At 72.8% G+C, this 57,671-nt stretch carries 27 protein-coding genes and 2 pseudogenes (1 of these 29 running past the window's edge); 21 read left to right on the top strand and 8 right to left on the bottom strand.

The genetic code is table 11. The features are described 5' to 3' along the window. From ACFV0T_RS25425 to tnpB, 8 genes and pseudogenes are all read left to right on the top strand, one after another. Nucleotides 1-1,254 carry the 3' end of an amino acid adenylation domain-containing protein gene (locus ACFV0T_RS25425; RefSeq protein ID WP_385783367.1) on the top strand. It extends 6,513 nt beyond the left edge of the window, so 1,254 of the gene's 7,767 nt are visible here — the last part of the coding sequence; its start codon lies off the left edge, out of view; the stop codon is at nt 1,252-1,254. 10 nt (nt 1,255-1,264) lie between these two features. Continuing rightward, entirely contained in the window at nt 1,265-9,121 is a 7,857-nt protein-coding gene (locus tag ACFV0T_RS25420) for an amino acid adenylation domain-containing protein (protein WP_385783364.1), read from the top strand. 4 nt (nt 9,122-9,125) lie between these two features. Next, nucleotides 9,126-13,046, top strand: coding sequence for an amino acid adenylation domain-containing protein (locus ACFV0T_RS25415; RefSeq protein ID WP_385783361.1), 3,921 nt, complete (start codon nt 9,126-9,128; stop codon nt 13,044-13,046). Between the two features lie 79 nt (nt 13,047-13,125). After that, the gene (locus tag ACFV0T_RS25410) at nt 13,126-13,845 is read left to right on the top strand and encodes a thioesterase II family protein (protein WP_385783359.1); all 720 of its coding nucleotides are present in this window, start codon (nt 13,126-13,128) and stop codon (nt 13,843-13,845) included. 127 nt (nt 13,846-13,972) lie between these two features. Next, entirely contained in the window at nt 13,973-14,938 is a 966-nt protein-coding gene (locus tag ACFV0T_RS25405) for an ATP-binding cassette domain-containing protein (RefSeq protein ID WP_385783356.1), read from the top strand. Then, nucleotides 14,935-15,696: an ABC transporter permease gene (locus tag ACFV0T_RS25400; RefSeq protein WP_385783353.1), complete on the top strand. Its 762-nt coding sequence runs from the start codon at nt 14,935-14,937 to the stop codon at nt 15,694-15,696. The genes ACFV0T_RS25405 and ACFV0T_RS25400 overlap by 4 nt, the downstream gene beginning before the upstream one ends. A 183-nt stretch (nt 15,697-15,879) precedes the next feature. Further along, nucleotides 15,880-16,209 (top strand): annotated as a pseudogene (locus ACFV0T_RS25395) (IS607 family transposase); the annotation flags it as partial. A 26-nt stretch (nt 16,210-16,235) separates the two neighbouring features. Then, a complete protein-coding gene (gene tnpB, locus ACFV0T_RS25390; RefSeq protein WP_385783350.1) occupies nt 16,236-17,666 on the top strand; it encodes an IS607 family element RNA-guided endonuclease TnpB in 1,431 nt (476 codons plus the stop codon). A 66-nt stretch (nt 17,667-17,732) separates the two neighbouring features. On the opposite strand, the gene ACFV0T_RS25385 is transcribed toward tnpB, so the two are convergent. The 3 genes from ACFV0T_RS25385 to ACFV0T_RS25375 all read right to left on the bottom strand — a co-directional run bounded on the left by ACFV0T_RS25385 (nt 17,733) and on the right by ACFV0T_RS25375 (nt 22,214). After that, a complete protein-coding gene (locus ACFV0T_RS25385) occupies nt 17,733-19,259 on the bottom strand; it encodes a SpoIIE family protein phosphatase (protein ID WP_385783348.1) in 1,527 nt (508 codons plus the stop codon). Between the two features lie 200 nt (nt 19,260-19,459). Beyond that, entirely contained in the window at nt 19,460-20,362 is a 903-nt protein-coding gene (locus tag ACFV0T_RS25380) for an NmrA family NAD(P)-binding protein (RefSeq protein ID WP_385783345.1), read from the bottom strand. Nucleotides 20,363-20,573: 211 nt separating this feature from the next. Beyond that, on the bottom strand, nt 20,574-22,214 hold the full coding sequence (locus ACFV0T_RS25375) for an MFS transporter (protein WP_385783342.1): 1,641 nt from the start codon (nt 22,212-22,214) through the stop codon (nt 20,574-20,576). Nucleotides 22,215-22,407: 193 nt separating this feature from the next. Here ACFV0T_RS25375 and ACFV0T_RS25370 point away from each other — a divergent pair, with 193 nt between their 5' ends. Beyond that, nucleotides 22,408-23,022, top strand: coding sequence for a TetR/AcrR family transcriptional regulator (locus tag ACFV0T_RS25370; protein ID WP_385783339.1), 615 nt, complete (start codon nt 22,408-22,410; stop codon nt 23,020-23,022). 517 nt (nt 23,023-23,539) lie between these two features. Here the strand turns inward: ACFV0T_RS25370 and ACFV0T_RS25365 are convergent. Then, nucleotides 23,540-25,069 carry an FAD-dependent monooxygenase gene (locus ACFV0T_RS25365; RefSeq protein WP_385783338.1) on the bottom strand — a complete coding sequence of 510 codons (1,530 nt, stop codon included), beginning with the start codon at nt 25,067-25,069 and terminating at the stop codon, nt 23,540-23,542. Nucleotides 25,070-25,473: 404 nt separating this feature from the next. Between ACFV0T_RS25365 and ACFV0T_RS25360 the strand changes: the two genes are divergently transcribed. The 11 genes and pseudogenes from ACFV0T_RS25360 to ACFV0T_RS25310 all read left to right on the top strand — a co-directional run bounded on the left by ACFV0T_RS25360 (nt 25,474) and on the right by ACFV0T_RS25310 (nt 53,250). Continuing rightward, nucleotides 25,474-25,785 carry an acyl carrier protein gene (locus ACFV0T_RS25360; RefSeq protein WP_385783335.1) on the top strand — a complete coding sequence of 104 codons (312 nt, stop codon included), beginning with the start codon at nt 25,474-25,476 and terminating at the stop codon, nt 25,783-25,785. Then, on the top strand, nt 25,782-27,032 hold the full coding sequence (locus ACFV0T_RS25355; RefSeq protein WP_385783332.1) for a cytochrome P450: 1,251 nt from the start codon (nt 25,782-25,784) through the stop codon (nt 27,030-27,032). The genes ACFV0T_RS25360 and ACFV0T_RS25355 overlap by 4 nt, the downstream gene beginning before the upstream one ends. Further along, nucleotides 27,029-27,763 (top strand): thioesterase II family protein, encoded by a 735-nt coding sequence (locus ACFV0T_RS25350; protein ID WP_385783329.1) that lies wholly within the window; start codon nt 27,029-27,031, stop codon nt 27,761-27,763. Before ACFV0T_RS25355 ends, ACFV0T_RS25350 begins: the two co-directional genes overlap by 4 nt. A 46-nt stretch (nt 27,764-27,809) precedes the next feature. Beyond that, a complete protein-coding gene (locus ACFV0T_RS25345) occupies nt 27,810-30,920 on the top strand; it encodes a type I polyketide synthase (protein WP_385783327.1) in 3,111 nt (1,036 codons plus the stop codon). Nucleotides 30,921-31,004: 84 nt separating this feature from the next. Further along, nucleotides 31,005-36,665, top strand: a pseudogene (locus ACFV0T_RS25340) (SDR family NAD(P)-dependent oxidoreductase); the annotation flags it as partial. A gap of 9 nt (nt 36,666-36,674) precedes the next feature. After that, the gene (locus tag ACFV0T_RS25335) at nt 36,675-43,301 is read left to right on the top strand and encodes a type I polyketide synthase (protein ID WP_385783324.1); all 6,627 of its coding nucleotides are present in this window, start codon (nt 36,675-36,677) and stop codon (nt 43,299-43,301) included. A gap of 5 nt (nt 43,302-43,306) precedes the next feature. Beyond that, entirely contained in the window at nt 43,307-46,423 is a 3,117-nt protein-coding gene (locus ACFV0T_RS25330; RefSeq protein WP_385783321.1) for a type I polyketide synthase, read from the top strand. Between the two features lie 186 nt (nt 46,424-46,609). Continuing rightward, on the top strand, nt 46,610-49,834 hold the full coding sequence (locus ACFV0T_RS25325; protein ID WP_385783318.1) for an AMP-binding protein: 3,225 nt from the start codon (nt 46,610-46,612) through the stop codon (nt 49,832-49,834). Between the two features lie 185 nt (nt 49,835-50,019). Beyond that, on the top strand, nt 50,020-51,378 hold the full coding sequence (gene ccrA / locus ACFV0T_RS25320) for a crotonyl-CoA carboxylase/reductase (protein WP_385783316.1): 1,359 nt from the start codon (nt 50,020-50,022) through the stop codon (nt 51,376-51,378). A gap of 1 nt (nt 51,379) precedes the next feature. After that, a complete protein-coding gene (locus tag ACFV0T_RS25315; protein WP_385783313.1) occupies nt 51,380-52,369 on the top strand; it encodes a 3-oxoacyl-ACP synthase III family protein in 990 nt (329 codons plus the stop codon). Next, entirely contained in the window at nt 52,366-53,250 is an 885-nt protein-coding gene (locus ACFV0T_RS25310; RefSeq protein WP_385783310.1) for a 3-hydroxybutyryl-CoA dehydrogenase, read from the top strand. The genes ACFV0T_RS25315 and ACFV0T_RS25310 overlap by 4 nt, the downstream gene beginning before the upstream one ends. A gap of 140 nt (nt 53,251-53,390) precedes the next feature. On the opposite strand, the gene ACFV0T_RS25305 is transcribed toward ACFV0T_RS25310, so the two are convergent. The 4 genes from ACFV0T_RS25305 to ACFV0T_RS25290 form a co-directional block, all read right to left on the bottom strand. Next, nucleotides 53,391-53,861, bottom strand: a complete 471-nt coding sequence (locus ACFV0T_RS25305) for an adenylyltransferase/cytidyltransferase family protein (RefSeq protein ID WP_385783307.1) — start codon at nt 53,859-53,861, stop codon at nt 53,391-53,393. Nucleotides 53,862-54,024: 163 nt separating this feature from the next. After that, nucleotides 54,025-54,801, bottom strand: a complete 777-nt coding sequence (locus ACFV0T_RS25300; protein ID WP_385783304.1) for a MerR family transcriptional regulator — start codon at nt 54,799-54,801, stop codon at nt 54,025-54,027. A gap of 4 nt (nt 54,802-54,805) precedes the next feature. After that, nucleotides 54,806-55,606, bottom strand: coding sequence for an alpha/beta fold hydrolase (locus tag ACFV0T_RS25295; RefSeq protein ID WP_385783301.1), 801 nt, complete (start codon nt 55,604-55,606; stop codon nt 54,806-54,808). Between the two features lie 137 nt (nt 55,607-55,743). Further along, a complete protein-coding gene (locus ACFV0T_RS25290; protein ID WP_385783298.1) occupies nt 55,744-56,505 on the bottom strand; it encodes a thioesterase II family protein in 762 nt (253 codons plus the stop codon). Nucleotides 56,506-57,111: 606 nt separating this feature from the next. Between ACFV0T_RS25290 and ACFV0T_RS25285 the strand changes: the two genes are divergently transcribed. Then, a partial coding sequence (locus ACFV0T_RS25285) for a 2-oxoacid:acceptor oxidoreductase family protein (RefSeq protein ID WP_385783296.1) occupies nt 57,112-57,671 on the top strand: 560 nt, incomplete at its 3' end.

Genomic DNA, 57,671 nt, shown 5'->3' with positions numbered 1-57,671 from the left:
GCCGTCGGCGCCCAGGACCGGGTGCTGCTGAGCACCACGGCGAGCTTCGACGTGTCGGTGCCGGAACTGTTCGCGCCGCTGCAGACGGGTGCCGCCGTCGTCATCGCCCGCCCCGACGGCCGGCGCGATCCGGCCTACCTCGCCGACCTGATCCAGCGCGAGCGGGTCACCGGCGCGGACTTCGTGCCCTCCCTGCTGGAGGCGTTCGTCGCCGAACCCACCGCCAAGGAGTGCACCAGCCTGCGCTGGATCGAGGTCGCGGGCGAGGCCTTCGCACCCGCGCTGGCCGACCGGGCCGCCGAGGTGCTGCCCGGCTGCGGCGTGCACAACCTCTACGGGCCCACCGAGGCGTCGGTGGAGGTCACCGCCTGGCAGCACAAGCCGGGCGCGGACCGGGTGCCGATCGGCGCCCCGGTGTGGAACACCCAGGTGTACGTGCTGGACAGCGCGCTGCGCCCGGTCGCCCCCGGCGTCGCCGGCGAGCTGTACCTCGCCGGCGACGGGCTGGCCAGGGGCTACCTCGGACAGACGGCCCTGACCGCGAACCGCTTCGTCGCCTGCCCCTTCGGCGCGCCGGGGACGCGGATGTACCGCACCGGCGACGTGGTGCGCTGGAACAGGGACGGCCAGGTCGAGTACATCGGCCGCTCCGACTTCCAGGTCAAGGTCCGCGGGTTCCGCATCGAGCTGGGGGAGATCGAGCAGGCGCTGACCGCGCACCCGCAGGTCGACAGCGCGGTGGCCGTGGTGCGCGAGGACCACACGGGCGACCAGCGGCTGGTCGCCTACGTGGTGGCGGGCAGCGGCACCGCCGAGGCGGCCGCACCGGACCCGGCGGCCCTGAGCGAGTCGCTGCGCACACGCCTGCCGCAGTACATGGTCCCCTCCGCGATCGTGCTGCTGCCGCAACTGCCCACGACCCCCAGCGGAAAGCTCGACCGGGGCGCGCTGCCCGCACCCGAGCACACCGAGGCCACGGCCGGACGAGGACCGCGCAACCACCAGGAGGAAGTCCTGTGCCGGCTGTTCGCCGAGCTGCTCGGCGTCGAGGACGTCGGCATCGACATCGACTTCTTCGACCACGGCGGGCATTCGCTGCTGGCCACCCGGCTGATCGGCCGCATCCGCAACGAGCTCGACGTCGACGTGAAGGTCACCACCGTGTTCCGCAGTCCGACCGTCGCCCAGCTCGCGGCCCGGATCGAGAAGCTGGCCACGTCGAACCGCCCCCAGCTGCGCCCGATGAACGTGTAGGAGTGCGTCGATGATCCCGTTGTCCTTCGCCCAGCGCCGGCTGTGGTTCCTCCACCGCCTGCAAGGCCCGTCCGCGACCTACAACATCCCGTTCGTGCTGCGTCTTCAGGGACCGCTGGACACGGCGGCCCTGGCCGCGGCGGTGACGGACGTCGTCACCCGGCACGAGAGCCTGCGCACCCTCGTCGTCGAGGACGCGGACGGCCACCCGCAGCAGCGGATCCTGCCCCCGCAGGAGGCATCCGTCCCCTTCCGGGTGGCCGACGTCGCCGCCCACGCCGTGGACGCCGCGATCCAGCAGGCCGCCTGCGAGGGCTTCGACCTGGACACGCAACTCCCCCTGCGCACCACCGTCCTGCGTGTCGCAGCGCAGGAGCACGTGCTGGTGTTCGTGTTCCACCACATCGCCGCGGACGGCGCGTCGATGGCACCGTTCTTGCGGGACCTGCTGTCCGCGTACGCGGCCCGGAGCCAGGGCGGCGCACCGCAGTGGAGCGCGCTCGCGGTGCAGTACAAGGACTACACGCTGTGGCAGCGCGAGGTGCTCGGCGACGAGGACGACCCGCAGAGCATCGCCGCGGCGCAACTGGAGTACTGGCAGCGCGAACTGGCCGGCGTACCGCAGCCGGTGCAGCTGCCGCTGGACCGGCCGCGGCCGACCGCGGCCGGCCACGACGGCGGCCACGTCGACTTCGCACTGGACGCCCAGCTGCTCGCCGGGATCGGGAAACTGGCCGCCGAGCACGGCGCGACGGCCCCGATGGTCGCCCAGGCCGTGCTCGCGGTACTCCTGCACCACCTCGGCGCCGGCAACGACCTGACGATCGGCAGCCCCATCGAGGGCCGCGCCGACGAGCAGCTCGACGACCTGATCGGCTTCTTCGCCAACACCTGGGTGCTGCGCGTCGACCTGTCGAAGAACCCCTCGTTCGGCGACCTGCTGGAGCAGGTACGCGAACGGGCCCTGGCCGCCTACGACAACCAGGACGTGCCCTTCGAGCGGCTGGTGGAGCTGCTCAGCCCGGACCGCACCACCGCCTACCAGCCGCTGTTCCAGGTGATGCTGGCCTGGCAGTTCCCGTGGTCGCCGATCGAGATACCGGGCCTGCACATCACCCCCGTCCCGGCGGGCACCGGCACCGCGAAGTTCGACCTGTTCTTCAACATCGTCCCGGCCCCCTCCGGCGGCGCCTACGGGCGGCTGGAGTACGCCAGGGAACTCTTCGACCACACCACGGCCCAGTCCCTGACCGAACGCTACGTCCGCGTGCTGCGCCAGGTCGTCGCCGACTCCACGACACGCCTCGGCGCGGTGGACGTGCTCACCGGCGCCGAACGCGAGCAGCTGGCACAGCCGAACGCCACGGCCACACCGCCGCCGGCCTCGACGCTGGCACAGCTGATCGCCGCCCAGACGGCGGCCACCCCCGACGCCCCGGCGGTGGTGTGCGCGCAGAGCACCCTGTCGTACCGCGAACTGGACGCCCGCGCCGGCCGGCTGGCCGCGGTGCTGCGCGAGCGCGGCGTCGGACCCGACGTCCTGGTCGCCGTGGCGCTGCCGCGCGGCGCGGACCTGGTGGTCGCCCTGCTGGGCGTGCTCAAGGCCGGCGGCGCCTACCTGCCCGTCGACCCCCACTACCCGGCCGCCCGCGTCGGACTCCTGCTCGACGCCGCCGACCCGGCCCTGGTCCTGACCGACTACGCGACGGCGGCGCGTGTGGCCGCCGCCCGGCCGCCGCTGCTGCACCTGGACGACCTCAGCCTCACCGGCCCCGCCCGCCCGGCCCCCGATCCGCGCACCGGGCCGAACCACCTCGCCTACGTGATGTTCACGTCCGGCTCGACCGGAACCCCCAAGGCCGTCGCCGTCACCCAGGCCGGCGTCGTCAACGGCGTCCAGGACCTGCGCCGCACGGCACAGGTCGGGCCCGGCTCCCGGATGCTCGCCGCGACCTCGGTGAACTTCGACGTGTCCGTGTTCGAGATATTCACCGCGCTCACCTGCGGAGCGAGCGTCGAAATCGTCCGTGACGTCCTCGAACTCGCCGAACGCGGCAGCTGGTCGGGCACCACCGTCAGCGCCGTGCCCACCGTGTTCGGCGCCCTGCTCGACCAGATCGGCACCGGCACCCCCGCCGGCCTCGAACTCGACGTGGAAACCGTCGTCTTCGCCGGCGAGGCACTCACCGCCGACCTGGTCGCCAAGGTGCGCCACGCCCTGCCCGACGTCCGCATCGTCAACGCCTACGGACAGACCGAGAGCTTCTACGCCTCCACCTACACCCTCCAGCAGCAGCAGCAGCAGCAGCAGCAGCCGGCCGCGACCGGCGCGATCCCGGTCGGCCGGCCCCTGGCGGGCATGCGCGCCTACGTCCTGGGACCGCAGCTGACCCCGCTCCCGCCCGGCGTGAGCGGCGAACTGTACGTCGGCGGCCTGCTCGCCCGCGGCTATCACCGAAACGGCGCGGCCTGCGCACAGCGCTTCGTCGCCGACCCGTTCGGCCCTCCCGGCGCCCGCATGTACCGCACCGGCGACCTGGCCCGCTGGGACGAGCACGGCCAACTGACCTACGCCGGACGCGCCGACACCCAGGTCAAGGTGAACGGCATCCGCATCGAGCCGACCGAGATCGAGACCGTCCTGGCCCGCCATCCCGCCATCGGCCAGGCGGTGGTCACGGTGTGCGAGGACCCCGCCGGCAGCAGCCGGCTCGTCGCCCATGTGGTGCCGGCGGCCACCGCGGACCCCGCCGGCCCGGACGCCGGCGTGTCGGCGTCGCAGCTGCGGCGGTTCATGGCCGAACGGCTGCCGGACTACATGGTGCCCGCCCTGTTCGTGGTCCTGGAGCGGCTGCCGCTGAGCGCGAACGGAAAACTGGACCGTGCGGCCCTGCCCGAACCCGCCTTCACCGGCGCCCGCTACCGGGCGCCGCGCAGCGACGCCGAACGGGTCCTGGCCGAGGTGTACGCCGACGTCCTGGACGCCGGACAGGTCGGCATCGACGACGACTTCTTCACCAGCGGCGGCGACAGCATCCGTTCCATCCAGGTCGTCGCGCGGGCCAGGACACGCGGCGTCGTGGTCAGCACCCGGGAGGTCTTCGAGCACCGCACGGTCGCCCGGCTCGCCGAACTCGTCGACGGCCGCCGCGAAGAGGAGCGCGTCAGCCTGGCCGAACTGCCCGGCGGCGGCGTCGGCCGGGCCCCGCTGCCGCCGACGGCGGCGCACGTCCTCGCCCTGGGCGGCGGCATCGGCCGGTTCTGCATGTCCGCGCTGCTGACCCTGCCCGCGGACATCGACCGAACCGGGCTGCTCGCGACGGTGCAGGCCGTGCTGGACCGGCACGACGTGCTGCGCTCCCGGCTCGAGCGGGAGACGCCGGGCCTGCGGATGCAACCGCCCGGCCACCTCGACGCGAGCACACTCCTACGCGAAGTCCCCTACGACGCCGCCGAGGTGCAGGCCGAACTGGACGCGGCCGCCGGCCGGCTGGACCCGGACGCGGGCGTCATGGCCCAGTTCGTACGGCTCACCAGCGCCACCGAAGCGGACCGGCTGCTGATCGTGCTGCACCACCTGGTCGTCGACGGGGTGTCGTGGCGGATCCTGGTACCGGACCTGGTGTCCGCCTGGCAGCGCGTACGCGAGGGCCTTGCCCCGCAGCCGGCCGGCGCGGGCACCTCACTGCGGCGCTGGACGCACGCCCTGGCCGACCAGGCCGCCACCCCCGGGCGGATCGCGGAACTGCCCGTGTGGCAGGAGATCCTGCGCGGCGACGAACCGGTGCTCGGCGCCCGGGAGGTGGACCCCGCCCGCGATGTCGCGGCCACCGTGGACACGGTGCGCGTCCAGGTGCCGGCCGACGTCACACAGACCCTGCTCACCACACTGCCCGCGCTCTTCCGCGGCGGCGCCGACGACGGACTGCTGGCCGCCCTGGCCCTGGCGCTGACCCGCTGGCGCCGGACGCGGGGCGTGCGCGCGACCTCGACGCTGGTGCGGCTGGAAGGACACGGCCGCGAAGAACACCTGGTACCCGGCGCGGACCTGTCGGGCACCCTCGGCTGGTTCACCGCGATGTTCCCGCTCCGGCTGGAGACGGCGGGCATCGACGTGGCGGACGCCTTCGCCGGCGGCCCGGCCGCCGGACGGGCCGTCAAGGCCGTCAAGGAACAACTGCGGGCGATACCCGACCACGGCATGGGCTACGGCCTGCTGCGCCACCTCAACCCGCAGACCGCCGCCGCCCTGGCCGCACACCCCCAGCCGCAGATCGGGTTCAACTACCTGGGCCGCGCCTCCCGCGCGGACATCCCCGAGGACCTGCGCGGCCTGGGCTTCGCCCCCGACACCACACACCGCGACCTGATCGCCGCCCCCGACCCGGACATGCCGGTGCTGTCGGCGCTGGAGATCAACGCGGTGGCCGTCGCCACCGGCCGCGGCGACGAACTGACCGCCTACTTCGGCTTCCCCACCGGTGTCCTGACCCGCGACGAGGTCAGCGAACTGGCCGCGCTGTGGGTGCAGGCGCTGACCGCCCTGGCCCGGCACGCCACGACCCCCGACGCCGGCGGCCTGACCCCGAGCGACGCACCCCTGGTCCAGGTCGGGCAGGACGAGATCGACACCTGGGAGGCCCGGTTCGGCAGGCTCGCCCAGGTGTGGCCGACGACACCGGTGCAGTCCGGGATGCTCTTCCACACCCAGCTGGCCGGCTCCTCGTTCGACGCCTACCACATGCAGCTGGCGTTCCACCTGTCCGGCGAGGTCGACCCCGAGCGGATGCACCGGGCCGCCCAGGCACTCCTGGAGCGCTACCCCGTCCTGCGCGCCGCGTTCGTCGACCGCGCCGACGGCGAGGTGGTGCAGGTGGTGCCCGAGACGGTGGCACTGCCCTGGCAGTACCTCGACCTGAGCGCGGCCGGCGAGGCGGAGCGCACCGAGACGTTCGAACGCCTCCTCGCCCAGGACCAGGCCGCCTACTTCGCCATGGACACCCCGCCGCTGCTCAGGCTGGCACTCGTCGTCCTGGAACCCGGCCGCGCCGAACTCGTCATGACCGCCCACCACGTCCTGCTCGACGGCTGGTCCACCCCGCTGCTGATGCGGGACCTGCTGCTGCTGTACGCCTCCGGCGGCGACCTGACGGCCCTGCCCGCGACCCGCGACTTCGGCGAGTTCCTGTCCTGGCGCGCCGGGCAGGACGAGGCGGAGTCCGCCCGGGTGTGGGCGGCCGAACTCGACGGCGTCGAGGAGGCCACCCTGCTCGCCCCCGGCTTCGAGGGCGTGGGCAAGGAGGGCGTCGAGCAGATCGACATCGCGCTGCCGCTCGAGGAGGCACGCGAACTGACCCGGCGGGCCACCGAATGGGGCGTCACCGTCAACACCCTGGTCCAGGGCGCCTGGGCGCTGCTGCTGGGCCGGCTCACCGGCCGCCAGGACGTCCTGTTCGGCGCCACCGTCTCCGGGCGCCCGCCCGCGGTGCCCGACGTCGACTCGATGGTCGGGATGTTCATCAACACCCTCCCCGTACGTGTCGAGTACGCGCCCGGCGACACCGTCGCCGAGGTCCTCACCCGGCTGCAGAACCGGCAGGCCGTACTGCTGGACCACCACTCCTACGGCCTCTCGCAGATCCAGCAGGCGGCCGGCCTGCCGTCCCTGTTCGACACGCTGGTGGTGTTCGAGTCCTACCCGGTCGACCGCGACGGCCTCAGCGCCGCCACCGACGCCGCGGACGGGATCGCCTTCAGCGGCCTGCGCGCCTGCACCGCCACCAACTACCCGCTGACCCTGATGGCGGCGGCCGACCCGCACCTCCAGCTCACCTTCCAGTACGCGCGCGGCGCCTTCGAACGCGACACCGTGGAGGCGTTCGCGGCCCGCCTGGTGCGCGTCCTGCGGCAGCTGGCCGCCACCCCCGCACTGACGGTCGCGCAGGTCGACGTCCTGGACCCGGCCGAACGCGACTGGCTGCTGACCGGGTTCAACGACACCGCCGTCGCGACCGCGGACGTCACCCTCCACGCGCTGATCGAGGCACAGACGGCGCGTACCCCCGACGAGAACGCCGTCATCGCCGGCGGCGCCACCCTCACCTACCGCGAGGTGGACGCCCGGGCCAACCGCCTGGCGCGCGCCCTGGCCGCCCGCGGGGTGGGCCCGGAGTCGGTGGTCGCGGTGTCCCTGCCGCGCTCGGCGGACCTGGTCATCGCCCTGCTCGCGGTGCTGAAGGCGGGCGGCGCCTATCTGCCGGTCGACCCCAAGTACCCCAGCCACCGCCTCGGGCTCATCTTCGACGAGGCACGGCCACGGCTCGTCCTGACGGACCGCGCGACGGCCGCGGTGCTGCCCGCGCACGACGCCCCGGACGTCCTGCTCGACACGCTCGACCTGCCCGCCGACGACACCCGCCTCGCCCTGCCCCTGCACCCCCAGCAGCTGGCGTACGTGATGTACACCTCCGGCTCCACGGGCCAGCCCAAGGGCGTCGCCATCACCCACGCCAACGTGGTCAACGGCGTGCTGCGGCTCGCCTCCCGCGTCGGCATGGCGCCGGGCAAGCGGCTCCTCGCGGGCACCTCCGTCAACTTCGACGTCTCGGCGTTCGAGATCTTCACGACCCTCGCCACCGGCGGCGTCCTCGACGTGGTCCGCGACGTCCTGGTCCTGGGCGAGCGCGAGAGCTGGAGCGGCAGCGTCATCTCCACCGTGCCGTCCGCCTTCACCGAACTCGTCGAGGAGATCGCCGGCCGCACCAGCGTGGAGACGGTCGTCTTCGCCGGCGAGGCGCTGCCCTCCTCACTCGTCGACAAGACCCGGGCCGCCTTCCCGGGCGTACGGATCGTCAACGCCTACGGGCAGAGCGAGTCGTTCTACGCCACCACCCACACCGTCCTGGGCGACCCGCAGCACCCGGCGGGCAGCGCACCCGTGGGCACCCCGCTGGGCAACATGCGCGCCTACGTCCTGGACCCCGGCCTCACCCCGGTCCCGCCGGGCGCGGTCGGCGAGCTGTACATCGGCGGGAGCGTGGGCCGCGGCTACCACGGCCGCACCGAACTGACCGCCGAGCGTTTCGTCGCCGACCCGTTCGGCCCGCACGGCACCCGCATGTACCGCACCGGAGACCTGGCCCGCTTCAACGGCGAGGGCCGGCTGGAGTACGTGGGCCGCTCGGACTCCCAGGTCAAGGTGCGCGGCTTCCGCGTCGAGCCCGGCGAGGTCGAGGCCGCGATCACCGCGCACCCCGCCGTCGCCCAGGCCGCCGTCATCGCCCGCGACGGACGCGGCGCCGCCACCGGCAAGCAACTCGTCGCCTACGTCGTGCCCGCGACCACCGGAGACCACACGCCGGCCGGCGACCACACCACCACCGGCGACCACCACACGACCACCGGCGAGCACCCGCCGGCCGGCGAGCGCCCCGGCCTGGAGCCGAAGGAACTGCACGGCTTCGTCGCACGACACCTGCCGGACTTCATGGTGCCCTCCGCCTTCATGGTCCTCGACCGGCTCCCGCTCACCCCCAACGGCAAACTGGACCGGGCCGTGCTGCCCGAACCGGAGTACACCGGCGCCCCCTACCGGGCACCGCGCACCACCCGCGAGGAGATCCTGGCCAAGCTGTTCGCCGAGGTGATCGGCGTGGACCGGGTCGGCATCGACGACGGCTTCTTCGAGCTGGGCGGCCACTCCCTGCTCGCCACCCGGCTGATCAGCCGCGCCCGCGCCGAGCTGAGCATCGAGATACCCATCCGCAAGATCTTCGACCTGCCGACGGTGGCCGCGCTCGCCGCCTGGTCGGAGGAATCCGCTGCTCCCCGCCGCCCCAGCCTGCGCCAGATGACCGTGAAGGAGTAACGCGATGATTCCGCTGTCATTCGCCCAACGCCGTATGTGGCTTCTGCACCAACTGGAGCGGGGAGCGGCGACCTACAACATCTCCGCGGCGTTCCGGCTGACCGGCTCCCTGGACCAGGCCGCCCTCACCGCGGCGATCCGTGACGTCGTCGACCGGCACGAGATCCTGCGCACCACGTACGCCACGGACGACGACGGTGAGCCCTACTCGCTGATCCTGCCGGCGCAGCAGGCCTCCCCGCAGCTGCGGGTGGCCGAGGTGACGCCCGAGGACCTGCCCGGCGCGATCGGCGAGGCCGTCGCGCACCGCTTCGACCTCGAGACCGAACTCCCCCTGCGGGCCAGCCTGCTGCGCTGCTCCGCGCACGAACACGTCCTGGTCATGGTCATCCACCACATCGCCTCGGACGGCAGCTCCAGCGCGCCGATGATGCGGGACCTGATCGACGCCTACACCGCCCGCCAGGACGGCCGGCCACCGCACTTCGAGCCGCTGCCCGTGCAGTACAAGGACTACGCGCGATGGCAGCGCGAAGTGCTCGGCGACCCGGCCGACCCGGGCAGCCTCGCCGCGGCGCAGGTCGGCTACTGGCGCAAGGAACTGGCCGGGGTGCCGCAGCCGCTGAGCCTGCCGCTGGACCGGCCGCGGCCCGCGGTGGCCAACTCGCACGGCGACACGGTCGACCTCGTGGTGGCACCCCGGGTGGCGGCCGGGCTGCAGAAGCTGGCCGAGGAACGCGGCTCGACCATGTCGATGGTCCTGCAGGCCGCGCTCGCGGTGCTGCTGCGCAAGCTCGGCGGCGGCGACGACGTGACGATCGGCAGCCCGATCGCCGGACGCACCGACGAGGCGCTGGCCGGACTGATCGGATTCTTCGTCAACACCCAGGTGCTGCGCGCGGACCTCTCCGGCAACCCCTCCTTCACCGACCTGCTCGCGCAGGTCCGCGACAAGGCACTGACCGCCTACGAGTACCAGGACGTGCCGTTCGACCTGCTGGTCGAGGCCATCAACCCCGAACGCTCCGCGTCCTACCAGCCGCTGTTCCAGGTGATGTTCGCCTGGCAGAGCTACCAGAAACCCGACCTCGACATCCCCGGCCTCCAGGTCACGTTCGAACAGGCCATCCCCTCGACCGCCATGGTCGACCTGTTCTTCAGCCTGACCGTCGACGACACGGGAGCACTGCGCGGCGACCTGCAGTACGCGACCCAGCTCTTCGACCGCGACTCGGCCCAGGTGATCGCGGCCCGCCTCGTGCGGGTGCTGGAGCAGCTGGCCGCCGATCCGGGCCTGCGCGTCGGGGACGTCGACGTGCTCAGCGCGGGGGAGCGGGAACGGCTGGTGCGCGAGGTGAACGCCACCGGCGACGACATCCCCGACGTCACCCTGGTCGAGCTGTTCGAACAGCAGGCGGCGCAGCGGGCGGAGCGGGCCGCGGTGGCCTTCGACGGCGTCACCCTCACCTACGGCGAGCTCAACGCCCGCGCCAACCGGCTCGCACGCCACCTCCTGGCCCGCGGCGTGGGCCCCGAGTCCCTGGTCGCCGTCTGCCTGGATCGCTCGGCCGACCTGGTCGTCGCACTGCTGGCCGTCCTCAAGGCGGGCGGCGCCTACCTGCCCATCGACCCCGACTCCCCGGCCGACCGCATCGCCTACATGCTCCAGGACGCCGCTCCGGTCCTGCTGGTCACCACCAGCACGACCGGCGCCGCGCAGGACCTGGCCCACACCCTGCCCCTGGTCCACCTCGACCAGACAGCCGGCGCCCTCGCCCAGCAGCCGGCCACCGACCTCACCGACGCCGAGCGCCGCACCGCCCTGCGCCCCGCACACCCGGCCTACGTGATCTACACCTCCGGCTCCACCGGCCGCCCCAAGGGCGTCCTGATCCCGCACCGCAACGTGGTCGGCCTGTTCACCGGCACCCAGGACGGCTTCGCCTTCGGCCCGGACGACGTATGGACGCTCTTCCACTCCTACGCCTTCGACTTCTCGGTGTGGGAGCTGTGGGGGGCGCTGCTGTACGGCGGACGCCTGGTCGTGGTCCCCTACGACGTCTCCCGCTCCCCGGCCGACTTCCTCAAACTGCTGGCCCGCGAGCAGGTCACCGTCCTCAACCAGACCCCCTCCGCCTTCTACCAGCTCATCCAGGCCGACGCCCAGGACCCCGGCCAGGAACTGGCCCTGCGCCACGTGGTGTTCGGCGGCGAGGCCCTCGACCTCAACCGCCTCGCCGACTGGTACGAGCGCCACGCCCCCGACGCACCGCTGCTGGTGAACATGTACGGCATCACCGAGACCACCGTGCACGTCACCCGCATCGACCTGGACCAGCACTCCGCCGCCCGCTACCGGGCCAGCGTGATCGGCCCGGCGATCCCGGGCCTGCGCGCCCACGTCCTGGACACCAGCCTCATGCCGGTGCCCGACGGCGTCACCGGCGAGCTGTACGTGGCCGGCTACGGCCTGGCCCGCGGCTACCACGGCCGGCCGGACCTGTCCGCGGGACGCTTCCTCGCCTGCCCCTTCGGCCCGGCGGGCGAGCGGATGTACCGCACCGGCGACCTGGTCCGCCGCAGCAGGGACGGCCGGCTGGAGTACGTCGGGCGCTCCGACTCCCAGGTGAAGATCCGCGGCTTCCGGATCGAGCTGGGGGAGATCGAGCACGCGCTGGCCGGGCATCCGGGCGTGGCCCAGGCGGTGGTCGTGGTGCGCGAGAACCAGCAGGACGACAAGCGCCTCGCCGCCTACGTGGTGCCCCGGACCGCAACCGCCGACGCCGGACCCGCCGAGCCGTCCGACCTGTCCGACCTGTCCGAATACCTGCGCGGGCGCCTTCCCGACTACATGGTGCCCTCCACGATCACCGCCCTGTCGCAGATCCCGCTGACCTCCAACGGGAAGCTCGACCGGCGCTCCCTGCCCGCCGAGGACACGCACACCGCCGCCGCCGGCCGCCTGCCGCGCAACTCCTACGAGCACAAGCTGTGCGCCCTCTTCGGCGAACTGCTCGGCCTGGACAGCGTCGGTATCGACGACGGCTTCTTCGCACTCGGCGGCCACTCGCTGCTGGCCACCCGGCTCAGCGTCCGCATCCGCAGCCAGTTCGACATCGACATGCCCATCAGGACGATCATCAAGTACCCCACGGTGGCCGAGCTGGCCGCGCTGATGCTCGCCGGCGGCGTTCCCGACGACGACGCCGACTCCTTCGCGGTCGTCCTGCCCCTCAACCGCGATCCCGGCACGGGCAAGCCGCCGGTGTGGTTCTTCCACGGCGGCGGCGGACTGGGCTGGGCGTACTACAGCTTCGTCCTGCACCTGCCGGACCGGCCCGCCTACGCCCTGCAGTCCCGCGGCTCCGACGGCGTGGACACACCGGCCCGCTCCGTGCAGGAGATGATCGACGACTACGTCACCCAGATGCTGAAGATCCAGCCGGAAGGCCCCTTCCACCTGATCGGCTGGTCCTACGGCGGCACCGTCGTCCAGGCCGTCGCGGACGCCCTGGACCGGCGCGGCCACGAGATCGCCCTCGTGGCCGTCCTGGACGCCCAGCCGGGCGGACACGGCTTCAGCGAAGTGCACGCCGGCAAGGACTCCTCGGACTACCGGGCCGAACTCGAGGACGACTTCAGCCAGTACATACGCACCGGCAACCGGCAGGGCTTCCTGGACACCATGGCGAAGGTCATGGCCAACAACACGGCCCTCATGATGGATTTCGAATCGCCGGTCTACCGCGGCGACGTGCTGTATTTCAACGCGACGCTCGAGGACACGTCGTACGCGCACCTGTGGCGGCCCTACGTCCAGGGCTCCCTCGAGGTGCACGACGTGCACGCCACGCACCACGAGATGCACATGCCCGCACCCGTCGCCGAATTCTTCGAGGTCGTCCACCGCAAGCTGGCGCCGTGAACGGACCTTCCCGTCCCACAACCGGTTCACCACACGATCGAACGGATGATGGAGGTTGGTCGGGGTGACAGAACCCGGCATGTCCGCAGGCCAAGAGGACCACACCACGCTGCTGTGCGTGCCGTTCGCGGGAGCGGGTCCCTCGTTCTTCCACCCGTGGCGCGAGCTGTCCGCCGGCCGGTGGCGCGTGACCTCGGTCGAACTGCCCGGCAGGGAACGGCGGATCCTGCAGCCGCCGTACCGCAACGTCGTCGAAGCGGCCAAGAACTCGGTCGACGACATCGTCGCCGACCTCGGCGAAGGCGCACGGACCGTCCTGTTCGGGCACAGCCTGGGCGCGGTCCTCGCCTACGAACTGGTGCACCTGCTCACCACCCGCGGCGTGCACGTCGAGCGGCTGGTCGTCAGCGGCTCGCCGGGGCCGTGGACCCAGCGCGAGCGGCGGGCGGCGGGCCTGCCCGACGAGGAATTCCTCGCCAGGGTCGAGGAGTTCGCGGGATTTCGGCACGAGGCCCTCGACCACCCGGAGATGCGTGAGCTGATCCTGCCCACGCTGCAGGCCGACTGCGAGATGCACGAGAGCTACGTCCCGAGCACCGACACCCCGGTCTCGGTGCCGATCTGCTCACTGCGGGGCGACCACGACGGCCTGGTCACCGCCCAGGAGGCCCGGCAGTGGCAGGACGCGACCACGGGCGAGTTCACCTATGCGGAGTTCCCGGGCGATCACATGTACCTGGTCGACCTCGGCCGGGAGGTGCTGGACGTGATCGAAGCGGAGTCCGCCCGCGGCCGCTGACAACGAAAGCCGCCGCCGGCGCGATGAACGGCCCTGTGGCCAGGGGGCGATGCGGTGCGACGCCGTACCGGCCGCCCCTGCCACGGGTGTGACAGGTGCGTGACAAGCCCGAAAGGACAGTGGAGGCATGAGGAGTTCAGCGATCGCAGTGTCAGGGCTGCGCAAGGCATACGGCGACAAGGTCGTGCTCGACGGCATCGACTTCGACATCGCCGCGGGATCGATCTTCTCCCTGCTCGGCCCGAACGGGGCCGGCAAGACGACGACGGTGAACGTCCTGACGACATTGATGAAGGCCGACGCCGGCACGGTGCGCGTCGCCGGGCACGACGTGGCGAGCGAGACCAAGCGGGTACGCGCGGCCATCGGCGTGACCGGCCAGTTCGCCGCGGTCGACGAACTGCTGTCGGGCCGGGAGAACCTCCAGCTGATGGCCGACCTCAAGCGCGTGCGCTCCGCCGGCCAGGTCCTCACGCGGCTGCTGGAGCGCTTCGACCTGGTGGAGTCGGCGGACAAACTGGCGGCGACCTACTCCGGCGGCATGCGCCGCAAGCTGGACCTGGCGATGACGCTGGTCGGCAACCCGCAGATCATCTTCCTGGACGAGCCGACGACGGGCCTCGACCCGCGCAGCCGGCGCACGATGTGGGGGATCGTCCGCGAGCTGGTGGCCGAGGGCACCACCATCTTCCTGACCACCCAGTACCTCGAGGAGGCCGACCAGCTCGCCGACCGGATCGCGGTGCTCAACCAGGGCCGCCTGGTCGCCCAGGGCACCCCCGAGGAGCTCAAGCGCCAGATCCCCGGCACCCACATCCGGTTCCGGTTCGCCGACGTCCACGAACTCGACGCGGCGGCACGGATCCTGGCCGGCTCCGCACGCGACGACGAGGAGCTGACCCTGCGGCTGCCGAGCGACGGTGAGACACGGTCGCTGCGGGCCGTGCTGGACCGGCTCGACACGCACGCGATCGACGCCCTGGAGTTCTCGGTGCACCGGCCGGACCTCGACGACGTCTTCCTCGCCCTGACCGACACCACCACCGGCCCCGCGCACACCGGGCACACGAGCAAGGAGGCGATCGCACAGTGAGCACTGTCTCGACGCCGTTGGCCGATTCGGCGATCATGCTGCGCCGCAACCTGAAGCACAACGTGCGCAACCCCGTCACGATGTTCAACGCGGTCCTGTTCCCCATCGTGATCATGCTGATGTTCGTCAAGGTGTTCGGCGGCGCGTTCAGCGTCGGCGACGCCTACATCGACTACGTGACGCCGGGGCTGCTCGTGATGGCGATCAGCTACGGGCTGGGGGCCACCGCGACGGCCGTGAACTCCGACATGACCAAGGGCGTCATCAACCGGTTCAAGGTCATGGACGTCTCCCGCGGCGCCATGCTGACCGGGCACGTCGTCATCACCACGGTGCGCTCCCTGGCGGGCTGCGCGGCCATCATCGCGGTGGCCTTCGCGATGGGCTTCGACCCGGCCGCGAGCGCCGCCGACTGGCTCGGCGCGATCGGTGTCATCGTCCTGCTGAGCTTCGCGGCCGGCTGGCTCACCGTCGCCATGGGACTGGCCGCCAGGACCGCCGAGTCGGCGGGCATGTCCGCCGTGCCGCTGATCATGCTGCCGTTCTTGAGCAGCGCGTTCGTGCCCGCGGACTCGATGGGCGCCGGTGTGCGGCAGTTCGCCGAGTACCAGCCCTTCACTCCGATCATCGAGACGCTGCGCGGGCTGCTGGCGGGCGACCCGTCGAGCGGCGACGCGATCGCGGCCGTCGCCTGGTGCGTGGGGATCGCCGTCATCGGATACGTGTGGGCCATCTCCACGTTCAAGAAGCGGGCCTGAGACCGGCCGGCTGAGACCGGCCGGCCCGCGCCCCCGTTGCGAGCCGCCTCGGCGAACCCCACGTCGCCGAGGCGGCTTTCGTCGATGCCGTGGGCGTTTGTGGCCACGTCCCCTCCGGAGCCGCGCACCGGCATCTCCCGCCCGGCCACGACCCCGGCCACGCCCCCGACGGCGGCCCGTCTGGCCGTCGCCGAGGTCGTCACCGAGGTCGGCTCGGGGCTGAACGGACGGCGCCGCAAGCTGCACCGCCTGCTGTCTGACCCGCAGACGGCGGTGATCGTGGTCGAGCATCGTGACCGGCTGGCCCGGTTCGGCGTCGAGCACCTCGAAGCCGTCCTGTCGGCGTGCGGGCGGCGCCTGGTCGTCCTCGACCCCACCGAGACCGCCGATGACCTGGTGCGGGACATCACCGAGGTGCTCACGTCGATGTGCGCCCGCTTGTACGGGCGGCGGGCGGCGAAGAACCGGGCCGCCCGCGCGGTGGCCGTGGCGACCGGCGAGGCCGCCGAGTGAAGAAGTTCCGTCCGCAGTCTGGCTTCGTGGTGCAGGCGTTCCGGTTTGCTTTGGACCCGAACGCCTCCCAGGAGCACGCGCTGCGTTCGCACTGCGGCGCGGCGCGTGCCGCGTACAACTGGGCTGTCGGCTGGGTGACCGCCTCGTGGTGGCAGCGCAGAGCCGAGGAGACGTACGGCATCGCCGAAGAGTCGCTGACCCAGTGGCGGCCGTGGTCGCTGCCCGCGCTCCGCAAGGCGTTCAACCAGGCCAAGACCACCGACCCCAGGTTCGTCGCCTGGTGGGAGGACAACTCGAAGGAGGCCTACAACACCGGCCTCGCAGGCGCGTCCGCCGCATTCGACAACTACGCCAAGTCGAAGAACGGCAAGCGTAAGGGCCGCAAGATGGGTGCGCCGCGGTTCAAGTCGAAGCGGAAGGCGCGTCTCGCCTGCCGGTTCACCACCGGCACCATCCGCGTCGGGGCCGACGGCCGACACGTCACGCTGCCGCGCCTGGGCACACTCCGCGTCCACGAGCCCACCAGCAAGCTGCTGGACCGCGTCAAGGCCGGGACGGCGCGGATCCTGTCGGCGACCGTCCGCCTCGAGCGCGGGCGCTGGTTCGTCTCCTTCCAGGCCGAGGTCAGACGCCGCCTCGAGCGCGTCGCCCGGCCGGGTGTGGCGGTCGGAATCGACCTCGGCGTGAAGACCCTCGCGGTCATGGCCGACAGCACCGGCGAGATCCGCGCCGTCGCCAATCCTGGGCACTACGACGCCGCGCGCAGGAAGCTGCGCCGCGCCTCCCGTGTCGTGTCCCGCCGCCAGGGTCCCGACCGCAGGACCGGCCGGCAGCCCTCCCGCCGCTGGGAGAAGGCCAACGCCGCCCGCAACAACGTCCACCACCGGGTCGCGAACCTCCGCGAAAATGCCCTGCACAAGCTCACCACCGCCGTGGCGGCCGAGTACGGCACCGTCGTCGTCGAAGACCTGAACGTCGCCGGCATGGTCCGCAGCCGGCGCCTGGCCCGCCGCATCGCCGACGCCGGTTTCGGCGAGATCCGCCGCCAGCTCGACTACAAGACCCGTCAGCGTCACGCCACCCGCCTCGTGACCGCCGACCGCTGGTACCCCTCCTCCAAGACCTGTTCCGGGTGCGGCGCGGTGAAAGCCAAACTGCCGCTGCACATCCGGACCTACGCATGCGACGCCTGCGGCCTGGTCATCGACCGGGACGACAACGCCGCACTCAACCTCGCCGCCCTCGCAGCGGCAGCCTGCACGACTGGTACCGGAGTGGCCGGAGACCAGGACACAGCCCCGGTGGTGTCGAAGCCTCGTGGAGCCGACCAGAAGACCCGCACCACCCGCCCCCGCCGCAAGGCGTGTGCGGGGCGGGCAGGTGGCACAACCCTGCCGCACCAGCGGCAAGAGGAAGCGAGAGACCGTACTCAAGCCGAGCCCCTCAGGCTCCGGTGATGCGACGGACCTTCCGGGCCGAAATGCCCGGAATGCTGAGTCCTGACTACGGACTCAGCAACGGTGTTACGGCCGCTCAGGAGCGGCGTCGGCGGGGAGTTCTTGTTCGGCCCAGATGGTCTTGCCCTGGTCGGTGTAGCGCACTCCCCAGCGCTGCGCGCAGTCGGCCACGAGGAACAAGCCGCGTCCTCCCTCGTCGGTGGCGCTGGCGCGGCGGATGTGCGGAGAGGTGCTGCTGCCGTCGGACACCTCGCAGATCAGGATCCGGTCGTAGATCAGCCGCAGCTGGATCGGCTCACGGCCGTAGCGGACGGCGTTGGTGACGAGTTCGCTCGCGATCAGTTCCGTGGTGAAGTCGAGGCTGCCCAGGCCCCACTGGTCGAGCTGTCGCAGAACGAGGGAGCGTATGCCGGCGACGGCGGCGGGGTCCGCCGGCAGTTTCCAGGTGACCACGCGGTCGGCGCTGAGCGCGCGGGTGCGGACGACCAGGAGCGCCAGATCGTCCTCGGCCGCCAGCAGAGGCGTCAAGGTGTCGACGGTGACCCGCCAGGCGTCCTTGACCGACGAGCCGCTCTGACGCAGGGCTCTGCTCAGCAGCCCGGCCACGGCGTCGTCCGTGCCGCAGGCCCGCGCCAGAGCGCCGGTGTAGAAGAGGAGGGTGCTGCCTTCGGCGAGCTCGAGGTCGAGCGACTCGAAGACGGGCTCGCCCATGCCCAGGGGTCTGTTGCAGGGCAGCTCGGGGACGTGGACGGATCCGTCCGGATCGGCGATCGCGGGCGGGGGGTGTCCGGCGCTCGCCATGACACACCGGCGGGTGATGGGGTCGTACACCGCGTAGAGGTACGTCGCGCCGACCAGGCGCTCCACAGCTGACAGCGACCACTTGCTGCCCTGGCACACGGCGAAGCGCGACACGATGTCGTCCAGCCGGGCAAGCACTTCCTCAGGTGCCAGATCCAGCTCCGCCAGGGCGCGCACGGAAGCGCCGATCAGTCCGATGCACACGGTGGCCTGCATGCCGGAGGCCGGGACATCGGAGACCACCAGAGCGACACGCGCACCGGATACCGGGATGACATCGGCCCAGGAGCCGTTCACGCTCGTGCCGCCCCGCGCGGGTACGTACGAGCGAGTGACCCAAGTCGCGCTCTGGTCAGGTACGTCGGCGGGCTCCAGGCGACTTCTCAGGACACCCGCCGCGATGCGCTCGCGGTGGCAGAGCCAGTCCTGGACGGCCGTCGGCAGCGACACCGCGGTCACCAGGACCACCGTTCCCTCGCTGCCTGGTACGACCGATGTCACGGGATAGGCGGCGAGCGTGACGGGCACAGGATGACCCTGCCGGTGCGTGAGGACGGCATTGGGCCCGGGGACAGCGGCTGACGACAGCTGCTGGGGAGCGTCCCACGGGATCACCGGCCAAAGCTCGGCGACCGGCCGGCCCACGATCTCAGCCGTCTCGAATCCCAGCAGATGCTCGGCCGCCGGACTCCACGCGGACACCAGCCCCCGGGCGTCCACCACGAACGCGGCCGGGCCGCCAGAGGAGTCCGAGGCACGGCCGGAGGAGGATGCCCCGCGCAGGGTGCCCATCTCGCCGACCTCGTGATGCGAGGAAACTCGTACACGACGACGATACGCCGGTCTCGCATCCGGCACCTTTCCACCGGCTCCGGTGCCCTCCGGCCGGTCCGCTCCGGCCGCACCCGGACAGCGAATCCATGTGAGGTCGGCGCAGTCCCGGCGGGCGGGGCAGGCCGGCGAGCGCCGCACAGCGCCCCCGTCCGCCGGGCTCACCCCAGGTAGAAGTCCTTGCGGGCGGCCACGAATGCCTCGACCGACCGGGCGGGGACGCCCGTCACGCGCTCGACGCCGTCGGCGGTGCGGCTGTAGCGGCCGTCGCGGTGCAGCCGGGCCATGGTGGCGACGTGCTGCACGAGGTGCGGCGGCATCCCCAGCTTCGGGAGCTGGGCCTCCCACTTCTGCGGGGGCACGTCCACATAGGACACCGGCCGTCCCAGCGCCCGCGAGAACTGCGCGGCCAGCTCCGTCATGTCGAGCGAGCGGGGCCCGGTCAGCTCGTAGACCTGCCCGATGTGCGCGGCCGGGTCGCGCAGCACGGTGGCGACGACCCGGGCGACGTCGTCCACGGCGACCGGCGCGGTGCGCCCGGCGCCGAACGGCAGCCTGATCGTGCCGTCCTCCTGGATCGACCGCGCCGCCATCATCGTGAACAGCGGAGTGTCCAGGAACGCCGTCGGCCGGATGTGCACCACGGGCAGGCCGGACCAGTTCAGTACCTGCTCCGCCAGCCAGTGCAGCCGCTGCTGGTGCGACTCCTCGGTGCTGGTGGCCGTCATCTGCGACACCGTCATCTGCGACAGGCCGACCAGGGCCTCCAGCTTCCCGTACTCCCTCGCGACGGAGGCCACCACGCTCGCCGCCAGCAGGTGCTCCGGCGACACACGCATCGCGAAGTACATCCGCGTCACGCCCTGCAGCGCGGCCGCCACCGTCTCGGGCCGGGTCAGGTCGCCGATGACGACCTGCGCGCCGAGCGAGCGCAGTTCGGCCGCGCGCTCGTCCTCGCGGCGGACCATGAAACGCACCGGCACATCCTGAGCGCGCAGGTGCTCGAAGACCGTACGGCCCACGCCGCCGGCGCCGGGGATGAGAACGAGGTTGTCGGCAGTCATCGGTTGATCTCCTTCGGAGCAATGGACTATCTGAGTTGAGGTGGGATCAGAGCGCCGGCGAGGCTGTCAGCGGTGCTGCCGGCGAGGTGTCGGCCGCGGCGATGGCGCCGCTGGTCCGGGTGGGCTGTGCGGGGCGGCGTCGCAGGCGTCGGCGCCGCGGGGAGTCCCCGGCAGGCGGTCGCCTGCGGTGTCGCGCGGGAATGGTTTGTGATCACCGTGGGGCCGGGACGCTCCGGCGCGGGGGCCTGGCGCCGTCGACGGCCGCGGCGGCGTCCTTGCCCGGCAGGAAGAGGAGCACGACGACCGCGCCGAGCAGGGCGACGGCCGCCGACCCCATGGCGGTGATGTGCATGGCGTGCAGGAAGGCGTCGTGCGCGGGCCGCACCAGCGCCCGGCCGGCCGGTCCCAGCTTCTCGGCGGCGGCCAGGGTCGCCTGGACGGATTCGCCCGCGGCGTGCCGGTCGGAGGCGGGCAGCATGCCCAGGTGGCCGTCGATGCCGTGGCGGTAGGTGGTGGACAGCAGCGACCCCAGCACGGCGACGCCCATGGCGCCGCCGACCTGCCGGAAGGTGTTGTTGACCGCGGACCCGGAGCCGGCCTTCTCCCGCGGCAGCGACGACATGATCATGACGGTGGCGGGCGGCATCACATGGGCCATCCCCGTGCCCATCAGGAAGAACGCCACCTCCAGCACCCAGATCGGGGTGTCCTGGCCGAGCAGCAGGAAGCCGGCGAAGGCCACGGCTGTCAGGACGAGGCCTGAGGCGCACACGGCCCGGGCGCCGAAGCGGCCCACGGCCAGCCGGGCGCGCGGGGCGAAGAACATCTGGGAGACGGCCAGCGGCAGCACGAGCAGACCGGACTGCAGGACGCTGTAGCCGCGCACGCTCTGGTTGTAGAAGACGCTGAAGAACGTGACGCCCATGAGGGCGAAGAAGACCAGGCCGATGGCGGCGACGGACGCGGAGAACCGCCGGTTGCGGAAGTAGCCGACGTCGAGGGCCGGATGCCCGCTGCGGGCCTCGTACACCACGAAGCCGGCGAGGACCGCCAGGCCGCCCAGGATCGTCGCCCAGGCCTCGGGCCGGGTGAAGTCGCCCAGCTGGCCGCCCTTGATGATGCCGTAGACCAGCGCCGCCAGGCCGACGATCGACAGCAGCACACCGACCGGGTCGAGCCGGCCGGGCCGGGGGTCCTTGGAGTCGGGGACGATCGCCACCATCGCGGCGATCGCGGCGATCACGATCGGCACGTTGACCAGGAAGACCGACCCCCACCAGAAGTGCTCCAGCAGGACGCCGCCGGCGATGGGGCCGGCGGCGATGGCGAAACCGACCACACCGGTCCATATGCCGATGGCCTTGGGCTGCTCCTCGCGCTCGAAGACGTTCATGATGATCGCGAGGGTGGCGGGCAGGATGAAGGCGCCGCCGAAGCCCATCACGGCGCGGAAGGTGATGAGCTGCCCGGAGGAGTCCGACAGCGCGGACAGCGCGGATCCCACGCCGAACACCAGCATGCCGAAGAGCAGCACCTTCTTGCGGCCGAGCCGGTCACCGAGCAGGCCCGCGGTGAAGAGCAGCCCGGCGAAGACCAGCGTGTAGGAGTTGACCGCCCACTCCAGCTGGCTCTGGGTGGAGCCGAGCCCGGTGGGAGCGGGCTGGGCGATGGTCTTCATCGCCACGTTGAGGATCGAGTTGTCCAGCATCACCACCAGGAGGCTCAACGCGAGCACGGCCAGGATGGCCCAGCGCCGGCGGTGGACCACCTCGGGGACGGGCCGGCCAGGCGGCACGGGAGGCGTGGACGCCGAGGGCGTCGAGGACTCGGAGGGGGTGGACGGCGATGCCACAGGGGCTCTCCAGTGCTGTGGGTGGTGGGGGTGGTGCGTCTGCGGGGCGGAGCCCGTCGGCCTCGGCCGGCGGGAGGCGGCGCGGGGTCCTGCCTGGTCCGCCGGTGGCCTTACCGGCCCCAAATAGATGTCGCTCAGACTCTAAACATGAGTTAGGATAGATGGCAAGCGACATCTACTGGGAGGGTGATCCATGGGACGCGTGTCCAAGGCGCAGGCGCAGGAGAACCGCAAACGCGTCGTAGCCACCGCCTCCCGGATGTTCCGCGAGAAGGGCACCGCGGTCAGCATCGCCGACCTGATGAAAGCCGCCGGGCTCACCCACGGCGGGTTCCACAAGCAGTTCGCCTCCAAGGAGGAGCTGGTCGACGAGGCCATCGCCCATGCCTTCGACGAGCAGGCGGCGGCGCACTCGTCGGCGGCACACCCGGCGGCGGCGATCGGGGAGCACGCGGGGGAGCACGAGGCTGCCCGCCGGGCGCTGATCGAGGACTACCTCTCCCTCTGGCACCGCGATCACGCCGGGGACGGCTGCCCCGTCTCCGGATTCGCCGCCGACCTGGGGCGCGAGCCCGAGCAGGCCGCCCGCGCCCGCCCCGTCTACGTCAGCGGGGTACGCAACCGCGCCGCCCGGCTGGCCACCGGCGACGACGACGGCCTGGCCCAGCTGTGCACCATGGTCGGCGCCCTCGTCCTCGCCCGCGCCACCCGGGACGACCCGATCTCCGAAGAACTGCTGCAGGCCGCGCGCACGGCTCTCACCGAGAGCGGCGCCGGGCAGGGTGAACCGCGGCTGCGCACGCGCTGAAGAACGCCGGATCACCGCCGGTCGGATGACCTCGCGGTCGCGGCCGGCTGGTGCCGGCGGCCCTGTCCGGCCGGGCCGGCCTGCCCGGCGCGGGGGGAGAGAGGTCCGCGCACGCCCGATCACCGGACAGGTCCGCGCCCGCCCGACCACCGGGCAGGTCCGCGCCCGCCCGACCACCGGGCAGGTCCGCGCCCGCCCGACCACCGGGCAGGTCCGCTGCACGCCCGACCACCGGGCAGGTCCGCGCATGCCCGACCACCGGACAGCGGACCCGGCCCGTCGCGGCTCCCGACCGGCCGGCTTGCCTTCCGGCGGCGCGGCCGGCGCCGCCCTGATCGTCTCCGCCGCCATCTCGCCTGCCCGCCGGGCCTGCCCGGCCGCGCGGGCACCCGCGTCCACCTGCTCCCGCACGACGACGGCGGCCGTCACGACCACATCGGGTCGTGACGGCCGCCGTCACGCGAGCGGCCCGAACCCGCCGGCCGCAATCCGGCGGGCGGGCCGTCGAGGCGCCGGCTCAGCCCCGCAGGGCCGGGCCGCACCAGGTGGTGAGGGCGCTGCGCAGCGCCGGGATGTCGGGTGCGCCGCCGGCCGCCGCCCAGGCGACATGGCCGTCGGGGCGGATGAGGAGCGCGGTGGGAGCGGGGATCTCGCCGACGGCCGGGACGGGCCAGTGCTCGTCCTCGCTGCGCGCCTCGACGAGGTCGACGCGCTCGGACCAGCCCGCCGCGGCCGCCGCCACCTCGGCGCTGCCGAGCAGGTCGAGCAGGACGGGCCGGCCGGCGTGCAGCAGTGCGTGGACGCGGGTGGTGCCGTCCGGTGTCTTGAGGTCGGCGTCGGGGACCCGGCGGCCGGCCAGCAGGTGGCCGCCGTCGAGCGGGTAGCGGATGTCCAGCGCGGTGAGCAGGCCGCGCAGATACCGGTTGACGTCGTCGAACACCATGAGCGAGCCGAACACCTCGCGCAGCGCGTCCGTCTGTGCGCCGGGGCGGGCCAGGGCCGACTGCGCCCGGGTGTTGTGCAGCACGCGCTCCGCGACGGGGTGGCGTTCGGCGTGGTAGCTGTCCAGCAAACTCTGGGGCGCCTGGCCGCGCACCACCGAGGCGAGCTTCCAGCCGAGGTTGACCGCGTCCTGCACGCCCATGTTCAGCCCCTGCCCGCCGGCCGGGAAGTGGATGTGCGCCGCGTCGCCCGCGAGCAGCACCCGGCCCTGCCGGTAGCGGTCGGCCTGCCGGGCGGCGTCGTTGAACCGGGAGACCCACCGCGGGCTGTGCATGCCGTAGTCCGTGCCCGCCAGCCTGACCAGCGAGTCCCGCAGCTGCTCGAACGTCGGCGGGTCGTCGCGGTCCGCGACATGGTCGTACTCGGAGGTGATCACCCGGTACCAGCCCGGCTCGAAGGCGATCGCCGAGAAGTCGCCGCCCGCGCAGCGCCGCACCCAGATGTAGTCCTCGGGCAGATCGGGCAGTTCGACGTCGCCGATCAGCGCGGTCATCGTCGCCTCGGTGCCGGGGAAGCCGATGCCCGCCAGCTTACGCACCGTGCTGCGGCCGCCGTCGCAGCCCACGAGGTAGCGGGCGCGCAGCGTCACCGGTTCCGCCTCGGCCGTCCGCAGCTCGACCGTCACACCGGCCGCGTCCTGGCGCAGCCCGCTCACCTCCGACGACCTGCGCACCCGCACGCCGAGCTCGGCGGCGCGCTCCTCCAGCAGCCGCTCGATGGCGGACTGAAGGATCATCAGCGGGTAGGGGTGGCGGGACTCGAACTCGTCGAAGTCGACGTAGAGGCCGGAGAAATGGCCCACCGGCTGCAGTTCGCCGGCCGCCAGGAAACGGTCCAGGATTCCGCGCTGGTCCAGCACCTCCAGGGTCCGCGAGTGCATCCCGCCGGCCCGTGACTCGCCCGTGCGCCCGGCGAGCCGCTCGAGCACCACCACGTCGACGCCCGCCAGCCGCAGCTCGCAGGCGAGCATCAGCCCCGTCGGCCCGGCGCCCGCGATCACCACGTCCGCGTCGCTGCCCGTGTCCGCCACGTCGTTCCCCCTCATGCCGCTGCGCCTCCCACGTCGTCACATCACCGCCACGTGCACGCTCACGCAACGCGGATCGGCCGGTCAACCGGCGCCGGCGCCAGGACGAAGGGCAGGCCGCAGGCGCGGTCGCCCTGTCCCGCCGGCGGGACGGTCCCACGGGGAGCGGATGGTCCGGGGGCGTCAGCATGCAGGCCGGCCGGCCCGCTCTCAACCCCACCGGCCGGCGCGCACCGCAGGGCACCGACACGGTGTGAGCGCACCCGTATTCACACGACACTCGATCCGGCCATTCACAGAATTTGTCTCGCCGGCGGGACAGCGCACAGGGCCGGTGGCCGTGATGGCGGTGACGGTCCCCAGGCAGGGCCGTGACGACGCGAGCAGGCACTCCCGGTCGGCGGAGGAAGGAAAGACTGGCAATGGAATCGTCGCCGCAGGTCCACCAGCGAGGTGGGCACACACAGGCAGCACAACCGCAATCGGCGCCCTCGGGCGCGCCGCAGTCGCTGGTGCGGGACATCGCGCAGCTGTGGGCGGAACACCTCAACTGCCCCGACGTCGGGGCGGACGACGACTTCTTCGCGCTCGGCGGGAATTCGCTGACCGGCATAAAGATCATCGACCGGGTGTCGCAGGAGTACGGCGTCACCTTGTCCGTGCGCGACTTCTACCTGGCGCAGACCCCGGCCCGCGTCGCCGAGCTGGTCGAGCAGGGGAGGGCACGGACGTGAGGCTGACGCCCGGTGCCGCGAGCGACGTCGACCTCGAGGGCCTCAACCTGTTCGACCTGGACCTCTACACCTGCGGCGATCCGCACCCGATCTGGGACGTGATGCGGGCCAAGGCGCCCCTGCACCACCAAGTCCTGCCCGACGGACGCGAGTTCTGGTCGGTGACCCGCTACGACGACGTCTGCCGCGTGCTCGGCGACCACCGCGAGTTCACCTCGGAGCGCGGCACGGTCGTCACCCACCTCGGCCAGGACGACGTCGCCGCGGGCAAGCTGCTGACGTCCACCGACCCGCCCCGGCACACCCAGGTCCGCCGGGCGATCGGCGCCAGACTCACCGCGCGGGCGGTGGCGCTGTGGGAGGACCGCACCCGGCAGGCGATCGTGCGCTTCCTCGAACCGGCCCTCGACGGCGCCCCCTTCGACCTGGCCGAGCAGGCGCTGCTGCTCCCGGCGATCATCACGGGCCCGCTGCTGGGCATCCCGGAACGGGACTGGGACGAACTCGTCCAGCTGACCGCGATGGTGACGGCCCCCTCCGACCCGCACTTCCAGCACGGCAGCGAAGCCGCGACGCTGGCCATCTCCCACCACGAACTGGTCACCTACGTCACCGAGTGGGTGAAACGGCGCCGGGCGGCCGGGGACGAGGACGGAAGCCTGCTCGACCACCTCATGAGCGTGCGCGCGGGAGACGCGCCGCTGAGCGACGAGGAGATCGCCCTCGACGGCTACAGCATCCTCCTGGGCGCCAACGTGACGACACCGCACACCGTCTCGGGCACGGTGCAGGCCCTCATCGAGCGGCCCGAGCAGTTCGAGAAGGCGCAGGCCGACCCGACCCTGATCCCGAACCTGGTCGAGGAAGGGCTGCGCTGGACCTCCGCCGCGTGCAACTTCATGCGCTACGCGGTCGACGACGTCCACATCGGCGGGGGCACCATCCCGGCCCGCGGGGCGGTCGTCGCGTGGATCGGATCGGCCAACCGCGACGCGTCCCAGTTCCCCGACCCGCACACCTTCGACATCACCCGCGCCAACGCCAAGCGCCAGGTCGCGTTCGGGTTCGGGCCGCACTTCTGCATCGGGGGACCGCTGGCCCGGATGACGCTGCGCGTCTTCTTCGAGGAACTGCTCCAGCGCTTCGGATCGATCGACCTCGCCGGCGAACCGCAGCACCTGCGCTCGTACTTCATCGCCGGGATGACCCACCTGCCCATCGTCGCCCAGAAACGGCACACGCCATGACCCCCGGCCCCGCCACCACCGTGTCGCCGTGGTTCGTCCGGCCGCCCTCCGACCACCCCGCCCGCCTGTTCTGCTTCCCCTTCTCCGGGTCCGGGGCCTCGGCCTTCAGCGCCTGGCCGGCCGTCCTGGGCGACGCCGAGGTCTGCCCGGTGCAGTTCCCCGGCCGCGAGAACCGGCTGGCCCATCCCCACTACGGCACCTACGAGAACCTCGCCGCCGCCCTGGCCGAACCCCTGGCGCCGCTGCTGGACCGGCCGTTCGCGTTCTTCGGGCACTGCGCGGGCGCGCTGCCCGCCTACGAGAGCGTGCTGCGGCTCGCCGCACTGGGCCTGCCCGGCCCCGCATGCCTCTTCGTGTCCGGCCAGCCGGCACCGCACGACGCCTCACGCGACCGGATGCTCACCATGACCAGGCCCGAACTGCGCGCCGAGGTCGAGTCGTTCGTGCGCGGCCGGGGGATCGAACCCCGCCCGGACATGGTCGATCTGGGCCTGACCGTGCTGCTGCGCGATCACGCCGCCGCGGGCGCCTACCGGCGGACGGAGCCGGCCGCGGTGCGCTGCCCCATCGTCGTCCTGCACTGGCGCGACGACCCCGACGTGAGCCTCGACGAGCTGCAGGGGTGGCGCCGGTACGCGGACTCGGTCGAGTTCCGGGTGCTCGAGGGCGGCCACTACGACTTCATGGACGCGCCGGACGACCTGCGCAAGGTGCTGACCTGCTGGCGGTGACAGCGGCGCAGCCCGCACGAGCCGTACGCCGAGGGAAGGAATTCTTATGAGTGGCGCAGCCACCGGTATCGCCGTCATCGGGATGTCGTGCCGTTTCCCCGGTGTGGACGGCCTGGGCGAGTTCTGGCGCCTGCTGCACGACGGGCGGTCGACCGTGGCCACGTTCCCCGCGCAGCGGGCGGCCGACGCGCACTACATGTCCCACCCGGACGCCGCGACCCTGGACGCGGGCTCGTTCTTCGACTGCGTCGACGGGTTCGACGCGGAGTTCTTCGCCACCGGCGCGGCGGAGGCGGCCGCCATGGACCCCGTGCAGCGGCTGGGCCTGGAGCTCGCCTGGGAGGCCGTCGAGGACGCGCGTGTCCCGGCGTCCGCGCTCGCGGGCCGCGAGATCGATGTCGTGGTCGGCGCCGCGCCCTCCGGGTACGAGCTGCTGCGCAAGCTGTCCGGCAGCGACCAGGACGACCACTACACGGCGCTCGGCTCGTCCGGCGCGCTGATCGCGAACCGGATCTCGAGCCTGTTCGACGTGCGCGGCATGAGCTTTTGCGCGGACTCGGGCCAGTCCTCCTCGCTCGTGGCGCTGGCGCTGGCGTGCGACCGCATCCGCGGCGGCGCGGTCGACATGGCGCTCGCCGGCGGCGTGCACCTGATCGTCGATCCGGAAGCCGGGGCGGGCCTGGCGAATCTGGGCGCCCTCTCGCCCGACGGCCGCTGCTTCACCTTCGACGAACGGGCCAGCGGGTTCGCCCGCGGCGAGGGCGGCGCGTTCGTCCTGCTGAAGCGGCTCGACCTCGCCGTCGCCGACGGCGATCACATCTACGCGGTGGTCCGCGGCTGGGGCGTCGGCAGCGGCGGAGCGTCCACCCGGATGCCGGATCCCAGCCCCGGCGGGCAGGCGGCGGCCGTGCTGGCCGCGCTGCGGAGCGCGGCTGTCGCGTTCGACGGCGTCGACTACGTCGAGGCCCACGGCACCGGCACCCGCCTGGGCGACCCGGCCGAGACGGCCGGTCTGCGCGAGGTGTTCCGGGAGACCGGCCGCAGCCGCCCCCTGGTGATCGGCTCGGTGAAGACGAACATCGGGCACCTGGAGCCGGCCGCGGGAATCGCCGGCTTCGTCAAGGCGGCGCTGTGCGTGGAGCACGCCCGGCTGGTGCCGAGCCTGAACTTCCGCTCGCCCAACCCCGCCATCCCCGACTTCCAGCGGGACTTCGAGGTCCTGCACGCGGTTCGGCCCTGGCCCGGCGCACCCGGCCGGCCCCGGCGGGCGGGGGTGTCGGCGTTCGGCATGGGCGGCACCCACGCGCACGTGATCCTCGAACAGGCCCCCGAGCAGCGCCCCGCGCCCCGCGCCGCGGACGAGGACGTGACCCGCGCGGGCGAGCCGGCGGTGCTGCCGTGGGTGCTGTCGGCGCGCACGGAGCCGGCCCTGCGCGAACAGGCGGCCCGGCTGCGGGATCTCGTGGCCGCGGACGCGTCACTGCCGGCGGCCGACGTCGGGCACTCGCTGGTGTCCACGCGGTCGCTGTTCGCGCACCGGGCGGTGGTGCTCAGCGGTGACCGCGAGGAGGCGCTGGCCGGCCTCGGCCTGCTCGCCGCGGGCGGCGACGCGGCCCGCGCGGTGCGCGGCGTGGCCACGGCGGCGGCCGGTCCCGTCGTGTTCGTCTTCCCCGGCCAGGGATCGCAGTGGCCGGGCATGGGCCGGCAGCTGTACGCGCAGTCGGAGGTCTTCGCCCGCTCGATCGACGCGTGCGCGCGGGCGCTGGCGCCGTGGGTGGACTGGTCCTTGGCGGACGTGGTGTGCGGCGCGGAGTCGGCCGCCTCGCTGGAGCGGGTGGACGTCGTCCAGCCGGCGCTGTTCGCGATGATGGTGTCGCTGGCGCAGGTGTGGCGCTCGCTGGGAGTGGTCCCCGAGGCCGTGGTGGGGCACTCGCAGGGCGAGATCGCCGCGGCCTGCGTGTCGGGCGCCCTCTCGCTGCAGGACGCGGCCCGCGTGGTCGCCCTGCGCAGCCGGGCGCTGACCGGCCTGGCAGGCCTGGGCGGGATGAGCGCGGTGGCCGCGCCCCCCGGATGGGTCCGCGACAGGCTGGAGCGGTGGGCCGGGCGGCTGTCGACCGCCGCGGTCAACGGCCCGGCGTCGGTGGTGATCTCCGGGGACGACGAGGCGCTGGAGCAGTTCGCCGCGATGGCGGCCGCCGACGGCGTGCGGGTACGGCGGGTCAACGTGGACTACGCGTCCCACTCCCACCACGTCGAACGCATCCGGGAACGGCTGCTCGCGGACACCGCGGCCCTCTCGCCGCGGGAATCGGCGGTGACGTTCCACTCCACGGTCACCGGCGCACCGCTCGACACCCGCGTCCTGGACGGCTCGTACTGGTACGACAACCTGCGCTCGATGGTGCGTTTCGGCGACGTCGTCGAGGACCTGATGCGTACGCGCGGCGGCGTGTTCGTGGAAGTCAGCCCGCACCCCGTGCTCCAGGTGGCGATGGAGGAGGCCGCCGACGCGACGGCCACCCCGCCGCTGGTGGCCGGCACCCTGCACAAGCACGACGGGAGCGCGGCCAGGGTCCTTGCCTCGCTGGCCGAACTGCACGTGCGGGGCGTGCCGGTGACCTGGGAGGCGGCCTTCGCCGGCCACCGGCCGCGCCGGATCGGCCTGCCGACCTACGCGTTCCAGCGGCAGCGGTACTGGCTGAGCGCACCCGACGACACCGCTACCGGCACCGGCACGGCTGCGGGCCCTGCCGGGCGGGCGGGCGCACCGGGCGCGAGCGCCACGGCGGCGGACCTGGCCTCGCCGTCGGCGGTCCTGACGCTCGTGTGCGCCCAGACGGCGGCGCTGCTCAGCGTCAAGGACGCGGCCGTGACGGCCGCCGCCCTCACGGCACGGTCGGCCGAGACCTTCAAGGACCTGGGCTTCGACTCGTCGATGGCGGTGGGCCTGCGCAACCGGCTCACCGCGGCGGCCGGCGTGCGGCTGTCGGCGACCGTCGCGTTCACCTACCCCACGCCGCAGGCGCTCGCCCGCCACCTCTTGTCCCTGCTGCGGCCGCAGACGCCGCCCGCGGCCGCGGAGACGGCGCGGGAATCCAGTGCGGAAAGCCGCAGTGATGACGATCTGTACGCATTGATCGACCGCGGATACGTGTAGCAACACCGTTCGTCCAAGCAATCGTTGGGGGAGGCCCTGGTGGAGGATGTCGACAAGCTCCGCTCCTACTTGCGACGCGCCGTCGGCGATGCGCAGGAGCTGCGTGAGCGGGTGCGCGAGCTGGAGGAGTCCGCTCGCGAACCCATCGCGGTCGTGGGAGTGGGGTGTCGCTTCCCGGGTGGGGTGAGCTCCCCCGAAGGGCTGTGGGGAGTCGTGTCCGAGGGCGTGGACGCGATGGGCGACTTCCCGCAGGACCGCGGGTGGGACGTGGAGGCGCTGTACGACCCGGATCCCGAGGCGCACGGCCGGACGTACACACGCTCGGGCGGGTTCCTGAGCGACCTCGCGGAGTTCGACGCGCCGTTCTTCGGCATCAGCCCGCGTGAGGCGCTGGCGATGGATCCGCAGCAGCGGCTGATGCTGGAGACGTCGTGGGAGGCGCTGGAGCGGGCGGGCATCGACCCGGCCGGGCTGCGGGGTTCGGCGACCGGGGTGTTCACCGGGCTCTACGCCGTCGACTACGGCCCGCGGATGGGCGGCGGGGCAGCCGGCGACGTGGAGGGCTTCGCGATCGCGGGCACGTACACCAGCGTGGCCTCGGGCCGGGTGGCGTACGTGCTGGGACTTGAGGGCCCGGCCGTCTCGACCGACACCGCGTGCTCGTCGTCGCTGGTCGCCGTCCACCAGGCCGTACGGTCCCTGCGCTCGGGGGAGTGCACGCTGGCGCTGGCCGGCGGGGTCTCGACGCTGCCGACTCCGGGGATGTTCGTGGAACTCGCCCGCCAGCGGGGCCTGTCGGCGGACGGCCGCTGCAAGGCGTTCGCCGACGCGGCCGACGGCACCGGCTTCTCCGAGGGCGCGGGCGTGCTGGTCCTGGAGCGGCTCTCGGACGCGCGGCGCAACAGGCGCCGGATCTGGGCGGTGATCCGCGGCTCGGCGATCAACCAGGACGGCGCCTCCAACGGGCTGACCGCGCCGAACGAACTGGCACAGCAGCGGGTCATCCGGGCGGCCCTGGCCGATGCCGGGCTGTCGGCCGGCGAGGTCGACGCGGTCGAGGCGCACGGCACCGGCACGACGCTCGGCGATCCCATGGAGGCGCAGGCGCTGCTGGCCACCTACGGACAAGGCCGCGACCCCGGCAGCCCGCTGTGGCTGGGATCGCTGAAGTCGAACATCGGCCACACGCAGGCGGCAGCGGGCGCCGGCGGCATGATCAAGATGATCATGGCGATGCGGCACGGCGTGCTGCCCCGGACGCTGCACGTGGACCGCCCGTCGACGCACGTGGACTGGTCGGCGGGGTCGGTGGAGCTGCTGACCGAGGCCAGGCAGTGGACCAGCGCACCGGGACGGCCCCGTCGGGCCGGCGTGTCGTCCTTCGGCATCAGCGGCACGAACGCGCACCTCATCCTCGAGCAGGCCCCCGAGACCACCGAGCCCGCCCCCGGGACCCCGCAGCCGGCCCCCGAGACCACCGAGCCCGCCCCCGGGACCCCGCAGCCGGCCCCCGAGAGCACCGAGCCGGCCCCCGAGACCCTTGAGCAGGCCCCCGAGGGGGCGAAGACCCCGGCTCGTGCGGCCGCGGCATCCGCCACCGGGGCGGTGGTGCCGTGGGTGCTGTCGGCGCGCTCCGCGCAGGCGCTGCGCGAACAGGCGCAGCGGCTGCTGGACAGGGTGGCCGCGGACGCGGACCTGCCGGTCGCGGACGTGGGGCACGCGCTGCTGACGACCCGCTCGCTGTTCGAGCACCGCCAGGTGGTGCTCGGCGCCGGCCGGGACGAACTGCTCGCCGGGCTGGCCGCCGTCGCCGACGGCGGGGACGGCGGCCAGCCCGGTGTGGTGTCCGGCGTCGCGAAGCCGGCGGGCAGGACGGTGTTCGTGTTCCCGGGCCAGGGCTCGCAGTGGGCCGCGATGGGGCGCGAACTGTGGGAGTCCTCCCCGGTGTTCGCCGAGCAGCTGCGCGCCTGCGCGCGGGCGCTGGAACCGTGGGTGTCCTGGTCGTTGATCGACACCGTGTGCGCAGGGCCGCGCGCGGCGGACCTCGACGAGGTGGACGTCGTCCAGCCCGTGCTGTTCGCGGTGATGGTGTCGCTGGCGCAGGTGTGGCGCTCGCTCGGGGTGACACCGGACGTGGTGATCGGCCACTCCCAGGGCGAGATCGCCGCGGCCTGCGTCGCCGGCGTCCTGACCCTGGAGGACGCGGCCAAGATCGTCGCCCTGCGCTCCCGGCTGCTCGCCACCATCGCCGGACAGGGCAGCATGGCCGGCATCCTGTGGCCCGCGCACCGGGTGCGGGAGCTGCTGGGACGGTGGGAGTCGCGGGTCGGGATCGCCGCGGTCAACGGACCGAACTCCACGACCGTCTCGGGTGAGACCGAGGCGGTCAGGGAACTGGTCGCGGCCTGCACGGCCGAGGGCGCCCGCGCGAAGCTGATCGCGTCGAGCGTGCCCGGACACTCACCGCTGATGGACCGCTTCGCGCACCGCCTCACGGACGAACTGGGCCCGATCACCCCCGCACCCTCACCGGTGGCGATCTGCTCGACGGTGACCGGCGAGCTGATCGACCCCGCGCGGCTGGACGCGGCCTACTGGTTCCGCAACCTGCGCGAACCGGTCCAGTTCGAAGCCGCCATGCGGCACATCGTCGAACAGGAGCCGGGCGCCGCGGTCATCGAGATCAGCCCGCACCCGCTGCTCGTGATGAACATCCAGGAGATGCTCGACACCACCCCCGCCGCCACCGGGTTCGCGGTGGGGACGCTGCGCCGCGGCGAGGGCGGCCTCGCGCGGCTGTACCGGTCGGCGGCCGAGGCGTTCGTGGCGGGCGTCGCGGTGTCGTGGCAGGCGGCGCTGCCGGGCGGGGACGGCCGCTGGGTGGAGCTGCCCACGTACGCCTTCCAGCGGCAGCGCTACTGGCTGAACACCCCCGAGGAGTCCACCACCGCGAGCACGTCGGACCACCCGCTGCTCGATGCCGTCATCGATGTGCCCGACGACGGCGGGCACGCCTCGGTGGTGGGCAGCGGGCGCCTGTCGCTGGAGCGGTATCCGTGGCTCGCCGACCATGTGGTCCACGGCGCCGTCCTGGTGCCGCCCACGGCGGTGGCGGAGCTGGCGGTGTGGGCGGCGCGCAGGGCGGGGTGCGACGTCGTCGACGAACTCACCCTGCAGACACCGCTGGTGCTGTCCCGGACGGGCGAGCGGGAGATCCGCGTCGTCCTCGACGGCAAGCGGGTGATCAGCGTGTACTCACGCGCTGAGGGCGAACCCGGCTGGACGCGCAACGCCGTCGGCGTCGCCGGGCCGGACACCGGCGCACCCCCCGCGCCGGACGACCTCCTCGCGTGGCCTCCCGCGGGCGCCGTCAGTGTGCCCTTCGCGGACGAGTACACCAGGCTGTCCGCCCTCGGCGTCGGCCACGGGCCCCGGCTGCGCGCGCTGAAGGAGGTGTGGCGCCGCGGCGACGTCCTGTTCGCCGAGGTGCAGCTGCCGGCGGCCGACAGCGCGGAGGCGGGCCGGTTCGTGGTCCACCCGGCGCTGCTGCAGGCCGCGCTGGCCGCGATCGGCCTGGGGAACTTCGTCGACAACTCCCGGCCCGAAGGCTGGCTGCCGTCGCGCTGCACGGGCATCCGCATGACCTTTGCCGCGGCGGGCGTGCTGCGGGTGCGTCTGGCGCCCGCGGGAGACGACACCCTGTCGCTGGCCCTCGCGGACCAGCACGGAACACCGCTCGGCAATATCGCCTCGCTGAGCCTGCGGCCCGCGGACGCCGGGCAGCTGGCCGAGCTGAGCTTCGACCACCAGGACGCCCTGTTCCAGGTCGACTGGGCACCCCTTCCGGCCCCGCCCGGACAGGCCGCCGGCCACTACGCCGTGCTGGCAGCGCCCGGCACGGACACCGCAGCCCCCGGGCCGGGCGGCACGGTCTTCGCGGGCCTGGAGGAACTCGCCGCGTCCGGCGCGCAGATACCCCCTGTCGTCATCGCCGCCGTCGAGCGGGCGGCCGCGCACGGCGACGACACACCCGCCGCCGCCGAGCACCACCTGCACCGGGTGCTGCGCTGGACACAGGACTGGCTGCGCGGTCAGCGGTTCGCCGACTCGCGCCTGGTCGTCGTGACGCGGGAGGCCATCCGCGACGAACACGTCTCTTGCCCCGACCCCGCGGCGGCCGCGATCTGGGGATTCCTGCGCACCGCGCAGACGGAGAACCCGGGCCGCTTCACCCTCGTCGACACCGACGGCCGGCCCGATTCGTGGGCCCGCGTCCCGACGGCCGCCGCGAGCGCGGAACCCCAGCTCAAGATCCGGGCCGGCACCGTGACCACACCACAACTGGCCCCCGCCCGCGCCGCGTCGGCCCGTCCAGGGACCCTCGGCCGGACGCAGGACGCTCCCGCTCTCGGCTCCGGGACGGTACTGATCACAGGAGGCACCAGCGGCCTGGGAGCGATGCTGGCCCGCCACCTCGTCCAGCGGCACGGGGTGCGCCGGCTGGTGCTGACCAGCAGGCGCGGAGCGGCGGCTCCGGCGGCCGCGGCACTGCGCGCGGAACTGACCGGGGCGGGAGCCCGGGCCGAGGTCGTGGCCTGCGATGTCACCAGCCGCGAGTCCGTCGCCGAACTGATCGCCGCCATGCCGTCCGAACACCCGCTGACGGCCGTGATCCACTGCGCGGCCGTCCTCGACGACGGCGTCGTCGAGGCCCTGACCGAGGACCGCGTCGACGCGGTCCTCGCACCGAAGACACGCGGCGCCTGGCACCTGCACGAGCTGACCCGGCACCTGGACCTGTCCGCGTTCGTGCTGTTCTCCTCGATCGCGGGCGTGCTGGGGACGGCGGGACAGGCCAACTACGCGGCCGCCAACGCCTTCCTCGACGCACTCGCCCAGGCCCGCCGGGCCGAGGGACTGCCCGCCACCTCACTGTGCTGGGGCTTTTGGGCCGAACGCAGCGAGATGGCCGCCGACATCGGCGACGCGGACGTCGTACGCCTGCAACGCCAGGGCGTACTGCCGCTGTCGACGCAGGAAGGACTCGCCCTCTTCGACACGGCGCTCACACTGGACGCGCCGGTCCTGGTGCCCGCACGGCTGAACCTCCCGGCACCCGGCGCTGCGCACACCGGCGGCACAGGCGCGCCGCTCCTGCGCGCCCTGACCGGCACACCCGCCGGGCCCGGCGGCGCGGCGAGCGCGGAGCCCGCCGACCTCGCGCAGCAGGTGAGGTCGCTGCCGCCGGCCGACGCGCAGGCACTGCTGCTCGACGCCGTCCGGACGCAGACCGCGCTCGTCCTCGGCCACGCCGACACCGCCAGGATCGGTCCCGCCGCGGCCTTCAAGGAACTGGGGATCGATTCCCTCACCGCGCTGGAACTGCGCAACAAACTGGCCGCGGTGACCGGCCTGAAACTGCCCGCCACGCTCGTGTTCGACCACCCCAGTCCCAGCGCCCTCGCGCAGTTCCTGAACGCGGGCATCACCCCCGCCACCGGCAGCGGCCCGCCGTCCCCGGCCGATCACCTGGCCCGGGAGATCGAAGGACTGGGCGCCCGGCTGGAGGAGGCGTTCCCCGAACTCGCCGCGGACGACCAGGCCACCCTGTCCGCTCTGCTCGGCGACCTGCAGGGCCGCGTCCGTTCACTGGCGAGTGCCGGAGCACCGTCCGGCATCGTCGACCAGATCAGTTCCGCCTCGGCTGGAGAGCTTCTCTCGCTGCTGGACCAAGAGCTCGGCTAGGGGAGAGCGATGACAAACGACAAGAACGCCGAAGTTCTCGACTACCTGAAGCGGACATCGATCGAGCTGATCGAGACCCGCCGGCGCCTGAAGGAGCTGACGGACGCCGCGAGCGAGCCCATCGCGGTGGTGGGCATCGCCTGCCGCTTCCCGGGCGGTGCCGTCTCCCCGGAAGCGCTGTGGGATCTGGTGGCGGCGGGCGCGGACGTCGTGTCCGACTTCCCCCAGGACCGCAACTGGGACCTGGAGAGCCTCTACGACCCGGATCCGGACCGGCCCGGCACCTGCTCCACCCGCTCGGGCGGCTTCCTCGACGACGCGGGCGACTTCGACGCCGACTTCTTCGGGATCAACCCGCGCGAGGCGCTGGCCGCCGACCCGCAGCAGCGGCTGCTGCTCGAGACGTCGTGGGAGTCGCTGGAGCGCGCCGGCATCGACCCGCAGACCCTGCGCGGCAGCGACACCGGCGTCTTCGCCGGCCTCGCCTACTTCGGCTACGGCAACCACTTCGTCACCCCCGAGACCATCTCGGGCTACGCGCAGACCGGTTCCCTGCTGAGCGTCGCGTCCGGCCGGGTCGCCTACGCGCTGGGACTCGAGGGCCCGGCCGTCTCGACCGACACCGCGTGCTCCTCGTCGCTGGTGGCGGTGCACCAGGCGGTGCAGTCGCTGCGCCAGGGCGAATGCGGCCTCGCCCTGGCCGGCGGCGTCACCGTGGTGGCGACCCCGCAGGTGTTCCGGGAGATGTCGCGCCAGCGGGGCCTGGCGGCGGACGGCCGCTGCAAGGCGTTCGCCGACGCGGCCGACGGCACCGGCTTCTCCGAGGGCGTCGGCGTGCTGGTCCTGGAACGGCTCTCCGACGCGCGGCGCAACGGGCGCCGGATCTGGGCGGTGATCCGCGGCTCCGCGATCAACCAGGACGGCGCCTCCAACGGGCTGACCGCGCCCAACGGACCGGCCCAGCAGCGCGTGATCCGCGCCGCGCTGGCCAACGCCCACGTGCAGGCGAGCGAAGTGGACCTGGTGGAGGCGCACGGCACCGGCACGACACTGGGCGACCCCATCGAGGCACAGGCACTGCTGGCCACCTACGGACAAGGCCGCGACCCCGGCAGCCCGCTGTGGCTGGGATCGCTGAAGTCGAACATCGGCCACACCCAGGCCGCCGCCGGCGTCGGCGGCATCATCAAGACGATCATGGCGATACGGCACGGGCTGATGCCCCGGACCCTGCACGTGGACCGCCCCTCGACCCACGTGGACTGGACGGCCGGCGCGGTCGAGCTGCTCACCGAGGCCAAGCCGTGGCCGAGCGCACCCGGACGCCCGCGGCGGGCCGGCGTGTCCAGCTTCGGCGCCAGCGGCACCAACGCCCACCTCATCCTCGAACAGGCACCCGACGACGAGACGGCACCAGAAGACGGGACGCCCCCCGACGACGAGACGGCCCCCGCCACAGCCGCCCAGCTGCCCGGCGGATGGGTGCCCTGGACCGTGTCGGCACGCTCGGAGCAGGCACTGCGGGCACAAGCAGCCAAGCTGCGCGAGGCCGCTGCCGCCGACCCGGGCCTGGACCTCGCCGCGGCCGGCTGGTCGCTGGCCTGCGGCCGGACACGGTTCGAGCACCGCGCGGTCGTCCTGGGCCGCGACCGCGACGAACTGCTGGGCGGCCTGGCGTCACTGAGCGAGGACACGGAATCCGCCGCGGTGGTACGCGGCACGACCGGGGAACTCGGCGGCTGCGTCTTCATGTTCCCCGGACAGGGCTCGCCGTGGGCCGGCGTGGCCGGCCGGCTGTACGACACCTTCCCCGCCTTCGCGCACAGCCTGGACGAGATCTGCGCCCACTTCGACACCCACCTCCCCTTCGCCCTCAAGCCCCTGCTCCTGGCCGACGACCCCGCCGGGCGCGAGCGCACGGACATCGCGCAGCCGGCGCTGTTCACCCTCCAGGTCAGCCTGTACCGGCTCCTGGCACGCTACGGTCCGCGGCCCACCCACCTGATCGGCCACTCGGTCGGCGAGATCGCCGCCGCCCACGTGTCCGGAGTCCTCGGCCTGGACGCCGCGACCAGACTCGTCGCCGCCCGCGGACGGATCATGCAGACGGTCCGCGAGCGCGGCGCCATGCTGGCGGTACGCGCCTCGGAAGCCGACGTGAGCGCCCTGCTCACCCCGCAGGACCGGATCGGCATCGCCGCCGTCAACGGCCCGCAGTCCGTGGTGGTCTCGGGCCTGCGCGAGACGGTCCACGCCCTGCGCGAACAACTTGTCGCCGACGGCAGGTCGGCGAAACTCCTCGCGGTCGACCACGCGTTCCACTCCCCGCTCATGGACCCGGTCCTGGACGAGTTCGCGGCAGCGCTCGGCGAGCCGCCCGCGGGCGAGATGACGATCCCGATCATCTCGACCCGGCTGGGCCGCGAGGCCACACTCCAGGAACTGACGTCCGCCGCGCACTGGGTGCGCCACGTCCGCGAACCCGTCCGCTTCTACGACGCGGTCGAGTGCGCCCGCAGGCAGGGTGCGGGCGTCTTCCTCGAAGTCGGGCCGGGATCGACCCTCGCGAGCATCACCCAGGAGGCCTTCGCCGGCGAGGGCGTGCACGACGCGGTGGTCCTCTCGGCGTCACGGCGCGACCGCGAAGGAGCGCAGGCACTGCTCGGCGCGCTCGCCCACCTGCACGTGCGGGGCCAGTTCGTGGACTGGGAGGCCCTGTTCGGGACGCGCGAGCGGGTGGACCTGCCGACGTACGCCTTCCAGCGGCAGCGGTACTGGCTGGACTTCCTGGCCGCGATGCAGTCGGCGGACCTCTCCGGCGCCGGCCTGTCGGCCCCGCGGCACCCGCTGCTGGGCGCCGTGGTGGAGCACCCCGGCACCGACGAGGTGATGTTCAGCGGCCTGTGGTCGCTGCGCAGCCACGACTGGCTCGCCGACCACGCCGTGTTCGGCGCGGCCGTCGTACCGGCGACGGCCTACCTGGACCTCGCGCTGTCGGTGGGCGAGCACGTCGGGTGCGCCGCGCTCGAGGAACTCTCCCTGGAAATCCCCCTGATCCTGCCCGACACGGGCGACGTGCAGATACGGGTCGTCGCCGGCGCGCCCGACGAGAGGGGGCGCCGCTGCCTGGACGTGTACGCGCGTCCCGGCGAGGACGGCCGGAGCGCGGGCGGCTGGATCCGTCACGCGCGGGGCACCCTGTCCCCGAGCCCCCCGCAGCCGGCCGCAAGGGAGCAGGACGCCCGCCCGCTCGCCGTGTGGCCCCCGGCCGGGGCCACACCCGTCGGCATCGACGGCCTGTACGACCTGCTCGCGGACGGCGGCTTCGACTACGGGCCGGCCTTTCGCGGCCTGCGCGAAGTGTGGCAGCACGGCGACGACCTCTTCGCCCTCGCCACCTTGCCGCAGAGCGCCGAAGACCCGGCCGGCCACTTCGCCCTGCATCCGGCACTGATCGACACCGTGCTGCACGCGGTGGTGGCCGGCGGCGTCATCAACGTGACGGGCGAGCAGGGCTGGATGCCCTTCTCCTGGTCCGGCGTGCACCTGAGCGGCGCGTGCGGCCCGACCGTGAAGGTCCGACTGACCCCGTCCGGCGACGGCGTCGTGTCCGTGGCGATCGCCGACGAACACGGCCGCGCCATCGCGCACATCGAGGCGCTGACGTTCCGCCCGGCGAGCGCCGAACAGGTCCGCTCCGCGGGCGGCCGGGAACAGTCGCTGTACGAACTGCACTGGCGGCCCCCGCAGGACGGCGAGCCGGACGCCGCCCGCGGGCGGTGGGGCGTCCTCGGCGCGCGGCACGGCCTGGCCGCCCGGCTGTGCGACGCGGCCCAGGAGAGCGTCGAGTGCTACCCCGCCCTGGACGACGTCCTCGCGCAGGAAGCACCCCGGTACCTCGTCCTGTGCCCGGACGACATCACCGCCGCCGGTTCCGGCCTGCTCGCCGCCGTCGGCGACGCGGACCGGCACGTACTGGACCGGGTGCAGCGCTTCCTCGCCGAGGAAGCGCTCGCCGAATCCACCCTGGTGGTGCTCACCCGCCTGGCCCTCGACACCGGCACGGGGGAGAGCGTCGACAGCCTGCCCGGCGCGTCCGTGTGGGGCCTGATCCGGTCCGCGCAGACGGAACACCCCGGCAGGTTCCGGCTGGTGGACATCGACGACGAGGACACCTCCTGGGCGCGCCTTGCGCAGGCGCTGGCCACCGGTGAGGACCAACTGGCCCTGCGCGCCGGCGCCTTCCTCGTCCCGCGCCTGACGCCGGCCTCACCGGCGCAGCACCGGATCGAGCCCCCGGCGGCGCCCGGCCCCCACCGGCTGGGCATCTTGACCAGGGGAACGCTGGAGAACCTGACCTGGGTGCCGTGCCCGGAGGCGGAAGCGCCCCTGACCAGCGGGCAGGTCCGCATCGCCGTCCAGGCCGCGGGGCTCAACTTCCGGGACGTCACGATCGCCCTGGGACTGATCGAGCGCACCGCCCTCGACGCCGGACTCGGCAGCGAGGGCGCCGGAGTCGTGCTGGAGACCGCCGACGACGTGACCCACCTGTCGCCGGGCGACCGGGTGAGCGGCATCTTCACCGGCGCCTTCGGCCGCGTGGCCGTGGCCGACCACCGCATGCTCACACCCGTCCCCGACGGCTGGAGCTACGCCGAGGCGGCGTCGGTGCCGAGCACCTTCCTCACCGCCTACTACGCGCTCTTCCACGTGCACAAGCTCCGCAAGGGGCAGCGGATCCTCATCCACGCCGCGGCAGGCGGCGTCGGGATGGCCGCCGTGCAACTCGCCCGGCACGCCGGCGCCGAGATCTACGCGACCGCGAGCCCGGCCAAGTGGCCCGCCCTGCGCGCGCTGGGACTGGACGACGCGCACCTGGCCTCCTCGCGCGATGTGGAGTTCGCCGGGAAGTTCCTGCATGCCACGGACGGCCGCGGTGTCGACGTCGTGCTGAACTCCCTCGCGCACACCTTCGTCGACGCCTCGCTGACGCTGCTGCCCCAGGGCGGAGCCTTCATCGAGATGGGCAAGACGGACATCCGCGATCCCCGCCAGGTGGCGGCCGACCACCCCGGCGTCGCCTACCAGGCCTTCGACCTCTACGAGGCGGGAGCGGACGCGATCCACGCCATGTCCGGGGCCGTCATGGAGCTGTTCGCCGACGGCCGGGTGCGGTTGAACCCGGTGTCCGTGCGCGACATCCGCGACGCGCGCACGGCGTTTCGCGAGATGAGCCAGGGCCGCCACATCGGCAAACTGGTCTTCGACGTCGGCGGCGGCTTCGGCGGCGGCACCGTGCTCGTCACCGGCGGCACCGGGGGAGTGGGCTCGCTCCTGGCACGCCACCTCGTCGCCGAACACGGCGTGCGCAGCCTGCTGCTGGCCGGCCGCCGCGGACCGGCGGCCGACGGGGTCGCCGAACTGGTCGCGGACCTGGAAGCCGCGGGCGCGGCGGTGCGGGTCGTGGCCTGCGACGTCGCCGACCGGGCGGCCCTGGCGGACCTGCTCGCCGACATGCCCGCCCGCTACCCGCTGACCGCGATCGTGCACGCGGCGGGCGTCCTGGCGGACGCCACCGTCGAGTCGCTCACCGCGCAAAGCCTCGAACAGGTGCTGCACGCCAAGGTCGGCGGCGCCGTCAACCTGCACGAGCTGACCCGGCAGCACACCCTGTCGGCGTTCATCCAGTTCTCCGCCCTCGCCGGCACGCTCGGCACCGCGGGACAGGCCAACTACGCCGCCGCCAACGCCTTCCTGGACGCCCTGGCGGCGCAGCGCGGCGCGGCCGGCCTGCCCGCCACCTCGCTGTGCTGGGGCTGGTGGGAGCAGAGCAGCGGCATGACCGAGGACCTCGACCGGGCCGACCTGTCCCGGCTGCGGCGCATGGGCGTCGCCGCGATGCCCACCGCCGAGGCCCTGGCCCTGTTCGACGCGGCGTGCGCGAGCGGCAAGCCGGTCCTCGTCCCGGCCCGGACGGACGCCACCACGCTGCGCACCACGGCCGCCGACGAACTGCCGCTGCTGCTGCGCGACCTCGCCGACGGCGCCCGCCCCCGCCGGGGCCGCGCGCACGCCACCCAGGCCACCGGCGCCGGCGGCCTGACCGCCAGGCTGGCCGCCCTGCCCGCCGACGAGGCGCAGGCCGCCGTCCTGGACTGGGTCCGCGACCAGGTCGCCATCGTGCTCGGACACCCCTCCGGCGCGCTCGTCGACGCCGACCAGGCGTTCACCCAGCTCGGATTCGACTCGCTGACCTCGGTCGAACTGTGCAACCGCCTGGCCTCCTCGACCGGACTGCGCCTGGCGACCACCCTCGTCTTCAGCTACCCCACACCACGCGAGCTCGGCGAACACCTCGCCGGGCTGCTGCGCCCGGCACCCACACCGGCCCCGGACAGCGGCCCGGACCAGGACGCGGAGATCCGGGACCTGCTGCGCACCGTCTCGGTCGACAGCCTGCGCAGCGCGGGCCTGCTGGAACAGGTCCTGGCCTGCGCCCGCCCGCCCCGGCCGGGCGGCGACCCGCAGACGGCGGACACGGACACCGGCGCCGACAGCGGCGCCGACAGCGGCGCGGACGAACTGTCGGACATGGACCTGGAAGCACTGGTCGACCTGGCTCTGGAAGAGAGGTGAGCGGCGTGACCAACTCCGCGGACGGCACGGCGGACGGCGCGCAGCGGGTCCAGCGGGCGCTGCGCACGCTGCTGGAGGAGCGCGACCGCCTGCGGCAGGAGAACGACGCCCTCAAAGCCGGCCGCGGCGAGCCGATCGCCGTGGTGGCCATGGCCTGCCGCTACCCGGGAGGCGTCTCGACGCCCGAGGAACTGTGGGACATGCTCCGCGACGGCCGGGACGTCATCGACGCGTTCCCGGCGGACCGCGGATGGCGGGACGTCTACGACCCGGATCCCGACACCCCCGGCAGCTCGTACGTGCGCCACGGCGGGTTCCTGACGGACGTGGCCGGCTTCGACGCGGACTTCTTCGGCATCAGCCCGCGTGAGGCGCTGGCGATCGATCCGCAGCAGCGGCTGCTGCTGGAGACGTCCTGGGAGGTCTTCGAACGGGCGGGCATCGTGCCCGCCACGGTGCGCGGCGCCGACGTCGGCGTGTTCACCGGGGTGAGCTCCACCGAGTACGGGTCGCGGTTCCTGCAAGGCGCCAAGAACGAGCTGGAGGGCTACCTGCTGCACGGCAGCACGCTCAGCGTCGCCTCCGGCCGGGTGGCCTACGAACTGGGCCTGACCGGCCCGGCGGTGTCGGTGGACACGGCGTGCTCGTCGTCGCTGGTCGCCCTGCACCTGGCGGTGCAGTCGCTGCGTGCGGGGGAGTCCTCGCTCGCGCTGGCGGGCGGCGCGCTGGTGATGTCGACGCCCGAGCTGTTCGTGGAGTTCTCCCGCCAGGGCGGCCTGGCGGCCGACGGCCGCTGCAAGTCCTTCGCGCAGGCGGCCGACGGCACCGGCTGGGCCGAAGGCGTGGGGGTGCTGCTTCTGGAGCGGCTGTCCGACGCCCGCCGAAGCGGCCACCCGGTGCTCGCCGTCCTGCGCGGCAGCGCGGTGAACCAGGACGGCGCCAGCAACGGACTGACCGCCCCCAACGGCCGCGCCCAGGAGAAGGTGATCCTGAAGGCGCTGGCGAACGCGGGCGTCTCGGCCGCCGAGGTGGACCTGGTCGAAGCCCACGGCACCGGCACCGTGCTGGGCGACCCCATCGAGGCAGGCGCCCTGCTGGCCACCTACGGCCGGGACCGGGCCGAGGGCCGGCCGCTGTGGCTGGGGTCCATGAAGTCGAACATCGGTCACGCCCAGGCCGCCGCCGGGGTCGCCGGCGTCATCAAGGCCGTGATGGCCATGCGCCACGGCTACCTGCCCAAGACCCTGCACGTGGACGCGCCCTCACCGCACGTGGACTGGTCCGCGGGCGGGGTCGAACTGCTGGCGCAGGGCCGTGAATGGCCCCGGACGCCCGGCCCGCGGCGGGCCGGGGTGTCGTCGTTCGGCGTCAGCGGCACCAACGCGCACGTCATCCTGGAAGAGCCGCCGCCCCAGGAGCAGACGGACCAGCCCGCCCCCGCCCCGGCCGCGGGCGGCCTGGTGCCATGGGTGGTGTCGGGCAAGAGCGCGACAGCCCTGCAACGGCAGGCGGCCAGACTGCGTGACTTCGCCGCCGCCCAGCCGGGCACGGACACGGCGGACATCGGCTGGTCGCTGGCCTGCGGCCGGACACGGTTCGAGCACCGCGCGGTCGTCCTGGGCCGCGACCGCGACGAACTGCTGGGCGGCCTGGCGTCGCTGAGCGAGGGCACCGAGTCCCCCGCGGTGATGCGGGGCACGGCCACAGCCCTCGGCGGCTGCGTCTTCATGTTCCCCGGCCAGGGCTCGCAGTGGGTCGGCATGGGACGGCAGCTGTACGCCGCCTTCCCGGTCTTCGCGCAGAGCCTGGAGGCGTGCGCGGCCGCCCTGGCCGAGTGGGTCGACTGGTCGCTGCTCGACGTGGTGCGCGGCGCCGAGGGGGCACCCACCCTGGAGCGGGTGGACGTGGTGCAGCCCGCACTGTTCTCGGTGATGGTGTCCCTGGCCGCCCTGTGGCGCTCCTGGGGTGTGCAGCCGGCCGCGGTGATCGGACACAGCCAGGGCGAGATAGCCGCCGCCTACGTGTGCGGTGCGCTGTCGCTGCGGGACGCCGCCAAGACCGTGGCACTGCGCAGCAAGGCCCTGGTGGACCTGATCGGCCACGGCGGGATGGCCTCGGTCGCGGAGTCCGCCGACGTCGTGACGCAGCGCCTGGCTCCGTGGAGCGAGCGGGTGAGCGTCGCCGTGGTCAACGGACCCCGCTCCGTGGTGGTCTCCGGGGAACCGGACGCACTCGACGAATTCGTCGAGAAGATGAAGGCCGACGGCGCCCAGGCCCGCAGAATATCCGTCGACTACGCCTCCCACTCCCACCAGGTGGCCCGGGTCCGCGACCAGGTCACCGGCGCACTGTCCGACGTCAGCCCCACCACGTCGGCGCTGCCCTTCTACTCCACCCTGTACGGCGAGATCATCGACACCGCGCGGCTGAACGCCGACTACTGGTACACCAACCTGCGCGAGAAGGTCCTCTTCGAACCGTCCGTGCGCCGGCTGGCCGACGACGGCTTCCGGGTGTTCATCGAGATGAGCCCGCACCCCGTGCTGACCGTCCCGGTCCAGGAGATCACCGAGGACGTGGACGGCGCGCTGGTCCTGTCGTCGGCGCGCCGCGACCGGGGCGAGGCGGAGGCCGTCCTCGGCTCGCTGGCCCAACTCCACGTCCAGGGCGGGACGGTGGACTGGGACGCCCTGTTCAGCACGCGCCGGCGGGTGGATCTGCCGACGTACGCCTTCCAGCGCCGGCCGTACTGGCTGCACTCCTCGCACACCGCGCCGGCCGCGCAGCTGCCCCCGGCCGAGCCGCCGGCCGGCGACGACCTCCTCGTCCCGCTGGCGGACCGGCTCGCCGCCCTGTCCGACGACGACGCGCAGGCCCTCGTGCTCGACCACGTCCTGCAGAAGGTCGCCGTCGTCCTCGGACACCCCTCCACCGCGTCCATCAACCCCGACCAGGGCTTCAAGGAGCTCGGATTCGACTCGCTGCTGTCGGTGGAGCTGAGCAAACGCCTGACCGCGTCGAGCGGACTGAAACTGAGGGCGAACCTGGTGCTGCGCCACCCCTCACCCAGACTGGTCGCCGCGCACATCACGTCCTCGATGGCCCCACACCGCCCGCGGTGATCCCACCGTCCCGGGCGCTTCGCCGCCCCCGGGAATGTCCCGCCGGCGGGACACCGCAAGCCCGACAACGCCCCTGTCCCGCCCGGCACCAAGCTGTCTTGACCGGCTGATCCACCGTCCGTGACGGTGGGGGCGATCTGCGAATTCCTCCGATTTCCGGACCTGTTCTTCGAGGGGTTGATCCGTGTGCGTTCGTTCGGCGCGTCGTCTGCGCATCAGGGACTGTGGCTGGCGGAGGAAGTCTCCGCCGACACGCTGAACCATGCGCTGACCATGTGGGATGTGGACGGTGAACTGGACGCGGCCGTCATGCGGTCCGCGTTCCTGCACGTCATGGGCGAAGCGGAAGTACTGCGCGTCACCTTCGCCGACGACGGCGGCGGACTGCGGCTGACCCCGCGCGAACTGGGCGACTGGCGGCCGTTCGTGTGGGACCTGAGCGCCGAGGCCGACCCCGAGCAGGCGGCCCGCGAAGCGCTCGCCGGCATGCTGCGCACACCGTTCGACCTGAAGCGGGACCTGCTGTTCCGCATGGGCGTGGTGAGACTCGCCCCCGCCCGCTCCCTCGTGGTGATCGCCTACCACCACCTCATCTCGGACGGGTTCGGCACCGGCGGCCTGCTCTCGCGCCGCCTCGCCGAGGTGTACACGGCACTCATGCGGGGCGAGCAGGCGGCGCAGCTGCCGCACCCGTGGGACGCCGAGTCCTTCGCGGCCGAGGCCACCCAGTACCAGGCCTCCGCGACGTTCACCGAGGACACCGCGTTCTGGCGCGACTACCTCGCCGACGCCCCCGCGCCCGCACGCATCCCGCGCATCGCCCTGACCGACTCGATGAGCGCCGCGCTCAGCGAACCGATGAACAGCGCCGACCGCTGGGGCGAACTGACCGAACCCATCGGCATGGTCAGCCGGACACTGAGCGTCCCCCGCGCCGAGGCCGACACCTGGACCGAGACCGCGAAGTCCATGGGCGTGTGGATGTCCACCCTGCTCACCGCGGCCGCGGCGGTCTTCCTCCGCCACCGCTGCGACCGCCCCGAGTTCCTCCTCTCGCTGGCCGTCGGCAACCGCGTCGGGGTGGCCAGCAGGACACCCGGCCTCGCGGTCAACGTGGTGCCGCTGCGCGTGGCCGTCCCGCTGAACGCGACCTTCACCGAGATCGCCGACACGATGGTCGACGAGACGTACGAGATCTTCGGCCACACCGCCTGCCACTACTCCGACATCCAGCGCGCGAGCGAAACCGTCCTGAGCGAGCGCGGCAGTTTCGGCGCCGTCATGAACGTCGTCGAGTTCGTGCAGCAGCTCCACTTCGCCGACAGCCCGGCGCGCTACCTCGGCGGGACGACCGGCGCCTTCGACGAACTGTCGATCGGCGTCTACACCGACGGCAGCGCCGACAGCGACCTGTTCATCCGGCTCGACGCCCCCGCCACCCTGTACTCCCGCGCCGAACTGCGCTTCATCGGCACCGAACTGATCGCGCACATCCGCGCCGTGGTGGCCGACAGCGCCCGGCCCGTCGGCGCGCTGGACGTCCTGAGCGCAGCCGACCGCGAACAGGTGCTGACAGCGCCGGACGACACCCGGGCACCCGTGCCGGGCCTGACGCTCGCCCAGCTGTTCACCCGCCAGGCGCAGCGCACCCCCGACGCCGTCGCCCTGGACTCCGGCGAGGCGACCCTCTCCTACCGGGAGCTGGACGAACGCTCCGCCCGCCTGGCCGGGGCGCTGCGCCGGCGGCACATCGGAGCCGAGACGGTCGTGGCGCTCGCGCTGCCCCGGTCGCCGGACCTGGCCGTCGCCCTGCTGGCAGTGGTCAAGGCCGGCGGAGCCTACCTGCTGCTCGACCCGGCCCTCGCGGCCCGGCAGATCAGCTCCCGCATCGGCGACAGCCCGGCGCGGGCACTGCTCACCGACGCCGCCACAGCCCACGCCCTCACCCACGACCTGGACATCCCGGTGACGGTGCTCGACGACCTCCACCCGGACACCACCGGCGACGATGACGCTGCACCGCAGGCCCCGTACCCGACGCAGCGGGACAGCCTGCTGGCCGTCATACACCGCCCCGCACCGGACGGTGACGGCAGCGCATTGGGCGTGACCCACCGCAACATGGAGCGGTTCGTCCTGGACCGCCACTGGCAGGAGCGCGGCCCCCACACCGTGCTGTGGCACACGCCGCCCACCGGCGACACGCTCGCCCTCGACATCTGGGCGCCGCTGCTGGGCGGCGGCCGGGTGGTCGTCGCTCCCGCGGGCGACCCGGACCTCGACACCCTGGCCCAGGCACGAGCGGCGCACGGCATCAGCGCGCTGTGGCTGCCCGCCGCCCGGTTCTCCGAGATCGCCGCACACCACCCCGAACGCCTCGCCGGGCTGCGCGAGGTGTGGACCGGCGGTGACCGCGTGCCCGCGGCCGCACTGCGACGGGTGCGGGAGGCCTGCCCCGAACTGACCGTCGTCCACGGCCACGGCCCGGCGGAAACCACCGCGTTCGCCGCCGCCCACCGCCTGGCCGCCGGCGAACCCGCGCACCCCACCGGCACGCTCGGCCGGCCGATGGACAACACCGCCCTGTACGTACTGGGCCCGGGACTCGCGCCGGTCCCCGCCGGCGTGACCGGAGAGCTCTACGTGGCCGGCCCCGGCGTGAGCCGCGGCTATCTGGGGCGGCCCGGACAGACCGCGCAGCGATTCGTGCCCTGCCCGTTCGGCCCGGCCGGCACGCTCATGTACCGCACCGCAGACCTGGTCCGCCGCGACAGCGACGGCCTGCTCACCTACGTGGGCCGCGCCGACACCCAGCTGGACGTCCGCGGTGTCCGGGTCGAGCCGGCCGAGGTCGAGGCGACACTCGCCGACCACCCCGACCTGGCGCAGACGGTGGTGACGGTCCGCCAGGACAGCACCGGGCAGCAGCGGCTGGCGGCCTACGTGGTCCCGGTGGCCGGCCGGCCCGTATCGGGTGAGGAACTGCGCCGGTTCGCCGCCGGCCGGCTGCCCGAGCCCATGGTGCCGCACGTGTTCACGATGCTGGAGCGCCTGCCGGTGACAGCCGACGGCAGGGTGGACCGGGCGGCACTGCCACAGCCCGCATTCGACGACGGAACGTACCGGGCACCGCGCAACGACACCGAGCGGATACTGGCCGCCGCGTTCGCCGACGTCCTGGAGCGCGAACGGGTCGGCATCGACGAGGACTTCTTCGACCTCGGCGGCAACTCGCTTCGCGCGATCAGGCTGGTCGGCCTGATCCGGGCGGAACTGAAGCAGGAGGTGTCCATCCGCGGCCTGTTCGCGGCACGCACCGTCACCGGCCTGTCGGACATGTGGAAGGACCTCGCCGCCCAGTCCAGCAGGCCGACGCTGCGCCGGCGGACCAGGGACGGCGCGGTCCTCTGACGCCGCCGGCCGCCCGCCGCACCCTGTACGGCGGGCGGCGGCGGCAGGCGGCAGAAGCCATCCGCTTCTCGGTCAGAGGGACACCGGGTCCGGTCCGGTCGGCAGCGGCCCTCGTCTGCACTCTCCATTGATCTGCCGTGCGACACGTCTCTTTCCCGTGGCCACTGCAGAGCGGGAAGGAAACCATGGATTCACTGACCGAAGCCCTGCTGGCCGGCGCCGGCCCGGACGAGATCGCAGCACACGACCTTCCGCCGGACTACGAGGCCGCGCATCTCCTCGCCTCGGACACCGGCATGTTCGACGGCATGCAGGACAAGGACGTCCGCAAGTCGCTGCACGTCGGACGGGTCCCGATGCCCGACCTCGCCCCCGACGAGGTGGTCGTCGCCGTCATGGCGAGCTCCATCAACTACAACACCGTCTGGTCGGCCACGTTCGAGCCGGTGCCCACGTTCGAGTTCCTCAAGCGCCACGCCCGCCAGGGCGGCTACGCCGCCCGGCACGACCTGCCGCATCAGGTGGTCGGATCGGACGCGGCCGGGATCGTCGTGCGGGTCGGGGCCGGCGTACGGCACTGGAAGACGGGCGACCACGTCGTCGCCAGCTGCGTCCAGGTCGACGAGCAGGAACCGGCGACCCACGCCGACGCCATGCTCGGCACCGGGCAGCGGATCTGGGGCTACGAGACGAACTTCGGCGGCCTCGCCCACTACGCGGTGCTCCGCGCCAGCCAGCTGCTGCCCAAACCGGCCCACCTCACCTGGGAGGAGTCGGCGGGTGTGCTGCTGACCGCGGCGACCTCCTACCGGATGCTGGTCGGCGCCAACGGCGCCCGCATCAAACAGGGCGACATCGTCCTCATCTGGGGCGCGACCGGCGGCCTGGGCGCGTTCGCGGTGCAGATGGTCAAGAACGCCGGCGGTATCGCCGTCGGCGTCGTCAGCTCCGCAACCAAAGCCCAGGCGCTGCGCCGGCTCGGCTGCGACGTGGTGATCGACCGCAACGAGATCGGCATGGGCACCGACGACGCGCTCACCCCCGAGCGGACCATCGAGCTGGGCAAGCGCCTCGGCCGGGAGATCCGCCGCCTGGTCGGCGAGGACCCGCACGTCGTGTTCGACTACGTCGGCCGGGCCACCTTCGGGATCTCGGTGTTCGTCGTCCGCAAGGGCGGAGCGGTCGTCACCTGCGGCTCCAGCACCGGCTACGACCACCATTTCGACAACCGCTACCTCTGGATGAACCTCAAGCGGATCCTCGGCAGTCACGCCGCCAACCTCCAGGAACAGGCCGAGTGCAACCGGCTGTTCCGCCTCGGACACCTTTCCCCCGTCCTGTCCCAGGTGTTCCCCCTCGACGACGTGGGCGAGGCCGCACGGCTCGTCCAGCTCAACCGGCACACCGGAAAAGTCGGCGTGCTCTGCCTCGCCCCCGAGGAAGGGCTCGGCGTCACCGATCCCGAACTGCGCGAAAAGATCGGCACGGCACGGCTCAACCCACTGCGCACGCCCGCCGCACCCGACTTCGCCGAGGTGACCTGACATGGCAACCGGCATACTCGCCACCGGCTCCTATCTTCCCAAGCACGAAGTCGGCAACGAGGAACTCGCCGAACGCGTCGGCGTCACCGCCGAGTGGATCGAACGCAAGACACAGATCCGCTCCCGGCGCTACGCGGCCCCCCACGAGGCGACCTCCGACCTGGCCGTCAAAGCCGCCGAACGCGCCCTGGCCCAGGCGGAACTGACCGCCCAGCAGATCGACTACCTCATCGTCTCCACCTCCACCGGCGACTTCCCGCAGCCCCCCACCTCCTACCTCGTCCAGCACGCGCTGGGCGCCTACGGCGCCGCCTGCTTCGACATCAACGTCGTGTGCAGCGGCTTCGTCTACGCACTGTCACTCGCCCACAGCCTGGTGGCCCTGCGGCCCGACGCCCGCGCACTGGTGATCGGCGCCGACGTCTACTCACGGATCCTGGACTTCACCGACCGCAAAACAGCGATCCTCTTCGCCGACGGCGCCGGCGCCGCGATCGTCGCGGCACTGCCGGAGCCGTACGGAATCATCGCCAGCGACCTCTCCAGCCGCGGCGACGCACACCACCTGATCCGCGTCGAGGCCGGCGGCAGCCGCACCCCCGCCTCGGCGGCGACCCTCGCCGAAGGCGGCCACTTCTTCCGGATGGACGGCCGCGCAGTACGCGACTTCGTCACCGAACACGTCCCGCCGGCCCTGATCGCACTCGCCCACAAGGCCGGACTGGACATCACCGCCATCGACCACTTCGTCCCGCACCAGGCCAACGGCGTGATGCTCGACGAAGTCGTCGCCCGCACCGGACTCGGCGCCGCGCAGACCCACCGCACACTGACCCGCTACGGCAACACCGGCAGCGCCTCGGTGCCGGTCGCACTCGACGAGGCCCACCGCACCGGAGCACTGCAACCGGGCGACCTGGTGCTGCTCGCCGGGTTCGGCGGCGGCATGTCGATCGGAGCATCACTTCTGGCCTGGGGGGCCGACACATGACCACGTCCATACGGAGCACCGCCACGGACATCGACCGGGTGGGTGTCGTCGGCAGCGGCATCATGGGCACCGGCATCGCCGAACTGTGCGCGAAAGCCGGACTGAACGTGCGGGTCGCCGTGTCCTGCGAGGCATCACTGCAAACGGCGCCGCAACGGCTGGCCGCGTCGCTTGAACGGGGCGTGGCCAAAGGCAAACTGACCGCCCAGCAGCGCGACGCGGCACTGGGCCGGGTCTCGTTCACCCGCGACCTCGGCGAACTCGCAGACCGCCGACTGGTCATCGAGGCGGTCACCGAGGACGAACAGATCAAGCTGGACCTGTTCGCCACCCTCGACAAGATCGTCAAGGACCCGGACGCGATCCTGGCGACCAACACCTCCTCGATCCCCATCGCCCGGCTCGCCGCCGCGACCCGCCGCCCCGGCCAGGTACTCGGCATCCACTTCTTCAACCCCGTGCCGGCACTGCCGCTCGTCGAACTCGTCGCCTCGGTGCTGACGGACCGGACGGTGAGCACACGGGCACTGCTCTTCGTCCGCGACGTCCTGGGCAAGAAGCCGATCACCACCCCGGACCGGGCGGGCTTCCTCGTCAACGCACTGCTCTTCCCCTACCTGCTGTCCGCGATCCGGATGGTCGAATCGGGCCTGGCGAGCGCCGAGACCGTCGACCAGGGCATGGTCCAGGGCTGCTCGCACCCCATGGGCCCGCTGCGCCTGGCCGACCTGATCGGCCTGGACACCACCGTGTCCATCGCCCAGGCCATGTACGAGGAGTACAAGCAGCCCCTGTACGCACCCCCGCCACTGCTGCTGCGCATGGTCGAGAGCGGCCTGCTGGGCAAGAAGACCGGCCGCGGCTTCTACCAATACACCTGACCCTCCCGTCCGCGGCGGCGCACAGCAGCCCCCGCCGCCGCAGCCCGGACCCTTCCCTCACACAGGGACAGCGCGCCGCACACCCGCCGTACGGGGGCGGCGGTCGGCCACCACGGCCGCCGGCCGGGCCCCTGCACCGGTCAGGTCCGCGGCCGCGATCCCGTTCCGATCACTGCGCAGCCTCGGGCCAGACACCGTCGGATGAGGTCAGTGGTCGATACACCCGCCGTGTACTCCACAAGCTGCAACTTTCCCGCAGCGGCCACCGGTCCGAAGACCTCTTCGACGGCAGCTGGCGAGATGTCGTCTCCGTGCACGACCACCGCGATGCCGTGATCGTCCAGGAACTCGGTCGTCACGCGCTCCGGAGCGTTCGGGATCACCGCATCGACGTATCGGCATGCCTCGATCACAGTGACCCGCTCGGCCAGGGTCATGATGGGCCTTCGCTTGTACCCGGTCACGACCTCGTCTGAGAGAACGCCGACGATCAGCCGCTCTCCGAAGGTGCGCGCGGCCTTGAGGAGGGCGACGTGCCCCGGGTGGAAGAGATCTCCCACCATGTCGACGTAGACGTTCGTCCGACGGCAAGTCTTCGCACGGTCGGCCACGGCAGTTGTCTCCCTCTGCGTCGTCCAGCTGACCAACCCTGAAGTGATCACCAACGACCGTCGATCACGGCCTCGATGCCACGATCACCGATGATCTCCGGCTGGTGGTGTTTGCGACGGCGTATCCCCGCAGTTCAGGATGTACGGCCCGCGACATCACCCGTCATTGATGCGGGATGTCGACGCCGGCCGCGCGCAGGTTCGCCTCCAGCAGTTCGTTCAGCCGGGCGGCCGCCGGCGACTGCTCCTCCCGGTGGTGGTTGACCAGCCCGTACCGGGTGGCCGCGTCGGGCCTGGTGCGGAACTCCGCGGGCATCGCCAGCAGTTCGAGGCCGGCCAGCAGTTTGGCGGACAGGGCGCAGGCCAGCTCGTCGAGCCGCGGGTCGTGCGGATCCCACGACTCGGCGTCCCGGCAGCGCTTGACCAGCTCGACGTACTCGGGGTCGCCGAGCTGGTGCTCGAGCTGGGTCAGAAAGCTGTCGAAGACCTCCGGCACCAGGGCCCGGGCCAGGATCAGGGCCTCCTGCTGCAGGGCCACGTAGTCGGCACCGAAGCCGAGCTCGGCGAACCGGTCCAGGACCGCGCAGGCACGCTCGGGCAGCAGGAGCCGGTCGCCGGCGGTGAGCCGGTGCAGCACCGCGCGCCGTGCGGTCAGCTCCTCGATCCGCTCGGTCAGGCGCCGCTCGACGTCGTCCAGAGCGGAGGCGAACCGCTCAGGACCGGCGTCGAGCAGAGCCCCGATCTCGGCCAGCGGCACGCCCGCGCCGGCGAGCGTGCGGACCTGGACCAGCCGCAGCATGTCCGGCGAGCCGTACCGGCGATAGCCGGAGCCGTCGCGTGCGGGTTCGCCGACCAGGCCGAGCCGGTGGTAGTGGCGCACGGTCTTGACCGTGACGCCCGCGAACGCCGCCGCCTGCCCGATCGTGAGCCCGACCACCATCCGCTCAGCGGGCCTGCTGGTCGTGGGCGGCCGCGATCTCGCGTACGGCCTCGGCGATGGCCCGGAAGTCCCTGCGCAGGACGTGGGAGTGGTTGCTCGCGACCTTCGCGCTCACCCTGATGTCCGGGTTGCGGGCGAGCACCTGATCGAGTGAGGCCCGCATCTGCTCCATCTCCTCCTGGCCCCCGCCGAGGCTGGCACCGGTGGCCAGGACATAGCGCACCGGGCAGCTCACGCGGTCGAGGACCGGAGCGATGGCGGCGTTGACCTCGTTGGCCTCGATGTTGATGTCGGCGTGCTGGCCGGCGCTCATCCGCGCGGCCATGCCCAGCGGGCGGAACAGCGGCAGCACGAGGCGCATACGGCGGAACAGGCGCCGGATCCGCGCCCGGCCCTCCTCGCCGGTCAGACCGTACGGAATGGCCCCGTCCACGGCCACCACCCCCACGGCGCGGTCGGGATGGAGCTCGGCCCAATGCACCGCGAGCGCCGCACCGTAGGACCAGCCCACGAGCAGCGGCCGTTGCACCCCGGTCGCCTCGAGGACGGCGTCGACGTCGCGCAGGCACGCCTCGAAGGAGTAGTCCGCCGACCGCTTCGAGCGGCCGCGGGCCCGCTCGTCGAAGGTGATGTGCCGCCAGCCGGCGCCGAGTTCGGCGATCAGTGGCCGCCAGGGCCGGTGGTCGGCGTAGGAGCCGTTGAGGTAGATGACGGGACGGCCGGGGCCGCGGGTGTCGGTGACGGCCAGGGCGGTGTCGTCGACAGGGACCATGCCGGTCCAGGCCGAGCGAGGAGAACTGGTCATGCCATCAGCGTCCACCCTGACCCTGGGGACGGGTCAACCCGCGACATTGAGCCAGAGACCGGCCGTGGCGGGTAAGTCCGGCCGCCCCCGGACCGCCGCGGAATCCGCCCCTCCAGACGGCCGGCCGGCAAGCGCGGTCAGGAAGCCGCGGCGTCCTCGAGCAGCCCCGCGGTGATCGTCGCCGCGACCTCCCGGACCTGCTCGGCGAGGTAGAAGTGGCCGCCGGGGAACACCTTGAGGGTGAAGTCGCCGCTGGTGTGCTCCCGCCAGGTGTGAGCCTCCTGGACCGTCACCATCGGGTCGCTGTCGCCTACCAGGACGCTCACCGGCGCGGTGAGCGGGGCGCTCTCGCGCCACCGGTAGGTGCCCAGCGCCCGGTAGTCGGCGCGCAGCGCCGGCAGAACTATCTCCAGGATCTCGGGGTTGTCGAGCATGCTCTGATCGGTGCCGCCCAGCCGGCGCACCTCGGCCAGCACGGAGTCGTCGTCGTAGAGAGGGGCGTGGACGCGGGCAGCGGGGCCCGGCGCACCCCGGCCGGAGAGGAACAGCCGCTGCGGCGCGGGCAGTTCACCCTGGGCGAGCAGCCGGGCCGTCTCGTAGGCGACGAGCGCGCCCATGCTGTGTCCGAACAGGGCGTACGGCCGCCCGGGGTCCGCGGCCAGGTCCTGGGCCAGCTCCTCGGCCACCGCCTCGACGAGCGGCGCCAGAGCCGTGAACGCCTCCTCGCGATAACGGTCCTGGCGTCCCGGGTACTGCACGCACACCACGTCGAAGTCCGCCGGCAGCGTGCGCGCCAGCTGCGTGTACGCCGTCGCGGAGCCCCCCGCGTGCGGGAAGCACACGAGCCGCGTCCCCTGCCCCGCGACCGTGGTGAAGCGCCGGAACCACGTGCTGTTCACTGTCGATGTCCCTTCGTCGGTGCCGGTCGGCCGGTCAACCGCCCGGTCCGGTCCGGCAGATCGAGCACGTCGAACCGCCCGGCGCCGCACAGCCGAACCGGCCCTCGACGACCACGCCCCGGACAGGACCCGCTGCGACCACGACGGCCGGACGTACAGCGAACGGGCCGGACGCCGGCCAGACCCGACGGGCCTTACCGCCCGCCCCGGCCGCAGTGCCTCGGCTCCACAGGACACCCCCTGGAGCGACGGCACCGGGTGGGAACCGGCCAACTCCCGCCCAGCGGAGCGTAGCCACACCCACCCGAACCCGGCACTGGACAGTTGAACATCCCAACCGCCGCCCGCGGTACGGAAACCTGACGTCGGCAGACCCCCGCCCGGACCGCCTCCCGGGCGCGACGACCGCCCACGACGGCGCCGCCTGCGCCCCGGCCGCACGACCACGCTGCTGCCCCTGCGGACGCACACCGGCGGCCCGGCCAGTTGAACCTCTGTCATGAATCGTTCGCCGCGCGGCTCGAAACCGCCGCCCGGTGCCAGGGTTGAGCTCCCGTACGCCCAGACGCACCCCGACCGTGGCCCAACCGACCCTCCTGGAGAGCCATGTCCCGTCGACATTCCGCCTCGGAGTCCGTCACCGAGGGGCACCCCGACAAGAGCGCCGGACAGGTACGGCGCCTGGACCGGGTGATCATCCGCTTCGCGGGCGACTCCGGCGACGGCATGCAGCTCACCGGGGACCGCTTCACCTCGGAGACGGCGTCGTACGGCAACGACCTGTCCACGCTGCCGAACTTCCCGGCCGAGATCCGGGCGCCCGCCGGGACCCTGCCGGGGGTGTCGTCGTTCCAGCTGCACTTCGCCGACCACGACATCCTCACGCCCGGCGACGCGCCGAACGTGCTGGTGGCGATGAACCCGGCGGCCCTGAGGGCGAACATCGCCGACGTGCCGCGCGGCGCCGAAGTGATCGTGAACGAGGACGAGTTCACCAAGCGGGCGATGGCGAAGGTGGGGTACGACGTCTCGCCGCTGGAGGACGGTTCGCTGGACGGCTATCACGTGCATCCGGTGCCGCTGACGACGCTGACGGTCCAGGCGCTGAAGGATTTCGACCTCACCCGTAAGGAGGCCGAGCGCAGCAAGAACATGTTCGCGCTGGG

Origin of the sequence: Streptomyces sp. NPDC059582 (assembly GCF_042735715.1) — a bacterium.
Classification (GTDB): domain Bacteria; phylum Actinomycetota; class Actinomycetes; order Streptomycetales; family Streptomycetaceae; genus Streptomyces.
This window is presented reverse-complemented; position numbering and strand designations above follow the sequence as displayed.

Coding starts and splice junctions, on each gene's coding strand:
- ACFV0T_RS25365 (WP_385783338.1), bottom strand. CDS start 25,069: ATGAGGGGGAACGACGTGGCGGACACGGGCAGCGACGCGGACGTGGTG.
- ACFV0T_RS25370 (WP_385783339.1), top strand. CDS start 22,408: ATGGGACGCGTGTCCAAGGCGCAGGCGCAGGAGAACCGCAAACGCGTC.
- ACFV0T_RS25380 (WP_385783345.1), bottom strand. CDS start 20,362: ATGACTGCCGACAACCTCGTTCTCATCCCCGGCGCCGGCGGCGTGGGC.
- ACFV0T_RS25420 (WP_385783364.1), top strand. CDS start 1,265: ATGATCCCGTTGTCCTTCGCCCAGCGCCGGCTGTGGTTCCTCCACCGC.
- ACFV0T_RS25350 (WP_385783329.1), top strand. CDS start 27,029: ATGACCCCCGGCCCCGCCACCACCGTGTCGCCGTGGTTCGTCCGGCCG.
- ACFV0T_RS25385 (WP_385783348.1), bottom strand. CDS start 19,259: ATGGGCACCCTGCGCGGGGCATCCTCCTCCGGCCGTGCCTCGGACTCC.
- ccrA (WP_385783316.1), top strand. CDS start 50,020: ATGGATTCACTGACCGAAGCCCTGCTGGCCGGCGCCGGCCCGGACGAG.
- ACFV0T_RS25405 (WP_385783356.1), top strand. CDS start 13,973: ATGAGGAGTTCAGCGATCGCAGTGTCAGGGCTGCGCAAGGCATACGGC.
- ACFV0T_RS25345 (WP_385783327.1), top strand. CDS start 27,810: ATGAGTGGCGCAGCCACCGGTATCGCCGTCATCGGGATGTCGTGCCGT.
- ACFV0T_RS25310 (WP_385783310.1), top strand. CDS start 52,366: ATGACCACGTCCATACGGAGCACCGCCACGGACATCGACCGGGTGGGT.
- ACFV0T_RS25335 (WP_385783324.1), top strand. CDS start 36,675: ATGACAAACGACAAGAACGCCGAAGTTCTCGACTACCTGAAGCGGACA.
- ACFV0T_RS25410 (WP_385783359.1), top strand. CDS start 13,126: ATGTCCGCAGGCCAAGAGGACCACACCACGCTGCTGTGCGTGCCGTTC.
- ACFV0T_RS25415 (WP_385783361.1), top strand. CDS start 9,126: ATGATTCCGCTGTCATTCGCCCAACGCCGTATGTGGCTTCTGCACCAA.
- ACFV0T_RS25300 (WP_385783304.1), bottom strand. CDS start 54,801: ATGGTGGTCGGGCTCACGATCGGGCAGGCGGCGGCGTTCGCGGGCGTC.
- ACFV0T_RS25315 (WP_385783313.1), top strand. CDS start 51,380: ATGGCAACCGGCATACTCGCCACCGGCTCCTATCTTCCCAAGCACGAA.
- ACFV0T_RS25360 (WP_385783335.1), top strand. CDS start 25,474: ATGGAATCGTCGCCGCAGGTCCACCAGCGAGGTGGGCACACACAGGCA.
- ACFV0T_RS25295 (WP_385783301.1), bottom strand. CDS start 55,606: ATGACCAGTTCTCCTCGCTCGGCCTGGACCGGCATGGTCCCTGTCGAC.